Annotated in this window: 49 protein-coding genes, 2 tRNA genes and 2 pseudogenes (1 of these 53 cut by a window edge); 20 read left to right on the top strand and 33 right to left on the bottom strand. The window is 62.1% G+C overall.

Annotated elements, in window-relative coordinates:
• From ACFDR6_RS33240 to ACFDR6_RS33255, 4 genes and pseudogenes are all read left to right on the top strand, one after another.
• On the top strand, nt 1-297 hold the 3' portion of the coding sequence (locus ACFDR6_RS33240; protein ID WP_375860924.1) for a thioredoxin. It extends 75 nt beyond the left edge of the window; the window shows 297 of its 372 coding nt (coding positions 76-372); its start codon lies off the left edge, out of view; the stop codon is at nt 295-297.
• 36 nt (nt 298-333) lie between these two features.
• Nucleotides 334-684 carry an ArsR/SmtB family transcription factor gene (locus ACFDR6_RS33245; protein ID WP_092183595.1) on the top strand — a complete coding sequence of 117 codons (351 nt, stop codon included), beginning with the start codon at nt 334-336 and terminating at the stop codon, nt 682-684.
• Nucleotides 685-758: 74 nt separating this feature from the next.
• The gene (locus tag ACFDR6_RS33250) at nt 759-1,838 is read left to right on the top strand and encodes a YeeE/YedE family protein (protein ID WP_375860925.1); all 1,080 of its coding nucleotides are present in this window, start codon (nt 759-761) and stop codon (nt 1,836-1,838) included.
• 695 nt (nt 1,839-2,533) lie between these two features.
• Nucleotides 2,534-3,948 (top strand): annotated as a pseudogene (locus ACFDR6_RS33255) (tyrosine-type recombinase/integrase).
• Here the strand turns inward: ACFDR6_RS33255 and ACFDR6_RS33260 are convergent.
• Nucleotides 3,882-4,304: pseudogene (locus tag ACFDR6_RS33260) on the bottom strand (SDR family NAD(P)-dependent oxidoreductase); the annotation flags it as partial. The pseudogenes ACFDR6_RS33255 and ACFDR6_RS33260 sit on opposite strands and share 67 nt — an antisense overlap.
• A 127-nt stretch (nt 4,305-4,431) precedes the next feature.
• On the opposite strand from ACFDR6_RS33260, the gene ACFDR6_RS33265 reads away from it, so the two are divergent.
• Nucleotides 4,432-5,352 carry a LysR family transcriptional regulator gene (locus tag ACFDR6_RS33265; protein ID WP_375860926.1) on the top strand — a complete coding sequence of 307 codons (921 nt, stop codon included), beginning with the start codon at nt 4,432-4,434 and terminating at the stop codon, nt 5,350-5,352.
• Nucleotides 5,353-5,484: 132 nt separating this feature from the next.
• Here ACFDR6_RS33265 and ACFDR6_RS33270 read toward each other — a convergent pair whose 3' ends face one another.
• The gene (locus ACFDR6_RS33270) at nt 5,485-6,477 is read right to left on the bottom strand and encodes a GlxA family transcriptional regulator (RefSeq protein ID WP_375860927.1); all 993 of its coding nucleotides are present in this window, start codon (nt 6,475-6,477) and stop codon (nt 5,485-5,487) included.
• A 103-nt stretch (nt 6,478-6,580) separates the two neighbouring features.
• Here ACFDR6_RS33270 and ACFDR6_RS33275 point away from each other — a divergent pair, with 103 nt between their 5' ends.
• Together ACFDR6_RS33275 and ACFDR6_RS33280 are read left to right on the top strand one after the other, a co-directional pair.
• Entirely contained in the window at nt 6,581-7,222 is a 642-nt protein-coding gene (locus ACFDR6_RS33275; protein ID WP_375860928.1) for an HD domain-containing protein, read from the top strand.
• Between the two features lie 101 nt (nt 7,223-7,323).
• Nucleotides 7,324-8,781 (top strand): catalase, encoded by a 1,458-nt coding sequence (locus tag ACFDR6_RS33280; protein WP_375860929.1) that lies wholly within the window; start codon nt 7,324-7,326, stop codon nt 8,779-8,781.
• A gap of 134 nt (nt 8,782-8,915) precedes the next feature.
• Here the strand turns inward: ACFDR6_RS33280 and ACFDR6_RS33285 are convergent, their stop codons facing one another.
• The 6 genes from ACFDR6_RS33285 to ACFDR6_RS33310 are packed head-to-tail and all read right to left on the bottom strand — an operon-like array spanning nt 8,916 to nt 13,464.
• The gene (locus ACFDR6_RS33285; RefSeq protein ID WP_375860930.1) at nt 8,916-9,296 is read right to left on the bottom strand and encodes a RidA family protein; all 381 of its coding nucleotides are present in this window, start codon (nt 9,294-9,296) and stop codon (nt 8,916-8,918) included.
• A 27-nt stretch (nt 9,297-9,323) separates the two neighbouring features.
• Entirely contained in the window at nt 9,324-10,124 is an 801-nt protein-coding gene (locus ACFDR6_RS33290; RefSeq protein ID WP_375860931.1) for an enoyl-CoA hydratase/isomerase family protein, read from the bottom strand.
• 12 nt (nt 10,125-10,136) lie between these two features.
• A complete protein-coding gene (locus tag ACFDR6_RS33295) occupies nt 10,137-10,955 on the bottom strand; it encodes an ABC transporter permease (protein WP_375860932.1) in 819 nt (272 codons plus the stop codon).
• Nucleotides 10,952-11,728, bottom strand: a complete 777-nt coding sequence (locus tag ACFDR6_RS33300; protein WP_375860933.1) for an ABC transporter permease — start codon at nt 11,726-11,728, stop codon at nt 10,952-10,954. Before ACFDR6_RS33300 ends, ACFDR6_RS33295 begins: the two co-directional genes overlap by 4 nt.
• A complete protein-coding gene (locus ACFDR6_RS33305; RefSeq protein WP_375860934.1) occupies nt 11,721-12,500 on the bottom strand; it encodes an ABC transporter ATP-binding protein in 780 nt (259 codons plus the stop codon). The genes ACFDR6_RS33300 and ACFDR6_RS33305 overlap by 8 nt, the downstream gene beginning before the upstream one ends.
• Before the next feature lie 22 nt (nt 12,501-12,522).
• Nucleotides 12,523-13,464, bottom strand: a complete 942-nt coding sequence (locus tag ACFDR6_RS33310) for an ABC transporter substrate-binding protein (RefSeq protein WP_375860977.1) — start codon at nt 13,462-13,464, stop codon at nt 12,523-12,525.
• A 126-nt stretch (nt 13,465-13,590) separates the two neighbouring features.
• Between ACFDR6_RS33310 and ACFDR6_RS33315 the strand changes: the two genes are divergently transcribed.
• Nucleotides 13,591-14,199, top strand: coding sequence for a MarR family winged helix-turn-helix transcriptional regulator (locus ACFDR6_RS33315; RefSeq protein ID WP_375860935.1), 609 nt, complete (start codon nt 13,591-13,593; stop codon nt 14,197-14,199).
• Between the two features lie 47 nt (nt 14,200-14,246).
• Here ACFDR6_RS33315 and ACFDR6_RS33320 read toward each other — a convergent pair whose 3' ends face one another.
• From ACFDR6_RS33320 to ACFDR6_RS33360, 9 genes are all read right to left on the bottom strand, one after another.
• Entirely contained in the window at nt 14,247-16,436 is a 2,190-nt protein-coding gene (locus ACFDR6_RS33320; RefSeq protein WP_375860936.1) for a xanthine dehydrogenase family protein molybdopterin-binding subunit, read from the bottom strand.
• The gene (locus ACFDR6_RS33325; RefSeq protein ID WP_375860937.1) at nt 16,433-16,897 is read right to left on the bottom strand and encodes a (2Fe-2S)-binding protein; all 465 of its coding nucleotides are present in this window, start codon (nt 16,895-16,897) and stop codon (nt 16,433-16,435) included. Before ACFDR6_RS33325 ends, ACFDR6_RS33320 begins: the two co-directional genes overlap by 4 nt.
• 35 nt (nt 16,898-16,932) lie before the next feature.
• Nucleotides 16,933-17,325, bottom strand: coding sequence for a RidA family protein (locus ACFDR6_RS33330; protein WP_375860938.1), 393 nt, complete (start codon nt 17,323-17,325; stop codon nt 16,933-16,935).
• Nucleotides 17,326-17,353: 28 nt separating this feature from the next.
• Complete coding sequence (locus tag ACFDR6_RS33335; protein ID WP_375860939.1) at nt 17,354-18,067, bottom strand: ABC transporter ATP-binding protein; 714 nt, start codon at nt 18,065-18,067, stop codon at nt 17,354-17,356.
• Nucleotides 18,064-18,837 (bottom strand): ABC transporter ATP-binding protein, encoded by a 774-nt coding sequence (locus tag ACFDR6_RS33340; protein WP_375860940.1) that lies wholly within the window; start codon nt 18,835-18,837, stop codon nt 18,064-18,066. The genes ACFDR6_RS33335 and ACFDR6_RS33340 overlap by 4 nt, the downstream gene beginning before the upstream one ends.
• Before the next feature lies 1 nt (nt 18,838).
• Complete coding sequence (locus ACFDR6_RS33345) at nt 18,839-19,717, bottom strand: branched-chain amino acid ABC transporter permease (protein WP_375860941.1); 879 nt, start codon at nt 19,715-19,717, stop codon at nt 18,839-18,841.
• Nucleotides 19,718-19,728: 11 nt separating this feature from the next.
• On the bottom strand, nt 19,729-20,601 hold the full coding sequence (locus ACFDR6_RS33350) for a branched-chain amino acid ABC transporter permease (RefSeq protein ID WP_375860942.1): 873 nt from the start codon (nt 20,599-20,601) through the stop codon (nt 19,729-19,731).
• Between the two features lie 23 nt (nt 20,602-20,624).
• Entirely contained in the window at nt 20,625-21,746 is a 1,122-nt protein-coding gene (locus ACFDR6_RS33355) for an ABC transporter substrate-binding protein (protein WP_375860943.1), read from the bottom strand.
• A gap of 88 nt (nt 21,747-21,834) precedes the next feature.
• Nucleotides 21,835-22,875, bottom strand: a complete 1,041-nt coding sequence (locus ACFDR6_RS33360) for a LacI family DNA-binding transcriptional regulator (RefSeq protein WP_375860944.1) — start codon at nt 22,873-22,875, stop codon at nt 21,835-21,837.
• 80 nt (nt 22,876-22,955) lie between these two features.
• Here ACFDR6_RS33360 and ACFDR6_RS33365 point away from each other — a divergent pair, with 80 nt between their 5' ends.
• The 10 genes from ACFDR6_RS33365 to ACFDR6_RS33410 all read left to right on the top strand — a co-directional run bounded on the left by ACFDR6_RS33365 (nt 22,956) and on the right by ACFDR6_RS33410 (nt 30,752).
• Nucleotides 22,956-24,101, top strand: coding sequence for an acyl-CoA dehydrogenase family protein (locus ACFDR6_RS33365; RefSeq protein WP_375860945.1), 1,146 nt, complete (start codon nt 22,956-22,958; stop codon nt 24,099-24,101).
• Between the two features lie 14 nt (nt 24,102-24,115).
• A complete protein-coding gene (locus ACFDR6_RS33370) occupies nt 24,116-25,651 on the top strand; it encodes an AMP-binding protein (RefSeq protein WP_375860946.1) in 1,536 nt (511 codons plus the stop codon).
• Nucleotides 25,652-25,661: 10 nt separating this feature from the next.
• Nucleotides 25,662-26,441, top strand: a complete 780-nt coding sequence (locus tag ACFDR6_RS33375; protein ID WP_375860947.1) for a citryl-CoA lyase — start codon at nt 25,662-25,664, stop codon at nt 26,439-26,441.
• Between the two features lie 11 nt (nt 26,442-26,452).
• Nucleotides 26,453-26,911, top strand: coding sequence for an acyl-CoA thioesterase (locus ACFDR6_RS33380; protein ID WP_375860948.1), 459 nt, complete (start codon nt 26,453-26,455; stop codon nt 26,909-26,911).
• Nucleotides 26,912-26,913: 2 nt separating this feature from the next.
• Entirely contained in the window at nt 26,914-27,675 is a 762-nt protein-coding gene (locus ACFDR6_RS33385) for an enoyl-CoA hydratase/isomerase family protein (protein WP_375860949.1), read from the top strand.
• Between the two features lie 3 nt (nt 27,676-27,678).
• Complete coding sequence (locus ACFDR6_RS33390) at nt 27,679-28,323, top strand: flavin reductase family protein (RefSeq protein WP_375860950.1); 645 nt, start codon at nt 27,679-27,681, stop codon at nt 28,321-28,323.
• Between the two features lie 162 nt (nt 28,324-28,485).
• Entirely contained in the window at nt 28,486-28,869 is a 384-nt protein-coding gene (locus tag ACFDR6_RS33395; protein ID WP_375860951.1) for an autoinducer binding domain-containing protein, read from the top strand.
• Between the two features lie 18 nt (nt 28,870-28,887).
• Nucleotides 28,888-28,964 (top strand) — tRNA-Arg (locus ACFDR6_RS33400).
• Between the two features lie 117 nt (nt 28,965-29,081).
• Nucleotides 29,082-29,489: a DUF4238 domain-containing protein gene (locus ACFDR6_RS33405; protein ID WP_375860952.1), complete on the top strand. Its 408-nt coding sequence runs from the start codon at nt 29,082-29,084 to the stop codon at nt 29,487-29,489.
• A 720-nt stretch (nt 29,490-30,209) separates the two neighbouring features.
• Nucleotides 30,210-30,752 carry a hypothetical protein gene (locus ACFDR6_RS33410; protein ID WP_375860953.1) on the top strand — a complete coding sequence of 181 codons (543 nt, stop codon included), beginning with the start codon at nt 30,210-30,212 and terminating at the stop codon, nt 30,750-30,752.
• A 403-nt stretch (nt 30,753-31,155) separates the two neighbouring features.
• Here the strand turns inward: ACFDR6_RS33410 and ACFDR6_RS33415 are convergent, their stop codons facing one another.
• The 10 genes from ACFDR6_RS33415 to ACFDR6_RS33460 form a co-directional block, all read right to left on the bottom strand.
• Entirely contained in the window at nt 31,156-31,785 is a 630-nt protein-coding gene (locus ACFDR6_RS33415; protein ID WP_375860954.1) for a 2-hydroxychromene-2-carboxylate isomerase, read from the bottom strand.
• A gap of 85 nt (nt 31,786-31,870) precedes the next feature.
• On the bottom strand, nt 31,871-32,566 hold the full coding sequence (locus tag ACFDR6_RS33420) for a glutathione binding-like protein (RefSeq protein WP_375860955.1): 696 nt from the start codon (nt 32,564-32,566) through the stop codon (nt 31,871-31,873).
• A gap of 10 nt (nt 32,567-32,576) precedes the next feature.
• Nucleotides 32,577-34,913 (bottom strand): N,N-dimethylformamidase beta subunit family domain-containing protein, encoded by a 2,337-nt coding sequence (locus ACFDR6_RS33425; RefSeq protein WP_375860956.1) that lies wholly within the window; start codon nt 34,911-34,913, stop codon nt 32,577-32,579.
• 59 nt (nt 34,914-34,972) lie between these two features.
• Nucleotides 34,973-35,338 carry a N,N-dimethylformamidase alpha subunit family protein gene (locus ACFDR6_RS33430; RefSeq protein WP_375860957.1) on the bottom strand — a complete coding sequence of 122 codons (366 nt, stop codon included), beginning with the start codon at nt 35,336-35,338 and terminating at the stop codon, nt 34,973-34,975.
• A 79-nt stretch (nt 35,339-35,417) separates the two neighbouring features.
• Nucleotides 35,418-37,742, bottom strand: a complete 2,325-nt coding sequence (locus ACFDR6_RS33435) for a N,N-dimethylformamidase beta subunit family domain-containing protein (protein ID WP_375860958.1) — start codon at nt 37,740-37,742, stop codon at nt 35,418-35,420.
• A 60-nt stretch (nt 37,743-37,802) separates the two neighbouring features.
• The gene (locus tag ACFDR6_RS33440; protein WP_375860959.1) at nt 37,803-39,452 is read right to left on the bottom strand and encodes a branched-chain amino acid ABC transporter permease; all 1,650 of its coding nucleotides are present in this window, start codon (nt 39,450-39,452) and stop codon (nt 37,803-37,805) included.
• A 3-nt stretch (nt 39,453-39,455) separates the two neighbouring features.
• The gene (locus ACFDR6_RS33445; RefSeq protein WP_135161654.1) at nt 39,456-40,337 is read right to left on the bottom strand and encodes a branched-chain amino acid ABC transporter permease; all 882 of its coding nucleotides are present in this window, start codon (nt 40,335-40,337) and stop codon (nt 39,456-39,458) included.
• Nucleotides 40,338-40,339: 2 nt separating this feature from the next.
• Nucleotides 40,340-41,107, bottom strand: coding sequence for an ABC transporter ATP-binding protein (locus ACFDR6_RS33450; RefSeq protein WP_375860960.1), 768 nt, complete (start codon nt 41,105-41,107; stop codon nt 40,340-40,342).
• Nucleotides 41,104-41,880, bottom strand: a complete 777-nt coding sequence (locus ACFDR6_RS33455; RefSeq protein ID WP_375860961.1) for an ABC transporter ATP-binding protein — start codon at nt 41,878-41,880, stop codon at nt 41,104-41,106. The genes ACFDR6_RS33450 and ACFDR6_RS33455 overlap by 4 nt, the downstream gene beginning before the upstream one ends.
• The gene (locus ACFDR6_RS33460; protein WP_375860962.1) at nt 41,880-43,163 is read right to left on the bottom strand and encodes an ABC transporter substrate-binding protein; all 1,284 of its coding nucleotides are present in this window, start codon (nt 43,161-43,163) and stop codon (nt 41,880-41,882) included. Before ACFDR6_RS33460 ends, ACFDR6_RS33455 begins: the two co-directional genes overlap by 1 nt.
• 654 nt (nt 43,164-43,817) lie before the next feature.
• On the opposite strand from ACFDR6_RS33460, the gene ACFDR6_RS33465 reads away from it, so the two are divergent.
• Nucleotides 43,818-44,855, top strand: a complete 1,038-nt coding sequence (locus tag ACFDR6_RS33465) for a helix-turn-helix transcriptional regulator (protein ID WP_375860963.1) — start codon at nt 43,818-43,820, stop codon at nt 44,853-44,855.
• Between the two features lie 15 nt (nt 44,856-44,870).
• Here the strand turns inward: ACFDR6_RS33465 and ACFDR6_RS33470 are convergent, their stop codons facing one another.
• On the bottom strand, nt 44,871-46,040 hold the full coding sequence (locus tag ACFDR6_RS33470; RefSeq protein ID WP_375860964.1) for an MFS transporter: 1,170 nt from the start codon (nt 46,038-46,040) through the stop codon (nt 44,871-44,873).
• Nucleotides 46,041-46,140: 100 nt separating this feature from the next.
• The gene (locus ACFDR6_RS33475; RefSeq protein ID WP_375860965.1) at nt 46,141-48,090 is read right to left on the bottom strand and encodes a primary-amine oxidase; all 1,950 of its coding nucleotides are present in this window, start codon (nt 48,088-48,090) and stop codon (nt 46,141-46,143) included.
• Between the two features lie 287 nt (nt 48,091-48,377).
• Between ACFDR6_RS33475 and ACFDR6_RS33480 the strand changes: the two genes are divergently transcribed.
• The gene (locus tag ACFDR6_RS33480) at nt 48,378-50,027 is read left to right on the top strand and encodes an acyl-CoA synthetase (protein ID WP_375860966.1); all 1,650 of its coding nucleotides are present in this window, start codon (nt 48,378-48,380) and stop codon (nt 50,025-50,027) included.
• A gap of 403 nt (nt 50,028-50,430) precedes the next feature.
• On the opposite strand, the gene ACFDR6_RS33485 is transcribed toward ACFDR6_RS33480, so the two are convergent.
• From ACFDR6_RS33485 to ACFDR6_RS33500, 4 genes are all read right to left on the bottom strand, one after another.
• Nucleotides 50,431-50,506, bottom strand: a tRNA-Lys gene (locus tag ACFDR6_RS33485).
• A gap of 181 nt (nt 50,507-50,687) precedes the next feature.
• On the bottom strand, nt 50,688-51,284 hold the full coding sequence (locus ACFDR6_RS33490) for a Spy/CpxP family protein refolding chaperone (protein ID WP_212091685.1): 597 nt from the start codon (nt 51,282-51,284) through the stop codon (nt 50,688-50,690).
• Nucleotides 51,285-51,479: 195 nt separating this feature from the next.
• Nucleotides 51,480-52,484 carry a TRAP transporter substrate-binding protein gene (locus ACFDR6_RS33495; protein WP_317242616.1) on the bottom strand — a complete coding sequence of 335 codons (1,005 nt, stop codon included), beginning with the start codon at nt 52,482-52,484 and terminating at the stop codon, nt 51,480-51,482.
• A gap of 221 nt (nt 52,485-52,705) precedes the next feature.
• The gene (locus tag ACFDR6_RS33500; RefSeq protein ID WP_212091680.1) at nt 52,706-54,268 is read right to left on the bottom strand and encodes a 2-isopropylmalate synthase; all 1,563 of its coding nucleotides are present in this window, start codon (nt 54,266-54,268) and stop codon (nt 52,706-52,708) included.
• Nucleotides 54,269-55,046: the final 778 nt, after the last annotated feature.

The raw sequence follows: 55,046 nt of genomic DNA on the forward strand, positions 1-55,046 counted from the left end.
CTCATCATGTTCGAGCGTCCCGGCTGCGTGTGGTGCGCGCGCTTCAATGCCGAGATCGCGCCAATCTATGCCAAGACCGAGGAAAGCCAGTCCGCGCCGCTGCGCCGGGTCGACCTGAACAGCCCCCTGCCCGCCGATCTGGCCGGAATCGATCCTGGCGTCTTCACGCCGACCTTCGTCGTGGTAAAAGAAGGCCGTGAGATCGGGCGCATTCGCGGCTATCCGGGGGATGCCTTCTTCTTCGGCCTCCTGGACCGGATCCTGTCCAGTACAGTACCGGAGCCAGCCAAGTCGTGACCGCTCATTGGATTTTTCTCAGGGGACTTTGACGTAATGCCGTTGCCAAAGCTGAAGGAGATCGAGGGCTCCGCCGAGCTCGAGCAGATGATCGAGAAGGCGCGCGAGGCGAGCGACATGCTGAAGGCGCTGTCGCACGAGTCCCGTTTGCTGCTGCTTTGCATCCTCGCTGAGGGCGAGAAGTCCGTGACTGAGCTCGAACAGTTCCTCGGCGAGCGGCAGTCGACCGTTTCCCAGCAGCTCGCTCGGCTGAGACTCGATCGGCTGGTGACGACCCGCCGCGACGGCAAGGCGATCTATTACAGCCTCGCCAACGAGGACGTCCGCAAGATTCTCACCGCCGTCTATGACGTGTTCTGCGAGCCGGTACGCCGGCGCCGACGGTAATTTTCCGCGCTGGATTTTCGCAACCCTCCGGCGCAAACTACCCAAAGAGGCAGAACAAACATCTTGCGGGAGGAATGCTCAATCCCTCGACCATAGCATTCGCATGCGGGTTTGCCGCCGGCGCCGTCCTCGGTATTGCCGGCCGAGCGGGCCGTTTCTGCACGCTCGCGATGCTTGAGGACGCGTTCTTCGGATCGGATCATCGTCGCCTGAAATCCTTTGCGCTCGCTGCGGCCGTGGCGCTGCTGGTGACGCAGGCGCTCGCAGCTTTCGGCATCGTTGACCTGTCGCGATCGATCTATCTCACCGCATCGATCGGGCTTGGCGGTGTGATCATCGGCGGACTGATGTTCGGCGTCGGCATGGCGCTCGTCGGCACTTGCGGCTTCGGCACGCTGGTGCGCGTCGGCGGCGGCGATCTGCGCGCCATCGTGGTCTTTCTCGTGCTCGGCCTGTCCGCGCTCGCGACCATGCGCGGCATTACCGGCATACTGCGCGTGGCGTTGATCGAGCCACTGTCCCTGCAGCTTGCAGAGGGTAGCAACCAGACCCTGACATCGCTGCTCGGCGCAGGCAGCACGGCACGCGCGATTCTCGTCGTGACAATTGCCGCCGCACTCGCCTTTTGGGCGCTTGCGGACGGCAGGCTGATCCGGTCGCCGCGACTGCTGGCCTCCGGTCTTGCCGTCGGCGCCGCGATCGCGTTCGGCTGGTTCGCGACCGGATGGCTTGCAGACGACGAGTTCGATCCCGTGCGGGTCTCTTCCCTCACCTTTGTGGCCCCGCTCGGCGACACCATCCTCTACATCGCAACCTTCTCCGGCGCACGGCTGAACTTCGGCATCGGCTCTGTGGCGGGCGTGGTCACAGGCTCGTTTGCCGCCGCGATGCTCGCGCGCGGCTTCCGCTGGGAGGCCTGCGACGACGCCCGCGAATTGAAACGTCACATGATCGGCGCGCTCTTGATGGGCGTCGGCGGCATCATGTCGATGGGCTGCACCATCGGTCAGGGCCTGAGCGCATTCTCGACGCTTGCCGTATCGGCTCCGATAGCGATGCTTGCCATCGCCTGCGGCGCGCGCCTTGGGCTCGAGTTCACGATGACGGGCGAATGGCTGCCAGCCGTGCGAAGACTATTCGGGGCTTCGACCTAGTGTTTCAACCGAGCTACTCAGCCGTCATCCCCCGAGCGCTTCTGCTACTCGGGAATTCAAATTGCGAAAGCTAATTTCGAGAAGCTGATCGAGCGGGCTTGCATCGAGTGGCCGCTTGCGAGCCCGCCTCTCCAACAAGTCCAAACTTGCATGGGCATCACTTAAGAGAAATGATCCGCACTTGCTCTCGATAGACTTTTCTTGATCTCCCGGTGCACACGTCGTGCACACGCCGCCTTCTAACCGATTGAAAAACTTGAAGTCTCGTTCCAATCCATCATTGGGTAAATCGGAGCACCATTCTGGTCGGCGTCTGCTGAGCCAGTCTGCACCTCACCCGCACAACGAACTGCTGGGCTGTAGTGCGACGCCGGCCTTCGCATTATCAATGCAGTGGCGATTGCTGGGGCCAAAAACGACCGTTTGACAGATCAGATGCTCAGACGGTTTGGACGGCTAAGTCGTTGATTTGGTGGGCGCACCAGGGCTCGAACCTGGGACCCGCTGATTAAGAGTTCAAAACCGGCGCCTCTCTACGATTTCTGAATCTGCGCCACACTACGACAACATCCAAAAAGGTCTTTTATTTATAGGGACTTGTCGCATAGCTTCGTAGTCTAGAGAGCCCAGACCTTCAAACACCTCGGCTCGCCAAAACCGTTTGAAAACCGTTTTAGCAGTTCACGTCCGCCCTCATGACCGACATTCGCATTGCTCTCAGCGACAAAGCCATCGCTCAGCTACCGACTCCTGAAGATGGCTGGTATCTGGCTCGCGACACTGAGTTGAAGGCTTCTTCGTGGTCGTGGGGAAGCGAAAAAGGACCTTCACTGTTCAAGGTGATCTTAGACAGCGAGGAAAGCGTGCCTCATCCATCAGAGTGTCGATTGGAGATGCCAGCAAGTTGACTACACGAGCGGCCCGCGCGATTGCCAAGGAATATCTTGCCCAGATCAGCAAAGGGCACCACCCGAAAGCGAGGCAAGACGGAAAGGCCGAACAGGCCGAGACCGATGGGAATAGTGCTGTAGCCGCTACCCTGAAGCAGGCCTGGCAACGCTATCTGGAAGCCCACTTGATCCGAAAAGGTCGCAGCGACAAAACTATAAGCGGCTATCGCGATCACGTCGAACGTCTCTTTTCGGAATGGCTTGACACCCCTTTGCTCGATCTCGCGAATGATCCCGCTCGCGTCGCGGAAAAGCATGATCAACTTACCAAGGAGAACGGTTGCTACATGGCGAATGGCAGCATGCGGACGCTGCGGGCCATCTACAATCATGCTCGGAAGACCAATCGATCGCTGCCGCGTGACAATCCCGCAGATGCTGTCGATTGGAATCAGGAGAAGCGCAGGAATACTGGTATGGGCACCGGCGATTTGAAAGGATGGTTTCTTAAGCTGGCCAACGTAGATAATCCAATCCGGCGCGAATTCCATCTTTTCATATTGCTGTGTGGTTCTAGGCCCACCGCGCTGCAGCAGGCCAGACCTGAACACATCAATTTTCGACGGCGAACGCTCCACATCCCAAAGCCCAAGGGAGGCAGTAAGCGAGCGTTCGATATCCCGCTGTCTCGGGAAATGATCCGGAGCCTCATTCGGGTGCTTCGTTTCGGCAGGCAAATGCATCCGTCTCAGGCGCAAGAATGGTTATTCCCAGCTGAGAGCGCCTCAGGACACTTAGCGGAAACAAAGGAGGATCGAGATATCTTACCAAAATGGGGCAATGACCTTCGTCAAACATTTCGGACGATTGCCACCGCTGCGGGCGTTTCCGAATTCGATGCCAAGCTCCTAATGAACCATTCGATCCCTGGTGTGAACGCAGGCTATGTCACTCGACACAAGCTGGTTGAAGACCACCTGCGCAGCCAACAACAAGCTATCAGTACCGTCGTGTTTTCGGCACTCGGTAAGTCGCTTACGGAACAGGAAGCTCTGAGCAATTGGCTTGGTCACGGGGCTCGCCGAAGAGCTGTGACTCAACCGGGGCCAAACACGTTGGGTGAGGACCAAGAAAGAATTCGACAGGCGGCGTCGCTGGTCGAAAAGTTGATGATCCGACCGCCATCGCGAAGACGCTTCGCCGCCTCGCGCATCATGTAAAGGCTGCCCCTCAGGTTGATGGCGATCTGGCTGTCGATCAGCGCGTCGTCGCCATCGGCAATTTTCGCCAGCCTCATGATGCCGGCATTATTCACCAGCACGTCGACGCCTCCGAAAACAGCCTCAGCCGCGTCCCACATGCGGGCGACGGCCTTCGGATCGCTGACATCGGCCTGAGCCGCGAGCGCCTTGCCTCCGTCACCTTCGATAGCTGCGGCAAGCTTTTCGGCTTCGGCGACATTGCCGGCGTAGTTGATGACGACGGTGAAGCCATCCTTGGAAAGGCGCTGCGCGGTCGCCGCGCCGATGCCCCGGGAAGCGCCTGTTATGAGGGCAACTTTCTTGGTCTCGGTCATGAAGTGTCTCCTTGTGACTGCGTTTCATTACGCAGTCCGAAGATGGCCCTCCCTTAACGTCCGGATAATCATCCGCTATTCAACATCACTGTTCCATATAGACGAACAATAGCGTTAAAGGTCGGCTATGGACCGTTTTGAGGCGATGCGGCTGTTCACGCGGGTGGTAGAGCGCCGGAGTTTCACGCAAGCGGCCCAGGACCTCACCGTTCCCCGCTCGACTGCCACCCAGGTGATCCAACAACTTGAGGACCGCTTAGGAGCCCGGCTTCTCCAGCGAACCACCCGCACGGTCCGGCCGACCCTCGACGGGGAGGCCTACTATCAGCGGTGCAAAGCCATCCTCGACGATATCGAGAACGCTGACGGCGCATTCCGCGGCACAGATCCGCGCGGACTGATACGCGTCGAGGTGCAGGGCACGCTCGCGAGGCATTTCCTTCTGCCGGCGCTACCTGAGTTCTTCAAGCGCTATCCGGACATCGAAATCGCTATGAGCGAAAGCGACCGCTGGGTAGACGTGGTGCGCGAGGGCGTGGATTGCGTGCTGCGCTATGGCGCGCTTCCTGACAGCGATCTGGTCGCAAGGTCCGTAGCCACGCTCCGACGGGTCACCTGCGCCGCACCGTTGTACCTTGAGCGATACGGTGTCCCTAAGCATCCGGACGAGATAAAAAACCATCGCGCTGTCGGTATACGCTCGCTCACCACCGGAAGCCTGACGCCGTTCGAGTTCACCTTTGATGGCGAGATGCGGCGGATGGACATCGCATCCCCGTTCTCCGTGACCGGGACCGAGAGTTTTCGCGAAGGCGTGCTCCTGGGTCTTGGACTGGCCCAGATGCCGGTCTTCCACATCGAGCAGGATCTCGCGGCAGGGAGGCTCGTCCAGATACTCGCGGATTTCCCGCCGCTCGCCGTCCCGGTCTCGGTGCTTTATCCGACAAGCAGGCAGCTGTCGCCGCGCGTCCGCCTGTTCCTCGACTGGGCGATACGCCAGTTCAGTACGCGCGAGGCAATCTCAGATCCCTCATGGCAAGACGGCTGAACGCGTTCAAGGAGACCTACGTATTCAAGCAATTGTACGACCCGAGACCCACACGTACCTGTCGGTCGCGGTAAGGCCCTGCGAAACATACGAGGTTCTTTGCACTGACTTCCTGAACTCATCCGCAACCCTTTACAACGCATTGTTAGCGACTCTTGCAAATCGTTTACGGTACTCCGCCGGCGTCACTCCGACATGGCGAGCGAAAGCGCGGCGCAGCGTATCGGCGTCGGCAAAGCCGCAACGGAGCGCCACCTGCTTGGGGGCTTCGTTACCGAACTCGAGAAGCCCCCGCGCCGCATTGACGCGAGCTTCCTCGACCCAGGTCGCCGGCGTGACCCCGACCTCGGCGCGGAACAGCCGGGCAAAGTGCCTCGGGCTGAGCTCCATGCGCGCCGCCAGGCTGGCCACGCTGTGATCGAGCCCCGGATTGGCGGCGACCCAACGCTGCAGCTCCTGCAACGCGGCGCGGCCGGCGGGAACGGTCTCGCCCTTGCGGGTGAACTGCATCTGTCCGCCGGGACGCTTGAAGAACATCACGAGCTGGCTTGCGACCTTCATGGCGGTGTCGCGCCCGAGGTCCTCCTCAACCAGCGCCAGCGCGAGATCCAGCCCCGCGGTGACGCCCGCAGCGGTGCGGAGCTTGCCGTCGGTGACGTAAAGGGCGTCCTTGTCGACCGTGACCGACGGGAATTTCCGCGCCAGCGTGTCCGCGACCGCCCAATGCGTCGTCACTCGCTTGCCATCGAGAAGACCGGCGGCGGCAAGGAAGAACGCGCCGCTGCAGACCGAACCGAATCGGCGTGTCCGCGAAGCCCGCCGCCGCAGCCAGTCGACCACGCTGCCGGACGCCGGGACCTCGGCCGCGTTCGGGCATCCCGCCACCAGCAAGGTGTCGATCGGCTCCTGGAAATCACGGTCAACGATGCGATCAGGCATCAGCCGGACGCCCGAGGAACTGCGCACCGGCCCCGGCTCCGCGCCCGCCACGAACAGCGCATAGGCGGGATAGCCAGCCTGCACATTCGCCTCGGCAAACACGTCAAGGGGGCCGGCGACATCGAGCAGCTGCACCCCTGGCAGCGCCATGATCACAACAGTCTTCGATTTCGGCTTCGCGCCCATGTCCGTCCCGATCCGGATTTGTCCGTTTTAGACGTATTACGTTTATTTAAGACAACATAGCCCGGATCTACGATGTGCGCGACGGAAACTAAAGGAGCCGCACATGTCCGCCATCACCGAAGCCGCCGCCATTCCCGACAGCAAGCTGGCGCGCGCCATCACCGAGTACATCCGCGATACCGAGACGAACCTGCTCTTCAATCATTCCAGCCGCGTCTACCAGTTCGGCGCGATGGCCGGCGTCCGGCGCGGGCTGACATTCGATCGCGAACTGCTCTACGCCGGCGCGATGTTTCACGACATCGGCCTGATGCCGGGTCATGGCAGCCAGCACGAGCGGTTCGAAGTCGACGGCGCGCATGCCGCGCGCGACTTCCTGCGCAGCCACGGCATTTCCGAGGCCGACGCCTACACGGTCTGGACCGCGATCGCGCTGCACACCACGCCCGGCGTCCCCCAGCACATGCACCCTGTTGTGGCGCTGGTGACGGCCGGCGTCGAAATGGACGTGCTCGGGCTCACCTACGGCGAATATTCCGACGCGGAGCGCGAGGCGGTCGTGAAGGCGTTTCCGCGCACGCCGCAGTTCAAGGAAGACATCATCCAGGCCTTCTACGACGGCATCAAGCACCGGCCGCATACCACGTTCGGCAACGTCAAGGCCGATGTCATCGCCGACAAGGAGCCGCATTTCCATCGCGGCAATTTCTGCAGCGTCATCCGCGGCTCGCATTGGCACGGCTGACCGGCATTCGCAGAAACGTCGTGCGATCTAGAAATCGCGACGTGGACACGTGTGATCCACAGAGCCACAGCCGGCAACGACCCCAGATATGAGGACGACCCATGACCGAATCGAAACGTTTGACCCATGCGACGGGCGCACCCGTCAGCGACAATCTCAACATCATGACCGCCGGCCGCCGCGGCCCTGCGCTGTTGCAGGATGTCTGGCTGATCGAGAAGCTGGCTCATTTCGACCGCGAGGTGATTCCCGAACGACGCATGCACGCCAAGGGATCCGGCGCCTTCGGCACATTCACGGTGACCCACGACATCTCGGGCTATACCAAGGCGAAGATCTTCGCTGATATTGGCAAGCAGACGCCGATGTTCGCGCGCTTTTCGACCGTGGCCGGCGAGCGCGGAGCGGCCGATGCCGAGCGCGACATTCGCGGCTTTGCGCTGAAATTCTACACCGAGGAAGGCAATTGGGACATGGTGGGCAACAACACGCCCGTGTTCTTCTTCCGCGATCCCTTGCGCTTTCCCGACCTCAATCACGCGATCAAGCGCGACCCGCGCACGGGGATGCGCAGCGCCGACAACAATTGGGATTTCTGGACGCTGCTGCCGGAAGCGCTGCATCAGGTCACAATCGTGATGAGCGAGCGCGGCATCCCCAAAAGCTTCCGCCACATGCACGGCTTCAGCAGCCATACCTACAGCTTCATCAACGCTGCCAATGAACGGACCTGGGTGAAGTTTCATTTCCGCACCCAGCAAGGCATCGAAAATCTGAGCGATGCCGAGGCGGAAGCGCTGATCGGCAAGGATCGCGAGACGCACCAGCGCGATCTGTTCGAGAGCATCGAGCGCGGCGACTTCCCGCGCTGGACGCTGTTCGTGCAGGTGATGACCGACGATCAGGCCAAGGCATTTGCCTTCAACCCGTTCGACCTCACCAAGGTCTGGCCGAAGGCCGCCTTTCCGCTGATCGAGGTCGGATATTTCGAACTGAATCGCAATCCAGAGAACGTGTTTGCCGAGGTCGAGCAGGCGTCGTTCTCGCCGGCCCATGTCGTGCCCGGCATCAGCTTTTCGCCCGACAAGATGCTGCAGGCGCGGCTGTTCTCCTATGGCGACGCGGCGCGCTACCGCCTCGGCGTCAACCACCATCTGATTCCGGTCAACGCGCCGAAATGCCCGTATCACAGCTACCATCGCGACGGCGCGATGCGGACGGATGGCAATCTGGGGGGAACGCCGACCTATTTCCCGAACAGCCGCGGCGAGTGGGCCGACCAGCCCGATCTCAACGAACCGCCGCTGGAGATCGACGGCGCCGCAGCCCATTGGGATCATCGCGTCGACGACGACCATTATCAGCAACCGGGCGATCTATTCCGCAAGATGAGCCCAGCCCAGCGCCAGGTGCTGTTCGAGAACACGGCACGAGCTGTCGGCGGGGCGGCGGTCCATATCCAAGAGCGTCATATCGTCAATTGCGCCAAGGCGGATCCTGACTACGGGGCCGGCGTCGGTGAGGCGCTGGCAAGGCTCGCTACAGTTCGCTCCAAGTAGACCGTTCCGCCCGGGGGTCCGGAGTTGCACCGCAGACCATTCGATAGGAAGCGCTCAGCCGATGATCGACTGATTCGCTTCGACGCAAAACAAGAAAACGGCCTCAGTGGATACGCTGAGGCCGCATCGATACCTTAGCGCGAAGGCACCAAAGCCACGGCCTCGATCTCCACCCGCGTCCCGATGCCAAGGAGTGACCCTGCTCCAACGGCAGTGCTGGCCGGGGGCTCCTTGCAGTCCTCGAACATCTGGACGCGAACCCGGTTGAAACCGTCGTAATCGGCCAAATCCGCTAGAAATGCCGTGGTCTTCACGATATCCGACAGCGAGGCGCCGTGTTTGCCTAGCACACGCGCGATGCGCTCGAAGATGCGGCGGGTCTGGAGTTCGATGTTGTCGCGTGCGTCCTCGTCGACGCAAAGGCTTCCCGACAGGAACAGCAGTTCACCATTCGACCCGAGCGGGACGCGGCGGGCCGGCGATAACCGCGGTCTGTTTTCTTGTGACGTCGACATGAGACTGAACGTTTCCTCTGTGGTCGTTTACTTTTCGGCGGGTGTGGCAGCGGCGGTCGCAAAAGCCGGAGGCCGCCGTTCGGCGAAGGCGCGAAGCCCCTCCTCCGCATCGGCCGATTGAAGCAATTGCTTTTGCAACGCGCCTTCCAGAGCCAGCCCCTCTTTCAACGAGCCGTCCAATCCGTATTGGACGGCGCGTTTCGCGGCCTTGACTGCGAGCGGCCCGTTCGCCGCGATGCGCTTGGCTATCGCGAAGGCGGTATCGAGCAGCGCTTCGGCCGCGACCACGCGGTTCACGAGGCCGATCCGCTCGGCGCGCGGCGCATCGATCGGCTCGCCGGTCAGGATCATTTCCAGGGCGCAGCCCATCGGAACGAGCCGCGGAAGCCGCTGGGTGCCACCGCCGCCCGGCAGCACACCCCACCGCACCTCAGCCAAGCCAAACCGCGAGTCTGGCGTACAGATGCGAATGTCGCACGCCATCGCCAGTTCAAGGCCGCCGGCGATGCAATGGCCCTGGATCGCAGCGATGAGCGGCTTGGTGATCTCGCCGACCAGTGTCATGCCGCCGAAGCTGATGGCGCTTTCGGAGCCAGTCAGAGCGTGCTCGCGGCGCCAGGGCATATACGTCTTCAGATCGCCGCCGGAACAGAACGCACGACCGCCCGCACCGGTCAGGACAGCGACCAGCAAATCCGGGTCCGCCTCGTACTCTTTCCAGACCTCGGCAAGCGCGCGATCGTGCTCGACATCGAGCGCGTTCATGGCGTCGGGCCGGTTGATCGTGACGAGAGCGACCGCCCCCTTCCGTTCGAGGTCGATGGACATGATCTGTTCCCTTTAAGACCGGCCCTGAGGCATCAACGCCCAGGATTCGAAAGCGGCAAGCGCCGCGTTGATGACGAAGCCGAACGAGCCGACGACGGCCAGCAGGCCGAAGACCTCGGCCGCGTTGAAATTGCGCTGCGCCATCAGGAGCAGCGCGCCGAGCCCCGGCATCAGCGTCAGCATCTCCGTAAGCAGCGATACGATGATCGCCAGCGGCGCGGCGACGCGCACGCCCGTCAGGATCGACGGCAGCAGGGCGGGGAGGAAAATCTTGGTCACCCGCGCGATCGCGCCGAGCTGCAGGGATCGCGCTGCCTCGAGCAGCGTGGGATGCAGCGACCGCACGCCCGAGGTGGTGTTGAGCAAAACGGGCCAGATCGCCGCGAACACGATCACGAAAAGCTTCATCTTTTCATCGACGCCGATGATCAGGGCCGCCACCGGAACGATGGTTGGGGGCGGCAAGGTGCGCAAAAATTCCAGCGTCGGCCCGAGACAGCGCGCCAGCCCCGGAGAGGCGCCGATCAACCCGCCGATGCCGACGCCCAGTGCCGTGGCAAGCACAAGGGCCGCAGCGACCGACTGGAACGTCACCAGCACCGCGGGGAGAAGATCTCCCGCGCTCGTCCTGTCGATCAGGGCGGCCGCCCATGTCGACGGCGGCGGAAAATAAGGCGAGCGTGGATCGCCCAGCACCTGCCAGAGCAGCAGCAAGGCGATCAGCGGCAGCAGTCCTTGCAGCGCCGACCAGGCGTTGCCGGCCGTATGGAAGGCCCAGCGGCGTCCCCTGCCACCGCCGACGGTCTGTGTGGGCGCGTTCGTTGCGGTCATGATTGCTGAAGCTCCCGAATGCCGGGGAACAGCTGCGCGAATGTCACTCGCAGGCACGCGTTGAGGAGAACGCCGAGCGCACCGGTCGCGACGAGATAGCCGAACATCAGGCCGGGCTGGAGAGCTTCCTGCGCCGTCACCAGCCCCCAGCCCAGCCCGGCCGGATTGCCGACCATCTCCGCGATGACAGCGACGACGAGTGCGAGACCGAGAGCAACACGGGCGCCGACCATGGTCGATGGCAACACCGCGGGAACGATGAGCTTGCCGAGCCGCTCTGTTCGCGACAGATGCAGCGTCGCGGCCGTATCGAGCAGCCTCGGGTGGATGGCCTTCGCCGCTGCGACGGTGTTGACGATGACCGGCCACACGCTGGCGAAGACGATCACAGTGATTTCCGTGGTGACGGTGAAGCCGAACAGCAGCACCGCAACCGGAACAAACGCAACGGCGGGCAAGGGCCGGAGCAGCTCGAGCGACGCGCTGAAGAAGCGATGCATGATCGGCGAGAACGCGAGCGCGAGCCCGATAGCCGCACCAAGCACGCTCGCAATCGCCCATCCGGCCACGGCGCAGGCGACCGTGTGTGCGGAATCGGCGATGATCTGGCCGGACCGGATCGCGCCGTAGAGTGCCTGCCAGATCTCCGTCGGAGCCGGAAGGAATTCGAAGCGGGTCGCAGCCGTCCTGACGCCGACCTCCCACGCGAGGAGAAGGACCAGAGCGGTCGCGAGCGCCGGCGCGTTGAGCGCGCCGCCTAAGCGTCTAAGCATGGATCTCATGGCGAAACGCCTCGTAGAGCTGATGACGCAGTCGCAGATATTCGGGAAGCTCCTTGGTCGCGATCTGATCGCGCGGCCGCGGCAGGTCGACGCTGATGCGGCGCGCGATGTGGGCCGGACTGCCCTTCAGGAGAATGATCGTATCGCTGAGATAGATCGCCTCCTCGATGTCGTGGGTGACAAAGAGCACGGTCGCGCCGGTCTCGGCCTGGACCGCCAGAAGCTGGTCCTGGAGCGAGGCCTTCGTCATGGCGTCGAGCGCGCCGAACGGCTCGTCCATCAACAGAGCGCTCGGCTCCATGGCGAGCGCCCGGGCGATCTGCACCCGCTGCTGCATGCCGCCCGACAGTCGCCACGGATATTCATCCCTGAAGCGCTCGAGGCCGACCATGCGGATAGCGTTCTGAACCTTGTTGTCGAGCTCGGCGTTGCGCAGGCGACCTTCCACACCGAGCGCGACGTTCCTTCGCACGGTGCGCCACATCAGCAGAGCGTGCCCGTAGTCCTGGAACACCATGGCCATGCCGGGCGCCGGGGAATGAACCTCGCGTCCCTCGTAGACGGCGCGGCCAGAACTGTAGGGTGTCAGCCCGGCCAGCGTCCGCAGCAGGGTGGTCTTTCCGGTGCCGGAGCCGCCGAGGATCGAGACGAACTCGCCGCGCCTGACCTCGAGGTCGAGATCTTCGATGATGCGGCGAACGCCCGGCGCGCCCGGCAGATCGATGCAAAGGCGCTCGCACTGGAAACTGGATTGGGTTGTCATGATCGCTGCCAGTCGTCCCGGGTCACTTCAGCACGAGGTTGGATGGGTTCAGCTCGGCGGAGAGTTGCCCGGTCTCCCGCATCGCCTCGATCCACGCCGAGATGTGCCGTGCCGTCAAAGCCGTACTGTATGTCGGCAGCACGATGCTTTCGATCACCTCATTCGGCAGATGGGTCCATTTGGCGAGGATCTCGCGCGCTTCGACCTCATAGCCTGCGATATAGGCGCGCGCCTCCTCGAGCGCGGCGACGAAGCGCGTGATCGCCTCGGGATTGGCGCGCGCCCAGGTGCCGTTCGCCATCCAGCAGGTCAGCGTCACGGGATCGCCGACCTGGAGCATGGGATCGCCGAGGTCGATCTGGCCCGCCTTGTTGAGCGCGCTGACGAACGGCTCGACCTCCTCGACCGCGTCGACGCGCTGCGCCTTGAGCTGGTCCACCATGTTGGGGAACATCATCTCGACGAAGCGGACGCTTTTCGGATCCACCCCGCCCCGCTTGAGCGCAAGCAGGGTCGCGATATGGACGACACCGTTGATCGACGGCGTGCCGATCGTCTTTCCGGTCAGCTGGGCGATCGAGGTGATGCCTGATTGACTGCCGGCGATGAGGCGCATCTGCCGGTTGGCCGCCGTCTCCAGCGTGTTGCCGCACACGCCGGCGACATCGAGGCCGCCCGCTGCCGCCTTGATGATATCGATCGCGGTGGCTCCCGAAATGTCGAGCTGACGGCCGAGCGCGCCGATCGTCGTGGAGAGGTTCTGGACGGTCATGATCTCGACGTCGAGCCCCTTTTCCAGGAAGAGGCCCTTGTCCTTCGCGACCCAGAGCGGAAGCCAGGCCGACGAGATAACCGAAGCGACGCGGATCTTGATGGGTGCCGCGCTGCCTTGCGCGAAAGCGCGCGATGGGCGGATGGCGGCCGCGCCGAGCAGGCCGAGAATGGTGGAGCGCCTCGTGAGCATCACGTTTTCCTCCTTGTTGTGCAGCGCTCCTGTTGAGCGCATCGGCCAGTTGCTTTATGACTTGGATAAGAAGTATCACATAAAGATACTTTATATCAAGATACTTTATATGAAGGAATATCGGACGTGAAGCGGGACGCAATCGACAAATTCGCCGGCGAATGGGCGCGACAGTTGCCGAACCTCGACGTGTCGCATCTCGAGACCGTCGGCCGGATCTGGCGCATCAGCGAGCATCTGCGCCGCCAGTACGAGCTGTGGCTCCAGCCTCACGGATTGAATTGGGAGACGTTCGACGTGATCGTGTCGCTGCGCCGGCGCGGCGCGCCCTATCGCATGCGGCCGACGGAGCTCAGCGAGGCCTGTCTTTTGACCTCGGGCGCCATGACAAACCGGCTCGACCGCGTCGAGCGCGCCGGCCTGATCGTCCGGCGTCCCGCGCCGGACGATCGCCGTTCGGTTCTGGTCGAGCTCACGCCGAAAGGGATCGCCTTGGCCGACCAAGTGATCCAGCCGCACTTCGCGGCAGCCCGGCAGCTGCTTGAATGTCTCGACGACCGGCAGCGGCAGACTCTCGCACATCTCCTGCGCGATGTCCTGACGACGCTCGAGCCGATCGACGACGAAGCGGCCGGCGAGGATGGCACGGCCAAGGCATCCACCGCGGCGCCTGGCAAAGGCCGGGCGACCGCGAAGCCCGGTGCAAAGGAAAAGCGCGCGCGCCGCCCCACCTGACACGCACACAGCGCAGAAGGAGATAGCTGGCGCTGGTCGCCCTCGCCTCATGTGGTTTCGATCGGCAAACGTCTGACGCGCCGTCCGCTTGCCGCGAAGATCGCATTCGTCAGCGCCGGCGCTACAATAGCGGTCGCCGCCTCGCCGAGGCCGCCGGGTTCGGCGGTACTCGGCATGATGTAGGTCTCGATGCGCGGGGTTTCCTCGATGCGCATCGGCAAATAGTTGTCGAAGTTGGATTGCTCGACGCGCCCGCCCTTGAACGTGATGGCCCCGCGCAGCGCCGCGGTCAGGCCGAAGATCGTCCCGCTCTGCACCTGAGCGTCGATCATCAGCGGATTGACCGGTAAGCCGCAATCCACCGCGCAGACGACACGCTCCACCTTGACGGTGCCCTTGTCGCCGACGGCGACGTCGACCACGAGCGACATATAGCTCCCGAACGCGAACTGGACGGCGACGCCGCGGCCCTTTCCAGCGGGCATCGGCTTGCCCCAACCGGCCTTCTCCGCCGCGAGATTCAGGACGGCGAGCGCGCGAGGATTGTGCCCGAGAAGAGCCCTGCGGTAGTCGACGGAATCCTTGCCCGCCGCAGCCGCGAGTTCATCCACAAAACTCTCGACGACGAAGACATTGTGCGCCGGTCCCACGCCACGCCAGAACCCGGTTGTGACGCCGGGCGGTTCGGCGCGGACATAGTCGACCAGGATGTTGGGCAGGGCATAAGGCGGTTCGGCGGCACCCTCGACGGCGTCGAAATCGAGACCGTCCTTGAACAGCGCAGGCACGGCGCGCGCGATGATCGAAGAGCCGCACACCCGATGATGCCAGGCGACCGGCTGTCCCGCGGCATCGAGCCCGGCCGAGATCCGATCATAGTAATAGGGACGATAGATGTCGTGCTGGATATCCTCTTCGCGACTCCAGATCACTTTGACGGGACCGTCGACCTGCTTGCCGATCTCAACGGCGAGCAGCGTGCCATCCGGCTCGAGCCGGCGGCCAAAGCCGCCGCCGATATACTGGTTGTGAATGACCACGGCGTCCTTGGGAATGCCGAGCAGGGAGGCGACCACGGCTTGCGTGACGGTCGGGATTTGCGTGCCGACCCAGATCTCGCAGGAGTCCTTGCGGACATGCACGGTGCAGTTCATGGGCTCCATGGCCGCATGTGCCAGGAACGGAAGCTCGTAAGTCGCCTCGATGCGCTTCGCGGCAGCGGCGAACGCCGCGTCGAAATGCCCCTCGCTCCGCGCCACGGCGCCGGGACTCTCGGACACCCGTTTGAGCTGCTCGACAATCATCTTGCTGTCGACGGATGCATTGGGGCCATCGTCCCACGCGATCGCAGCAGCCGCCAAGCCTTTCTTCGCCGCACCCGTGTGGTCGGCAACGATGGCCACCGCCCGGTCGATCGTGACGACCTGGCGTACGCCCTTCGTCGCGAGCGCGGCCGCCTTGTTCATGTCCTTGGGCCGACCGCCCATCACGGGCGAAATCGCGAGCGCGGCAACTTTCAGGCCGGGCGGCATGACGTCGATGCCGAACTGGGTTCGACCGGAGACCTTGTCCGAAGCCTCGATCCGCTTTGGCGACTTTCCGATCAACTTGAACTGGTCGGGCGACTTGAGCTTGATCTGATCCGGCGCCGGCGGCTTCTCGGAGGCCGCAGACCGCAGCAGATCAGGATAGGGCAGCGACTTCGTTCCCGAGGGATCGAAGACGACGCCGTTCTTCACGGTGCAGGCGGACGCGGCCACGTTCCACTGTTTCGCCGCTGCTGCGACCAGCATCAGGCGCGCCGCAGCACCCGCCAGCCTCAGCGGCCGCCAGAAGCCGCGAATGGAGGCCGACGCACCGGTGGTTTGTTGGCGCAGGATCGGAATCGGATTGGCGTAGAGCGCATCGTTGGGCGGCGCATGTTCGACCGTGACCGCATCGAGGCCGACCTCGAGCTCCTCGGCCAGCAGCATCGACATCGCGGTGTAGATCCCCTGCCCCATCTCGACGCTGGGGATGGTGAGGTGTACGCGCCCATCTGGCTCGATGCGGACGAACGCGTTGAGAGCCGGCGCGCTCTCCTCGCCTGCGGCCTGCGACGGGGACGGCAGCGCGACCGTCAGGGCAAGACCACCCAGCGCGCTTGCTCCGACCTTGAGCAGGCTTCGGCGCGAGAGCTGCGCCAGATAGCGGCGCGCCACCGGCCGCGGCAATATCTCGGTATCCAATTCCATCATGGCTGCTTTCCTTCCGCCGCCTGCTTGATGGCATCACGAATACGATTGTAGGTGCCGCATCGGCAGACATTGCCGGACATTGCGTCGTTGATCTCCGCGTCGGTCGGATGCGGCGTGCTGGCCAGCAGCGCCGCGGCGGACATGATCTGCCCCGACTGGCAATAGCCGCACTGGACCACGTCGAGGTCGAGCCAGGCTTCCTGGACCTTGCGGCCGTCAGCGGTGAGGCCCACGGCTTCGATGGTCGTCACCGCGGAGTCGCCGATACTGTCGACGGTGGTGATGCAGGAGCGGGTCGCGACTCCATCGATGTGAACCGTGCACGCGCCGCACAGCGCCATCCCGCATCCGAATTTCGTCCCGGTCATCTTGAGGACATCGCGAAGCACCCACAGCAGGGGTGTATCGCCGTCGACATCCACGGTGTGCCGTGTGCCATTGATCTTGAGAGCGTATGTCATTCTTTCGCCGGTCAATTGTCGTGAAGGATTGCCGTTCAGGCCGGCGCGAGCGCGACGGCTTCGATTTCCAGCAGCAGTCCGAAATGCAGGGACGCCACGCCCGCAACCAGCCTCGCTGGCCGGACGTCGCCGATCCAGTCGGCATAGATCTGGTTGAAGGCCGGCCAGAAATTCATGTCGGTCACAAAGATGCGCACCTGAAGCAGCCGGCTGCGGTCGGTCCCGGCAGCTTCCAGGCAGGCATCGACATTGGCGAGCACCTGTTCGGCCTGCCGCTCGAACGGCTGGTCGCTCAAGGGCTTGCCTTTCGCGTCGACCGGAAGCTGCCCGGACACGAACACGAGGCCGGCGGCGGTACAGGTGTGGGAATAATGACCGGCGGGCGAACGCAACCGATCACTGTTTGCGAATACGATACTCTGCTGCATGGTGCTGCCTTCGATGTCTGCCTTCAGTTCAGTAGAACTGCATGAGGACCTTGTTATCCGCCAACGCGTCCGGACACGTCTCGTGGATGATCGCGCCCGAGCGCATCACCAGGACACGATCGGATATCTTGAACGCTTCCTTGACGTTCTGCTCGACCAGCAGGATCGACAGCCCGAGCTGCTGCTGAAGCTGCCGGATCGGCTGGAGCAGATCCTGGAACAGTTTTGGGGCCAGTCCGATCGACGGCTCATCCATCAGGAGGCAGCGGGGCCGGCTCAGCAAAGCGCGCGCGATGCTGACCATCTGCTGCTGTCCCCCCGACAGCGTGCCCGCGCGGCGCGCGTAAAACGTCTTGATCCGAGGCAGGATCGACATCACCCATTCGATGCGCTCGGGCTGCTCGCGCTGCGGAACGTCGGTCGCCCACATCGCGAGGCGGAAGATTTCGTCGACTGTCAGGCCTGGAAAAATTCCGCGGCCCTCGGGCACAAGTCCGATCCCCAGGGCCGCCATCTTCTTCGGCTCCGGCAGGTGCAGGCGCTGACCGTCCACCGATATCTCGCCCGCTTGGCGGGAAACCACGCCGAACAGCGCATTCAACAGGGTCGACTTGCCGGCGCCATTGTGACCAACGAGGCAAAGCACCTCGTTCCTGCGGATCTGGAGGCTGACGTTGTCGAGCACGACGCGGCCGCCGTAGCCGACGCGGAGATTCTCAACGCTGATGAGAGCATCGGTCATGAGTTGCGTTCGCCGAAATAGATGGAAGACAGCTCCGGATTTCCGAGGATCTCCTCGGGCTCGCCGTCGGCGAGAAGGCGACCCTGATCGAGAAAGCTGATCCGGTCGGAGATGCTCACGACGATCTCGAGATTGTGCTCGATGATGCAGATCGTGATGCCGCGACGGACCTCGTTGCGCAGCAGTGCGACGAAGCGCTCGTAAGATCTGGGATCGAGCCCTGACGCTGGCTCGTCGAGAAGCCAGATCTTGGCCTTGGTGGCCATGATCCGCGCCATGCTCAGGAATTTGCGCTCTGCGTAGGCCAAATCGTTCGCGCGCACGCTGGCCTTGTGCAGCAGCCCGGTGGCCTCGAGAATTTCGTGCACGCGCAGGTGACGCTCCGCGCCGCTTCCGGCCTCGGACTGCCAGAACCAGGCGCTCTTCTCCATCACAGTGAGCACGTTCTCGAAAACCGTCATGTGGGAGAAGAGACGAAGATCCTGGAAGGTCCGGGCGACGCCGAGGCGCGCGATCTTCCAGGGAGCGGTACCGAGGATCGATTGGCCCTGCCAGCGGATATCGCCCGAGGTTGGCCGCAGATGTCCGGTGATCAGGTTGAACAGCGTGGTCTTGCCCGCCCCGTTCGGGCCGACCAGCGTGGTGATAATCCCCTCACGAAGATTAAGTGAGACATCCTCGACCGCTTTCACGCCGTCAAAGCTCTTGGTGAGATTGGCGATCTCCAGAAGCGTCGTTGGCGGGGCTGGTGATTTCGACGCCTGCAGCACGTCAGGCCTCCCCTTGCTTTGCACCCATCAAGCCGTCCGGCTTGAAGATCATCAGGAGGACCATCGCGAGCCCATAGATCATCTGCTGCACGGATCCGATCTCGGTGCGCGGCAAGAATGGCAGATAAGTCAAAGCGGCCGGCAATAAGGTGAGGAGAACCGCGCCGACGATTGGCCCACACACCGTTCCGATGCCGCCAACGATGACCATGGCCATAAATAGCGTCGAGGCGTCGATGGTGAAGCTCTCGACGTTGATGAAGCTGAGATAGTCGGCATACAGGACGCCGGCCACGGCGCAAACCGCTGTCGCGTAGAACACCGAGAGCGTCTTGATCAGCGCGACGTTCTTGCCGAATGCCAGCGCGGCCGACTCGCTGTCCCTGATAGCCTTGAGGTTCCGGCCAAAGCTGGAGCGGACGATTGCCGTCGTCAGGACGACCACCAGCGCCAGCGTCACGATGGCTAGGCCGAGGAATTCGGCCGGCTCGGTGAACGCGTGGCCCGCGATGCTTGCCGGCGGAATGCCGACGAGGCCGCCCATACCGCCAGTGACCGACTTCCACTCGGTGAACACCGTTACAGCCAGGACCTGAAACCCGAGCGAGGCTGCCACGAAGTAGTCGCCTCGGACTCTCAAGGCGGGCAGCGCCAAGGCCGCCGAGATCAATCCGGCGATCAGCATCGCAGCCACGAGCTGAAGCAATAGCGAATCTGTCCATTGCAACGCAATGAAGGCCGCAACATAGGCGCCGACACCGAAGAACACGGCGTGGGCAAGCGAGAATATGCCGGCATATCCCATGATGAAATTCAGGGTGATAGCCAGGATGGCGTTGATACAAACCAGCGTTGCTAGGTTTACGAGATAAGCAATCACGATCGAGACCCTCAGCTAGTTACGGCGCGGCCGAAGAAGCCGGCCGGACGCAGCACGATGAACGCGAACAGAATGAGGAAAGTGACCGCCTCGCTCCACTGCGGATCGAACCGCCACAGAGCCAGATTTTCTGCAATACCCAGCAACAGCCCCGCGCAGGCAGCCCCGCGCAGGCTTCCGACGCCGCCGACGATGGTGGCGGCGACGCTGAGCAGCATGACGCGACCGCCGATCGCCGCATTCAATCCTGACGTCATGCTGGTGATGACCGCGGCCGGGACGACGAGCAATGATCCAAGCGCGAACGCACACGTCGAGACTGCTCTCGGGTTCAGACCAAAGGTCCGCACCAGCGCCGGGCTCTCCGAGAGCGCGCGAAGCGCAATACCGATGTTGGTCCTGCCGAGGAAAAACTGGAGCGCAACGAAGCACGCTAGCGCCGTGACGACGGCGATCCCCGCCGTCGGGGCCACATAGAGTCCTGGAACGAGCTCGATGCTCCTGCTCAATACCGACGGCACTGAAATGAAACCGCGCCCGAAAATGGTACCGAGCAGGTTCTGAATGACGACCGCGACGCCAAAGGAGCCGACGAATATCGTGAAGAACGAGCCGTCGGTGCTCTGGATCGGGCCATAGACATAGCGATCCAGCGCGACCCCGAACACCACAACCACGATGCAGGCAGCGAGGATCGCGATCGGCCACCAGACCAGGAGAACGACATACAGATAATAGAACACGTATGCGCTGATCGCGAAGCTCGCGCCGTGAGCGAAGTGGAAGATCTTCGTGGCTCCGAAGATCAGCGAGAAGCCGACGGCGGTCAGGCCGTAGAGGGCTCCGACCTGGATTCCGTTGATGATGAGCTGGAGAAGCAGCATTGGTCCTCGCACGGGCGTCAGAGTTAGTGGGCCGCAACGGTCTCGACGACGGCCGGTTCGCCATCCACTTCGTTGATCTGCATTGCCGACCGGATTGTGCCGTCCTTTTCGAAGGCGACGCGCCCGCCCACCAGATCGAACGCTCCGATCTCTCGACGTTTCGCCAGAAGGTTCTCGCCCGTGATCTGCAAGCCGGCCTTCTGTAAGGCAGACGCCAGGACCCCGTACAGCATCACGGCGTTGTAGTAGTTGGCGGCGTAAGCGGTCGGCGCCCTGTTGGTCTTGGTCTGATATTCCCGCGTGAACCGCTTGGTCACCGGATCGTCCGAATTCCAGTCGATCCGCTGCGTCGTGAACAGAGCACCCTTGGCCTCTGGAAGGTTGGCGATGGCGGGAATCGCGAACCCCGAATAGCTGGCGAGTTGCTGCGTAACGCCATTGTCGCGCAGTTGCTTGATGATCTGCGACTGCTGCGCACCGAACGAAGCGATGTAAACGACGTCTGGCTTGGCATCGCGCACCCGCGCCGCGACTCCACTGAACTGCTGGGCGTTCGACGGCACGGACAGCGCCTCGGCAAGCGTCCCTCCGAGCGCAGGCAGGCTGGATTCAAGCTCACGCTTGATCGATTGGCCGAGCGGATCGTCGATATAGACGAGGACAAACCGCTTTAGTCCCCGCTTCTGAATGAGGTAGGGGGCCATTGCCCGCACCTCGAAATTGGCGAGCGGAATAACGTTCCAGAAATACTCGCCAAGCTCGGCAAGGTCGGGCCCGACCCCGCCACCATTGACGGCGACGGTGTGGCTTCGCGCGGCCGTCGTGGAGATGGCCTTGGACACCCCGGTGAACGCGGAAAGCACGTAGCTCACCTTCTCGACGTTCACGAGCTTGTTCATGGCGATCACGCCTTGCTGCGGGAGCGCCTGACTGTCCTCATAGGCAATCGACAACTTTCCGCCGAGGGTCTTGGCCTCGTTGAGGTGGGAGACCGCAAGCTCGGTCGCCCCCATGTAGAGATCGCCGTAATCAGCATTCGCGCCGCTCAGAGGGAAGATTGCCCCGATGCGAAGATCCTCCGCCGACGCCTGCCCGGCGGGGGCGAGAAGAAGCATCGAAAATGCAAGAACCGCGACTTTTCGCAAAGGCCACATCGCAAACTCCCAATTTACGAAAACGATTTCGCAACCTAGGGCGCGCCAGCCCGGCTTGTCAAGCGAGAGATGCCGACTTTCAGATTTCGCCCGCTGCGACCAATTGGCTGCCGTGCGACGACCGCAGAATCAGCTCAGGAGACCAGATCTCCTGCAATTCCTTCGGCGAACGGCCGTCCATGAGGGCAAGAAGCAGGTCAACCATGCGACGCCCCGCCTCGAACGTCGGCGCGGAGAACGTGGTCAGGGGCGGATTCAGATAGGGCCCAAGCGGATGATTGTCGCACCCGATCACCGGAACATCGACGCCCGGGCGCCTGCCGGTCTCCGCGATCGCCTGCATCGCGCCGGTCGCGATCAGGTCATGGCCGCACATGATCGCCGTCGGCGGATCGCTCATGGCCAGCAGCTGGCGGGCGCCGCTCAGCCCACCCTCTTCGCTGTTGCTGGTCTCGATCACGAGATCAGGATCGAAGGGCAGCTTCGCCGCCTTCAGGGCCGCGCGATAGCCTTCCTGCAACAGATGGCTGATCATGAGGTAGCCCGGCGTGCTCAGGAGCCCGATCCGGCGATGCCCAAGCCCTATGAAACGCGCGGTACCATTGCGGCCGGCGACCGTGCGGTCGATATCCACGAAGGGAAACGGCTTCCCGGTCTCGCTGCGACCCAGCGCCACAAACGGAACGTTGCGCTCCTGAAGATAGCGAATCCGGGGATCGTCGCGGCGCGTGCGGCCGAACAGCACGGCATCGACCCGCTGCCTCTCGACCAGGCGGCGGAAGCTGTCGAGCTCCGTCTCCAGCGTTCGTCCCGCGACGATGATGAGCTGAAACGGGGTTTGGCTGAGATTCTGGTCGATCCCCATGAGCAGATCGAGGAAGAACGGATGCGCGAAATGGGTCTGCGGCGGCGACAGCACGAAGCCGATGGTCTCCGACGTCTGCGTGCGCAGCCGCCGGCCCGCCGGATCCGGTGAAAAGCCAAACTTTTCCGCCGCTTCCAGCACGCGCCGCTTGGTCTCGTCGCTCACATCACCGCGGTCATTGATGGCCTTCGAGACCGTCGACACGGCAAGCCCCAAATGCCGGGCGAGCTCTACGATACTGATCCGCTGTTTCATTCAAGCCTCTTGCCGCCAACACTTGACACAGGAGTTCGCCGGCGTCTAGGTTATTTACGAAATCGTTTTCGGATATTTCCATGATCGACCTTGCTTCACATGAGATGACGATGCTTCGCCAGACGGTGCGGGGATTTGTCCGCAATCGGCTGGAGCCACTCGAACAGCAGATCGAGGCCGACGATAACGTGTCCCCCGACCTGATGGCCAAGCTGCGCAGCGAGGCGTCGGAGCTCGGGATCTATGGCTTCAATCTTCCGCCCGAGCTCGGCGGTTACGGCCTTCCTGTCTCGGCGCAGGTCGGAATTCTCGAGGAGGTCACCCACACCTCCGTTCCGCTGTCAGAGGTTGTTGGCTTCCTGCCGCTCTCGCTGGTTCATCTCAACGAAGAGCAGCGCGGCCGCATCCTTCCCGACCTCGTGTCCGGCCGCGTGACGATGACCTACGCGCTCACCGAACCGGATGCTGGCTCGGATCTGGGTGCGATCCGCACCAAGGCGGTGAAGGTCGAAGGCGGCTGGCGCCTCGAGGGCGCAAAGCAGTTCATCTCGAATGTCGAGACCTGCGACTACGTCATCGTGCTGGCTGTGACCGATGCTTCCGCCGCTCTCAAGGGGCGACTGACCACGTTCATCGTCAAGCGCAGCAATCCGGGACTGGTCGGCATGACGCGCTACAAAAAGATGGGCTGGCACGGCTATCATCTGAACGGCTTCTCGCTCGAGGACTGCTTCGTTCCGGATGCCGACGTTCTCGGCCGTCCCGGCGACGGCTTCCTGGTCATGATGGCCTCGATCAACCACGACCGAATCCTCTCGGCCTGCCGGTCGCTGGGATTGGCGCAGCGTGCGCACGACATGTCCGTCGCCTACGCGAAGGAGCGCCGCGCCTTCGGCTCGCCGCTCGCGGGCCATCAGGCCATCCAGTTTATGATCGCGGACAACGACGTCGAGATCGAAGCGACGCGAGCGCTGATCTATCGCGCCGCCGCGCTGTGCGACCAGGAAGATCCGGCCGCACGGATCGCGGTATCCAGGGCCAAGCTGTATGCCAGCGAGATGGGATGCCGCGTCGTCGATCGCTGCCTCCAGATCTTCGGCGGGATGGGCTACATGTGCGAGCTCCCCATCGAGCGCTTCTATCGGGACGCCCGCGCGTTCCGGCTGGGCGAAGGCACATCCGAGATGCAGCGAATTCAAATCGCTCGCCAGGCTCTTTCCAACTGACGCAGGGGATCACAATGAGTGGAGCGCAAAGCCCGTTCTTCGGGCTGCTCGATGACTATGCCGACGCGCCGGCGATCTATCTGGGCGACTATGTCGCTACGCGCAGGGATCTGGCCGAAGCGTCGAATCGTGCGGCGGCCTTTCTGAGCAGCCTCGGCCTGACGCGCGGCGACGTGATCGCGCTCTGGATCCCCGATGGCCCGACCTGGCTGCAATTCCTGTTTGCGGCCGCGCATCAGGGGATTTTGGTCGTTCCGATCAGCACGCGATACCGGCGCGCCGAAGCACTCCATGTCATCTCGCTGTCCCGCGCGAAAGCCGTCGTGGCAGCGAGCAACTTCCTCGATGTGTCCTTCGCGCAGATCGTGCGCGACATCCAGATCGAGGTGCCCACGCTCGCACACGTCATCGAGATTGCCGACCCGAGCCGTTTCCATGCCGGCGCCGACGGTCATGTCGAAGCTGTTGGCCGGCCGCGGGATCTGCTGTGCACGTTCAGCACGTCCGGAACGACTGGCGCGCCGAAGCTCGCTGTTCACGACCAGCATGGCTGCCGCACCCACGGCCACACCGTCGCTTCAGCGTTCGACATCCATCCCGGCGACAAGACGCTGTGTGCATTGCCCCTCTACGGCGTCCTCGGATTTGTCCAGGCCATCGCGACGCTGGCGGGCGGCGGGGCCTGCATTCTCCTGCCGGTCTTCAAGGCCGGCGAAGCCGCAGCGGCGATCGAGCGGCACGGGGCGACCCATGTGTTCGGCTCCGACGGGCTGCTCGATGCCGTCTTCAACGTGCCTGAGGCGAAACTCTCGACGCTGCGCGCCGGAGGTTTTGCCGATTTTGCGGGCCTGACCGATCGGGTGATGAGGAGGGCCGAAGATCGATGGGGATTGCGTCTCGTGAGCGTGTACGGCTCGTCCGAAGGCTTTGCCCTGATGGCCGCCCGCTCGCCCTCCGAATCGATCGAAGCCAGGTCGCTGCCTGGCGGTCGTTTGCTCTCTGACGAGATGGCGTTTCGCATCGTCGAGCTCGACAGCACAACGCCGGTGGCGCCCGGTGCGACCGGTGAGTTGCAGATCCGAGGCTACAATCTGATGCCCGGATATCTGAACAACGAAGCCGCGACCGCGCGGTCTTTCACCTCCGACGGCTGGTATCGAACCGGCGATCTTGCATATGCAGACCAGGACGCCTTCGTTTACTTGTCGCGCATCGGTGATGGCCTGCGCCTGCGCGGCTATCTGGTCGATCCCAGCGAGATCGAGACGTTCCTCTGCCGACATCCTGACATCTCCGCCGCGCAGGTCGTTGGCGTGCGCGTCGAGGGCGAAGGCGACGTTGCGGTGGCCTTTGTTCGCGCCGACCGCCAGCTCGGCGAGACCGAGCTGCTCGCCTACTGCCGCGAAGGCATCGCCAACTACAAGGTCCCTCGTCGCATCGTCCAGCTCGACACGTTTCCGGTCATCGACGGCCCGAACGGCATCAAGATTCGCAAGGCAGCCCTGAGGGAGCACGCCACCCAGCTCCTCAGCTCCGCTCCCATCACCTGAGGAGGTTGACATGAAACGTCACGAGATCAAATCCGACATCGCCTGGGCAACTCCCACGCAAATCAAGGTCCACGGGCTCGACCTCTGTACCGAAATCGTCGGTACCGTCGATTTCGGACAGATGGCGTTCCTCGAGATTTTCGCACGCCTTCCGAACGCCAACGAAGCGCGCATGTTCAACGCCATGATGGTGATCCTGGTGGAGCATGGCATTACGCCCTCCTCGCTCGCCACGCGCATGACCTATTGCGGCGCGCCGGAAGCCGTGCAGGCTTCGGTCGCCGCAGGATTGCTGGGGCTCGGCTCGGTGTTCGTCGGCTCCCTGGACAACGCAGCGAAGATGCTGCAGGAGTCCTTGCCCGACCCGCAGGCTTCGGTCGATCTGAAGCAGCTCGCGACCGACACCGTCAGCGCTCACCGGAACCGGCGTGAGATCATTCCGGGCGTCGGTCATCCCTTCCACAAGCCGATCGATCCGCGCACGCCGGCCCTGTTCAAGGTCGCGCACGAAACCGGTTTTGCCGGCCCCTACGTGGAGCTGATGGAGAACATCGGCGCGGAGGCAAGCCAGCAATACGGCCGGCCGCTCCCCCTCAACGTCACCGGCGCGATGGCCGCGATCGCCTCGGAGTTCAAGCTGTCCTGGAAGATGTGTCGCGGTCTGGCCGTGGCGGCGCGCGCGGTCGGGCTCGTCGGGCACATCATCGAGGAAATGCGTCAGCCGATGGCCGAGGAGATCTATTACCGGATCGAGCACGAGGCCACCGAGCACTCCCGCCCGCGCGAGTGAGGAAGCGTAGGATGAACGAGGATCCGGTTTCGCGCACGCCTTCAACGCCACGGCTGACGCCGGAGCATTTCCGGTTCTGGAGTCTGGAGAAGCTGCGCAACGCAGATACGGATCAGTTCCGACACGTCAACAATGCTGCGATCGCCAGCTTCCTGGAAGGCGGTCGCATGGACCTGTTCGTGGATCCCGCAGTCAGCCGCCTGATGGATGGGCTCAACGTCGTGGTCGGGCGGTTGACCATCGAATTCCATGCCGAGCTCTTCTACCCGGGCGAGGTCAATATCGGCTCGACGGTCACCTATATCGGCCGCTCCTCTTTCGAGGTCCTGCAAGGCGTCTTCCGCGCCGGGACGTGCGTCGCTTCCGCCACCGCGTCCTGCGTGATGCTCCGGGCGGGTAAGCCATACGCCGTTCCGGACGACATCCGGCGGCACCTCCTCGGCGATTCGTCAAAATCCGCGGGAGTCTGACCATGCCGGTGCTTTACAGCCGTCACGGCGATATCGCCGTTCTCACCTTGAACGACGTGCAGCGACGCAATGCCCTGTCCAGGGCCTCGGTCGCGATACTGCTCGAGCTGATTCAGCGATCTCGCGCCGAGCAGGCGCGAGCCATCGTGATCGCAGCGAATGGTCCGGTGTTCTGCGCGGGCGCTAATATCGACGATCTGAAGGCCGGATGGATGAGTGGCGCTCACGATCCGACCGATCCCGCCCTGCTGTTTCGTACCGTGGCCGAGGAGACGCGTCCCACCATCGCGGCTGTCCAGGGCGGGGCCCTCGGCGGCGGATTTGAGCTGACGCTCTCCTGCGATCTCGTCGTGATGGGAACGGAGAGCTATGTCGCTCTCCCGGAATTGGGGCATGGCGTCATTCCCAACACCGCGCTGGCGCGCCTCCACCGTGTGGTGGGCACGAGGCGTGCGGCCGAGTTGATCTTGACCCGCCGCCGGCTGAGCGCAGCCCATGCCGTCGACTGGGGATTAGCCAATCGCGTGGTCCCGACGGCTGAGGTCCTGTCCAGCGCGATCGATCTCGCGCTCGGCATCGTGCAGTCGGCGCCACCGGGAGCCATCGCGGTCGCGAAGCGCAACCTCGCCCATCACGGCGAGACGGATTGGACGCGCGTGCTGTCCTCGCCTGAGGATGTTCCGCCGGCCGAATGGCGCGAGGGACTGCGATCCTTCGATGAGCGGCGCAAGCCCAATTACGATCAATTCTGGCAGGACATGTGAGCCATGGAGCCGAAGGCAAGGCGCGCTGCGGCGCAGGATATCCACTTCTACGAGCCGGCGAAGGGACACGGGCTGAAGCACGATCCCTTCAACGCCATCGTGGCGCCGCGGCCGATCGGCTGGATTTCCTCGCGCGACACGAACGGCAACGTCAACCTCGCGCCGTACAGCTTCTTCAACGCCTTTTGCTACACGCCGGCGCTGGTCGGCTTCTCCTCGACCGGCTGGAAGGACACCGTCGCGAACGTCCAGGACACTGGCGAATTCTGCTGGAATCTCGCGACCATGGATCTGGCGCGGCAGATGAACACGACCGCCCTCCATGTCGGCCGTGAGGTCGACGAGTTCGTGATCGCCGGATTGACGCGGGTGCCGAGCCGGTTCGTCAGCGTGCCGCGCGTGGCGGAAAGCCCGGTGTCGTTCGAGTGCAAGGTCACGGACATCATCCAGCTCAAGGGGATGACGGGTGAACTGGCGGCGGCTTGGCTGACGCTCGGCGAAGTCGTCGCCGTCCATATTGACAAGGCTTTCATCAGGGACGGTGTCTATCTCACCGAGCTTGCGCGCCCGATCGCGCGCGCCGGCCGGCGCGGCGACTATTTCGAGATGACCGTCGACACCATGTTCGAGATGGTCCGGCCCGACTAGCGGACGCCACAGAATTTCTATCGCGATCGGCATGTCAGATACCAAACCTGGCGGGGACCATCCAGAGTTCAACATGCCTGCCTCGGCTTTCTTGTCCGACGCTCGGTCGCTTGTCTCCGACGGTGCCGCGCGCAACCTTGACCCTGGATACTCAGCGCAACGATGCATCGCATCTTTCAACACTTCATCGACCTGCTGGCGACAGCAAACGACGCTGCCGATTTTTCTGAAGCCCTGTCCAAGACAGCGACAGCTCTTGAACTAACCTGCTTTGCCTATCTGTCGCTTCCGAGCCGGATCGAAGGCGCCCCACGTCTGATCTCATCCTATCCAGAGAGATGGGCCTCTCACTACCTGCAGAGCCGATATGAGCGCATTGATCCTGTCATCGCACAAGCGCTTCGTACCGGCCTGACCCGATCAGCTTGCCCTCCGAAGGCACGTGTCAAGCCAGTTCTTGTGGAAGCGGGAGCGGAAAGAGGATTGGAATACAAGGACTTGCGAAACGGACTTTCGTCGCTTCACTCTCGCAAGAATTTCGCGTAAGCACTGCGTAAGCAGTAGGCACCCGTAGCTCAGCTGGATAGAGCGTCGCCCTCCGAAGGCGAAGGCCACACGTTCGAATCGTGTCGGTTGCGCCATGCTGCGAAATTTACAACAAACATTGGCGGTCGCTTCCTTGGTTCGGGAGCGCAATGTCGCGCAATATTTGACGTTGCCGCAGAGTGGGTCTGCGAGCATTCCTCGGTAAAGGCCAAATGAGCTCAGGTCCGGCGCCCAAGTTTTCCAAGGACAATCAGCATTTCGTTCCGCGGTTCTGGATAAAGCGATTTGCCGGATCCAACGGACGCATTTTAGGTCGAAAGCGCGGCGAGGCCCGAGCATTCCAGGTCGCAGCCGGCGATGTCATGACTGGCGACTGGACGTATACCCTGTTCGACGGTTGGTGGCGTCCGGCCGACAAGTTGGAGGATGCTCTGTCAGTGTTCGAGGGCGAAGCAGCGACCGTGATGGTTGCGGTTGACGACCTCTCGTCAACGTTGTCGCCTCTGCTGAATTTATTCAGGACATCAGAAATCGGTTCGGGGTTGATCTTTCAGAAGCAGATTGCTCGAGTCTCCGATCTCGCCCCGACGGAGATCTCGAGGCCACCGCGCGCGCTTTGAACGAAATTAGCCCTCAAAATCCGGTCTTCGCCGAGCAGCAAGTGCTGCAAGGCGCCCGACCCATCGCTGCGATATTGCGGACGATGGATTTCACATTGCTCGACGCGCCGGCAGAGAGCCTCGTTCTGAGTGACACACCGATGCCAGACTCTGAAGTTGCCTCGGGCTTTCTCCTGCCACTCTCGCATCGGTTAATGTTGAGCGCTCAGCCGGCCGCAGGACCATCAGCGATTTTTGGTCGGCGTGCTGCGACCCCCGCTGAAGTAGAGGCGAGTAATCGATTCCAGTTTGATAGTCTTCTCGATATCGTAGTTGGACCTGACAAGGACGTCCTGGAACGCCTTTAAACGGACCGGGGCATGGTGGCTGAGCCGCCGCGCCAGCGTTGTGTGGTGCCAATAACCTTCGCAGAGAGTTCGGGCAATCATGACAGATATTACGTCGTTGATACCGGCTGTCGCACTACAAGTCGCCGATTTTTCGATCGGTTTTGCAAAGCTGAGTACCGTTGCGGGCCGAGAGCATGTGCATCCAGCAGGCTCAGGCGCATTGGTATCTGTAGGATCGGTTCACGGGATACTAACGGCCGCACACGTATTGGAGGAGCTCCCTGACAGCGGGGAAGTTGGCCTAATTCGATTCATGAGGGAACCGAAGATCCAGACATAGACAATCGAAATGTCCCTGACGGAGAGGCTAACCATACGTGGGTTGGGCAAAATGGCTGAGGGGCCCGATATTGGGTTTTTGCGACTGGCCTCAACTCAAGTGGCAACACTCAATGCGACGACAAACATATTTTTTAACCTAAGCAGGCGGCAGGACTCTGTGTTGGAGAACAAGCATCCATCGACAGAATATTTCGAAGGGATTTCTGGAATTATAGCTGAATGGACAATCAATCGCAGTGAGGCGGAAGCTCGAGTTCAGCACCTCACAGGATTTCGAGGCTTGTTTGGTGTCGGCTGTGTATCTGGACTTCATGATCATGACGGATACGACTTCGTTAGTTTTGAAACGGATCGTAACGAGAACACGAATGCGCCGATCGACTACCGAGGCTGGAGCGGGGCCGCGCTATGGCGAGTTTACATCGCCCAAGGCAGGGATGGTCAGCCGACCGCAATAGAGAAAAGAATATTTGGGGTAGCCTTTCATCAATCCGAACTAGTTGGAGGCAAACGCACCGTCACGTGTCATGGCCCGAAGAGCGTCTATCAAAATCTATTAGGCGAGATAGCGCGCAAGTGGCCATCCACCTAAATTGGGTCGGCTCACACGCGTTGGTGGTTTGATACTGAGAATGCCAACCAATATTGAGGTCGGGTTGCGATCAAACTGGCGGTTGCTCACGCCAGACCTCGAGCGGCTTTAGCTTTGTGCGCTATGCTCTTCAAAGCAAAATCCGTCCTCCGACCCCACGTTCCGAAGCTACGGTTTGCGCGGTGACTACGGGTGACATCTCGCAACTAATCGTAACAGGCATTGTCGCGCGACATCAAATGCTTTGCTGCCACCTCGAGCGAGCGGATATGATGGCGAAGTCAGTGCGGCGGAGAGAGTGTCAGTCAACTCCTATTGAAAGATAAAGCATTTTTTGGCCTTCTTGGACCGAAACCCACCACTCGAGCTACAGCCGAAAACTGGCGGTTCGCCCCTAGCTAGCTTAGGGGGCAATATTGCCGACCGACCGGTACCGGTTCCGGCGCTCCAACACCTCGCGGATCACGGGCAGGCGATCGTTGCCAAAATACATATCGGTTCTGTCAATGAAGATTGTCGGCGATCCGAATCCCCCGCGCGCGATTACCTCGTCAGTGTTTGATCTAAGCTGGTTCTTGACCGCCGCTTCGTTGATGCCTCGGAAAAACTCTCCAGGATCGACACCCACCTTCTTGCAGATGTCCGTCAGCACAGAATCCTGGGAGATGTCTTTGTCCTCACCCCAATAGGCTTCGAACACGGCAGTTGCGAACGGGACCATCCCGTCGCTACCGAGCCAGACGCAGCCCCGCATCGCCCTTACGCTGTTCACCGGAAAGACCGTCGGTGGCATCTTGATCACAAGATCGGCCGAACGAGCCCAATCGGCGAGATCTTTCAGCATGTACTGCGCTTTCGGCGCGATCGGATTTTCGCGCGAGGCATAAATGCTCGGATTGACCGCATTGAAGATGCCGCCAGCCAGCACGGGCCGCCACGAAAGCGGCTCGTCAAACTCCTTTGCCAGTTTTTGAATGTTGTGGAAGGCGAGGTAGGTCCACGGACTTGAGCAGTCGAAGAAAAACTCGATCATCGATCGTTACACTCTCCATCTCTCCGGTACGCGATGCTGCGAGCCAGCATCTCGATTTTCAATCGCCAGGGGCCTCCATCACCGTTCATTCAGCGACGACCCTGGATGCGCCGAACATGATTCGCTCTGCTTCGTCGGAAAACGGCTCCTTCACGAATTTGCCGACCGCAAGGCCGGCTTGCACTTGCGGTCGTTCGCGAACTTCCGCATACCAGCGCTTGACGTTCGGATAGTCGTCGAGCGTGAAACCCTGCGCCTTATGGGTCATCGTCCACGGGAAGCAGGCCATGTCGGCTATCGTGTATTCGTCGCCAGCAACAAAGCGCCTGGTCTTGCCCAATTGAGCGTCAAGCACACCATACAATCGCGTCGCCTCACGCTGGTAACGGTCAATCGCATAGGGGATCTTCTCCGGCGCATAGAGACGGAAATGACCGTGCTGACCAAGCATCGGTCCAAGACCGCCCATCTGCCACATCACCCATTGTAAAACCCGGCTACGACCACGCACATCCACTGGCAGAAAGCGTCCCGTCTTCTCGGCCAGGTAGATCAGGATGGCACCCGTCTCGAATACAGAGATAGGCTCGCCGTGGTCGGCCGGCGCGCGATCAACGATCGCTGGAATACGATTGTTCGGGCTGATAGCGAGAAACTCTGGCCTGAACTGTTCACCGGCGCGAATATCGATTGGGACGACGGTATACGGCAGCCCGAGTTCCTCCAGCAGGATCGAGATTTTCCAACCATTGGGGGTTGGCGCGTAGTGCAAGTCAATCATTGGGACCTTCCTAGGGAGTGACTCGTTCGAGCCCTGCTGTAGCTCCCCTAGTTCTGTTCGAGCCGGGCAACGGACCCGGCTTGACGAACGCGTTCACCACGTTGCTCAGGAGCTGCGAGACGTTGTTCTCGAAGCCGTTGATAGGAAGGGCACTTCCGAATGCGATGGATCCGGTTGCAAACACCGCACCGTTATTCGGCGCCTCGAAGTACACCATATCGGCCCTCAGGATGTAGTTGTGCGTCCCGCTGAAACCCTGATGCGCGTGCGCCCCCTCCTCGTCATGGGCGATGTAATTGTCGGGGTGACCACCCGAGGATGCGATGATCTTGGTGTTGGGCGGCGTGCCGAACCCCAGCTTGTAGCAGTCGATCTCAATGCCCGCCGCTCCACCGTTGCCTAGGCCGAAATCACCGATGATTTCGCCTTCGATCCCTTCCGTGATCCAGGCAAGCGCTGGATCGTAGCTGTCGGGCATCCGCCGATAGGGCTGGCTATGGGCGAAGCCCTCCCCCGCGAACGTATTGCCCACCAGCTTCTGCCCCCAGCGCTGGAAGCCGGTCCAGATTCCGCCCATCTGCCCCGTCGTGGCCAGGTAGTATTCGCCCGGCCGTGCCGCCCAGGCGATCCAGTGTCCACCGGTCTTGCGGCACTCCATAATCCACGGCTCGTCATTGCGAAACGCCACATTGCAGCAGAAGCTGTTCGCGCCCATGCAGATGAAGCGCCCGCCCCCGGCGATGTAATCCTCGTGCGCGTCGAGCATGCGCTCGGAATGATATTCCGGATGCGTCGAATTCAGAATGCACGCATAGGGCGCCATCGCCGCGGCACCCTCGATATGCACATCTTCGTCGGTTAGGATATCGTAGTCGTACCCCTTGTGCTCGAGCCATGCCAGGATCGAGAGGTCTGCCGGAAAATTCCACGGCAGGTCGAATGCGGCAATCCGGTATTTCGGCCGCATGTTTACCATCGGGCGACGGTAGCTCGTGTAACAGACGCCGGCACCATCCGCATGCGTGTCATAGCAGCCCGCACCGAACACCGGATTTTCGTAGATTTCGATATCGACCTCGGAGATCGTCGGCGGCTGGCCCGCCATTGGCTGCACGATCTGGCCGTCGGTCGCGAAGCGCTCATTGGCATAGGCCAGATAGGTTGCGGTGGAAAACAACAGAGCAATTTGCGCCTTGGGCACGCGGGGCCGGACGAAGAAAACGATGTACTCTTCGGCCAAGCCCTTGCCGTCGCCGCCGCGGACCCTCATCGCGTAGGCGCCGCTGCGCAGCGTCTCGGGCAGCTCGAGCGTCTTGGTGACTTTCCAATTGCTGTCGATCATCGCGTCGGCATGGAACTCGATGCCGCCATATTGGTGCGGGGCGAGCCGGAAACAGTCGTTGCGGCCGTTCCAGTTGTAGCCGGTCTGCGCACGTACCGGCCTGTTGTAGCCCTTCGCATCGAGCCGGTTTGGTCCGATGTCGACGACGACATCGCCGATCCCGCGATCGGTATACCCCTTCGTGGTGTCCCAATATGCGATCATGCCGTCCAATGGGGGCTGCCCGCCCGAGCGTATCGTGTCGAGCTCCTCGCGATCCAACGGGCGATCGAACACACCGCAACGATCGATCTTGCCGCAGTAAAGCTGCGACACGAAATGACCGCGCAGTGCGTGCCAGTCGCGCGAGCCCGCCACGAGGAACGGGGTATCGGGCAGGTTGTTCTGCCTGAACCGAAACGTCTCCGACACATGCGAGCGGTATTCGACGGGCGCGACTATGCTGAGCAGGCTGTTGTAGCGGTTCACGACGCCTTCCTGGTACAGCGTGGCGCGACCGCTTCGCGCATCGAAAGTGGCCGCAACGAAGTACCAGGCCTGCTTCTGCAGGGGCAGCTCAGCCTGGAGATAGTCGATCTCGTTGCCGCAGCCGACCCAGAACTCCAGCCTTCCGCTTGGATTGATGCCAAGGCCATAGCCGTGATTCCTGTCGTTGTCCCAGCGGCCGAGCAAACATTGCCGATGCCCGACATCGGGCCATGTCGGCCAGATGAATGCGCAGAGCGTGATGCTGCCGTCGAGCGCGAGCTTGCGATCGGGGTCGGTTACATCGAGGAAGGCACCGACCTGCGTGAACTGCTTCTCCACCTGCCAGGTGCCGTTGGCGGCGCAGTCGATCTCTTCCTCGATGAATCCCGGACCATGGGGATGCTCGTCGCCATGGATCAGGCGCACGAGATGGGCTTCAGCGGTCGACGTGCCGTCCGCACTGACATGAAATTGGATGGTGTCGCCCGGCTTCACCGAGATCTTGTCTGCGTAGCCGAATATCTTGATCTGCGCCATGGTGCGGAGTTTCCCATCGAGAAGCCGGACAAGGTGCCCTGCCCGGTCGGCGTGTTGCTCTAGGTTTCGAGAAGGTCGCGGATGCAGCGCAGGAACAGGCCGTGACAGGCATCGTTCGCCGATGTGTAGATGGCATCATCGACCACGCGCGGGGGAACTCCCCGGCGTCCTGACAGCCTGACGACCTGATACCGCCGGAACGGGTCGACGGCCCTGACCGCATATCTTTGCTCGAGCGGGCGTTGACGGAAATAGATCAACAGTCGCTCGAGCCCTTCGCTGTGCTGTCCCAAAGGCGCCCGCCGGTGCTCTTCGATGACCTCGGGGGTGACCAGCGTTCGCAGAAACTCACGGCGGAAGCCGTCGAAACGATCCCGGACGATGATGTCGCGGTCCTCGGACCTGTCGTATTCAAGAGGCAGCATCCTCAGCTCTCCATCTGCAAATGTTCGACGTGACCATGGCCCCCGGCACGTACCGAAGCGAGCTTCCCTGACCGATCCATCAGGCCCACTGCTTTTCCTCATTGACCCAGGCGAACCCGGGCAACCTGGCAGCGCCGGCGAATGCCTCCACGACATTCGCCAGCACACGGGCTGCGCTGTTCCTGAAATTGTTCACCGGCAGCGACTGCGCGAACGCGACCGAGCCGCACGCGAACACGGCGCCGCCATGGGGGGCGGTGAAGTAGGTCATGTCGGCATGAACACGCCAGTCATATGACCCATAGAGACCAAGGTAGGAATAGAGGACGAGCTGCTGGTTCACGACGTAGCTGTCCGTGTGGCCGCCCGACGACGCGATGACCCTGGTGTGCGGCGGAGTGCCCAGAGCGCGATCGTAATAGTCGAGTGCCAGCCCCGCGGCGCCGTCATTGGCAAGACCGGCGTCACCGATGATCTCGCCATCGACGCCTTTGGTGATCCAGGACACGGTGCGGTGATAGCTGTCCGGCATCCTCCGGTATGGTTCGCTTCGTCCACCGCCCGAGCTGCTCAGGCCTACGCCAACCAGCTTCTGGGTCGCCCGTCCGAGCACCTTCCAGGGACCACCACGCATCCCGTCGGTTGCCATGTAGTGCTCGCCGTAGCGGGACACCCATGGCTTGTACCCATCGTCGCGACGCCGACACTCCATGATCCATGGCTCGCCGTCACAGATTCCGGCCGTGGCGTTGAATCCGTTGCCGCCCGCATAGATGTAGCGGCCGCCGGCCGCGATGTAATCCTCGGTCGCATCCAGCATTCGCTCGGTGTAGTACTCCGGGCGCGAGCCGCTGATAACGCAGGCGTACGGCGACAACGCCTCCGACCCGTCGCGATGCAGGTCCTCGTCGGTCAGGACCTCGTACTCGAAGTCGCTCTGGTCCAGCCATGCGATGATGGATAGATCCGCAGCCAATCCCGAAGCCACATCGAGGCTCGGCATCCTGTATCTCGGCCGCATGTTCATGATCGGACGGTGATAGGAGCTGTAGCACACGCCGCTGCCGTCGGCGTGCATGTCGTAAGTCGACAGTCCGCAATCGGCTCGCATATACATCTCGATGTCGATGTCGGACAGCACGGCCGGCTGACCCGTCAAGGCCTCACGCTCCGGGTGATCGAAGCTCAAGCGCTCGTTCGCAAAGGCAAGATAGGTGAGCGTCGGAAACAGAAATGCAATACGCGCCCGCGGCCTTTCCGGCCGCACGAAGAAGACGACATGCTCCTCGCTCACGCTCTTTCCCCAGCCAGATCGCAGCCTCATGGCATAACAGCCACTCTTGAGACCGCGCGGCAGGGCAACGATCTTTGTCGCCTTCCAGTTGCAGTCCGTCAGCGCATCGGCATGAAACTCGATCCCGCCGAATTCGTGCGGTGCCAGGCGGAAGCAGTCGGTGAAGCCGTCCCAGTTCCAGCCGGTCTGGCCGCGAACGGGCCGGTTGTGTCCTCGGGCATTCAGCTTGTGCCGACCAACGTCGACCACGAGATCACCGATGCCGCGGTCGGTATATCCAGCACTCGTATCCCAGTACGCGACCAGGCTGTCCATCGCGGGCACGAGCCCGCTCCTGATCGTGTCGAGCTCGGCCGGCTGTAGAGCCTGGTCAAATGCGCCGCACCGATCGATCTTGCCCCAATACAGCTCCGACACGTACGCCCGCTGTTGCGCATCACGGCTACGCGACCCTGCCATCAAGAACGGAGTTGAGGCCAGGTTGCCGGGCTTGCTCCGAAAGATCGCAGATTTGCGGGATTCGTAATCCACCAGCGCGACCTTGCCCAACAGGCCGTTGTACCTGTTGCCGACCCCGACCTGCTGCAACGTCGCACGCCGGGTCTCGGCATCAAAGGTCGCGGCCACGAAATACCACATCTGCACCTGCAGCGGCACGTTGGCGGTCACGCGCTCGATCTCGTCGCCGCGTCCGATCCAAAACTGCAGATAGCCCTTCTCGTCGATGCCGATCCCGTAGCCCTGTTTTCGATCGCCATCCCATCGGCCGATAATCGTTTGCCGTTTTTCGGACGCGGGCCAAGTCGGGTGGATGAAAGCGAACAGGGTGAAGCTGTTTGCGAACCCCAGCCGGCCATCGGGATCATCGACCTCGAGGAACGACCCTACCTGGGTGAATTGCGGCTCGACCCGCCACCTGCCATTTGCGGTGCACGCCACCTCTTCTTCGACGAAGCCTGGCCCTGCCGGATTCTGATCGCCGTGGATCAGGCGCACCAATTGCGCCTCAGCCGTATCCGCCCCCTCGGCGCTGACATGAAACTGAATGGTCTCTCCCGGCTTGACCGAGATCCTGTCCGTATATCCAAAAAGTCTGACCGGTGTCACCACCAACTCCCTCGTTTACGAGCACGATGTCCGTCGCGCAGATCGGACACGCTCCATCCGTAGTCAGGACTCCAGCAGATCCTGAACGCGCCGCATGAAGACGCCGTGGCAGGCCTCATCCGGCGTTGCGTAGATCCTGTCCTCGACCACACGCGGCGCCACGCCGCGATGTCCGGATAGAGCGACGATGCGATAGCCTTCGAAGCGTTCCACGGCCATGATGGCGTACTTCTCCACCTGAGGACGGGTGCGGAAGTAGATCAGCAGCCGTTCGAGCGCCTCGCTGTGCTGCCCGTTGAGAGACTGGCGATGTTCCTCGATGATCTCCGGCGACACCAGCGTCTTGAGATGGTTGCGGGTCATCTTGTCGTGGCGCCGCTGGTAGATGACGCTCTTGTCGTCGGTCTCGGTCGCCTCCTCGGGCAGCATCTCGCCGCCCTTCTCCGCCCGCGTCGATCGCCGCTCGCTCTTCTTCTTGTCGCGCCAGGCACGGAACTGCGCCTTGATCCCGAACAGCCCGTTGCGTAGGTAGAGCACGACCAGGAGCATGATGAGCCCGATGATCATGAAGCGAGCCGGTCCCCACGTATTCAGCACCTGGTCGAAGAACACGACGATGAGGGTGCCGACCACCGCGCCTTCAGCACGTCCAACGCCGCCGATCACCAGCATGGCGAGCCCGAGCAGCACGGTATCGAAGTTGAAGATTGAGAACGCCACGCCGCCGAAATTCGAGGTGTAGAATCCGCCGATGAAGCCCAGCGCCGCCGATGAAATGAGAAACACCCAGATGCGCGCCTGGCGAAAGTTGACCCCCGTCGCCTCGGCGAAGGCCTCGCGCTTTTCGGGCGCCATGCGAAGGATTCGTCCGAGACGGCGGCCGTTGACGAACCGGTAGAGCAGCAAAGCCAGCAGCATCAGGCCGAAACAGGCGTAATACGCCAGGAGCAGCTGGCCCAATTGCGACCAGTCTTCCGGGATATAGGTCCTGGCGCCGTACAGGCCGCCATTCGCCGACCCGAACTCCTTCGACGTCACGAAGTAGACCCGGCAGAGCTCGTTGAGCCCGAGGGTGAGAAGCGCATAGTAGAATCCGTCGAGCCGCGTGGCCGGTAGCGCAATGATCCCGCCGAAGACGAGCCCCACCAACGCGCCGATCGGCGGCAACAACCACCAGGGCAATGCGAACTTGACCGCCAGCAATGCCGTGACGAACGCAGCCGTCCCGACGACGGCATAGGTCGCGAGCGAGAAGACGCCCGCAGTGCCCATGATCAGCATCCAGCACAGACTGATGGCGGAATAGATGCCGAAGGTGGCTCCCGCCGTCAGTAGCGTGTTCTGCAGATCGCCGGGCGTGAACAGAGGAGCGATCGCCAGCGCAAGAAGCCCCAACATCCACCAGATCGGCCGCTTGTCGACGATCGTCTTCTCCGCCCGCAAGGTCTTGGGGTTGTATTCCCCGCGGAGGCGGAGCACGCGGCGGCGCGTCGGCCAGTAGCGAAGACGATTCCACATCGTTCCACCGTGACCCGGCCATTTGTAGTAGTAGCGCAGACGGCCGACGGGATTCAGCTTTGTCGCCGATTGACGAGTTCTTTCCCAGACCTCCTGATGGCTGTGGAACGGAATCGTCGGGAGCTCTTCGACATCGCTCTTCCCGCCCCAGACGAAGAGCGGATTGCGCCATTTGTGATCGCCAGCAATGGACATGAATCAGGCCTCCCTCGCCTTGTCGAGCAGCCCGGCGATGCCGCGCGGGCGGACCAAGAGGATGACGATGATCACGACGAACTGGGTGATGAGAACGTAGCGTCCGCCGATCGATATGCCCGTCAGCGCCTCGTTGAGGCCGAGCACGATCGCAGCGATGACGGCGCCGCGCACACTGCCGAGCCCGCCGCAAAGCGCAATGCTGACACCCTTGATCATCGGCATCAATCCGCCGAACGGCGAGATATAGTAGGTCTGGGAGAGGAGAACGGCCGCGAGGCCCGCCAACCCGCCGGTGATGCCCATGACGTAGAACGAGGTTCGCCGAACGCCGATACCGACGATCGATGCCGCATGCGGATTCATCATCATGGCACGGATTTCGAGGCCACGGCGGCTCGACTGCATCCACCTCAGAACGACCGTCAATATCAGAACGGATGTCACCACGTTCCCGACCTTGTCCGCCGTGAAGACAACCCCCGGCAAGGACACCGACCAGTTGCCGAAGATATCCGGCAGGCTCTTCGAGCGCGGGCCGAACCACCAGAGCAGGAATTGCGTGCCGATCAGATTGATCGCGAGTGTCGCAATCAAACCCCGAATGGTGAAGTTGGGCTTGTCGTGGATCGGTATGAACCCGATCGCACAGATGATCACTCCCCCGAGCGCGCCTGCGAGGATACCCGCGGCCAGCACTGCAGGCCCCGATGTGGAGACATGCTGGGCAAACAGCCAGGCGCCATAGCCCGCGAGTGCGAATATGAAGCCGTAAGCGAGGTTGAGCAGACCGAGGCTCGACCACGTAATCGAAATTCCGATCGCAAGCGTGCCGTATATGCACGCAAGGACGATGGTGTTGCTGACGATGAACCAGATATCCACGTTTACGCCTTTCGAAAAACGTTCAACGCGAGGGCCGCGGAGGCCTCTCCCTTGAGCTTGCCGACATGCATGCCGATGACGCGATCGACCCGTCCCTCGAGCAGCGCAACGTTCTGCTCCGCAATGATCATCGCGGCATTCCCGAGCTCGACGGCCATCAGTGCATTGATCACGCTCTTGCCGATCTTTGGCGCCAGCCCGAGCGATGGCTCGTCGACGAGGAAGAGCGACGCATCCGTCATCAGGCCGCGGCCGATCGACACCATGCGTCGTTCGCCGCCCGACAGGCGCCCCACGGGTACGCCCATGAGCTTCCGCAACGGTGGAAATATCTCCAAGATGCGGAGCTTGCGTGCGGCGCGATCGCGCCAGGCCACCGCGGTGTAGGCCCCGGAATCGAGATGCTCCTCGACCGTTAGGCCGTGGAAGATCTCGTCGCCTTGCGGAATAAACGCCAATCCCGCGCGCACGATCTCGTGGGTGTAGCGCCCCGGCCCCTGGCTTCGCGTGCGACCAACTTCCCTTCCGTTCAGCTTGATCGAGCCGCGCTGCCAGCCGGTAAGCCCGGCGATTGCATAGAACAGGGTCGACTTGCCGTGGCCATTCAGGCCGACGATGCCGATCCGCTCGCCACACTGGACCACGAGGTCGAGATCGTGAATGACGCGAACCGGCCCATAGCCCGCGGACAGTCCCTTGACGTTCAGGACCTCGCGCTGCGGCTGACGCGCCGGAGCGCCCGGCAAATGGTTGCTCACGGAGATATTCATGCATCGGCCTCTTCGCTGAAATCCTCGAAGTAGGCCGCGTGGACCTTCGGATCCGCCATGACGTCCTCCATCAGCCCTTCGGAAATGACCTCCCCGGCATCCATCACCAGAATGCGGTCGGCGATCGTCCCGAGGAGCTCGATGCGGTGCTCGACGATGAGGATCGCAATGTTCATTTCCTTGGCCAGGATCCGCAGGAGTGTATCGATCTCGTCGACCTCCGAATTGATCAGGCCGGCCGCCGGCTCATCCAGCAGCAGCAACGAGGGCCGGCGCATCAGCAGGCAGGCCAGCAGCAATTTGCGCCGGTTGAAGGTCTCGAGCTGCGTCGCCGGCGTGTCGTCACTGATCTTCAGGCCGACGAGGTCGGCGCCGTATTCGGCATCGAACCTGGTGAGAAACGGACGATGAGCCTGACGTGCCGCCTTGAACGTCTCGCCGACGGTCAGCTCGTCAGGGACCACCGGCGTCTGGAACGTGCGTCCGATCCCGAGGCGCGAGCGGGAATACAACGGCAAGCCCGTAACATTCTCGCCCTTGAACCACACTGAGCCGCTCTTTGGCGGCATCCGGCCGGAGAGGATTTCAAACAGGCTGGTCTTGCCCGCACCGTTCGGCCCGATGATGCCCAGCACTTCCCCCGCCTCGACCTGCAAGTTGATGTTGCGCAGGATCTCGCGACCGCCCAGATCGAGCGAGATGCCGTTGCAGGCGAACAGGACGGGCTTTCCGCCCCGTTCAGCCGCACCGTTTCGGGAGATTTGTCTGAGCATCAGCTCCACCACGGCGCAGAGATCAGCTTCGTTTCCGAGACCGGGCCGGGATAGACGATCTTGTGCTCGCCACCTTGGATCTGGACATAGAGCTGCGCGACGCCGGCCTCGAGCTTGCCCGCCTGCAATTCGTCGCCGCCATTGTCCGGGAAATGGCGCGCTTCCTGATATGGGTTGCCCATGTCGACATAGCCGCAGACGCCGCGCTGCGGGTTGGCCCGGATCCAGTCGCAGACCTCCTTGAACTTCCGGGGATCACCGACCGCTTCCCAGGCCTTCTTGAGGTAGTAGGTCTGATCGTAGGCAATGCCGGTATAGGCGAGCCCGGCAATGCCGGGGAAACGCTTCTTGTACTTCTGCCTGTAGGCGAGGCCCCTTTCGTCACCATAGATGCCCATGGTCGTGCCCCAGACGAAGCCGTTCGCCGCCGAACCGGCTAGCTCGAGGAATTCCGGCTGCGAGGGGCCGTACTGGAGATACACGAGTGAATTTCGCACCGGACTTGCCACGAACTGCTTGCAGAACGCGGCGTATTCAGCGGCCACCCAATGGTCCACCATGATTGCGGCGGCATCGACCTCCTTCATCTCGCGAATGACCGGTGCCCAGTCCTGCACGGGATACTGGATATCCGTGATGCGGGCGACTTCGAACTTGCCGCGCCGCTTGATCGCCTCCTGGGCCGCACGCGATATCGTTTGGCAGTAACCGATCTGCTCCTGAATGATATGAACCTTGCGGTTCTTCGGCTTCCAGACGCCCCCTTGCTCCTGGTCTTCAAGCCAAAGAGCATAGCTCCATCCGTAGTTCACCTCGGACGGACAAAACTGGAAGATGTGGCCGTACTTGTCCGGCTGCTCCTTGACGGCAGAGGTGCCGGCGCGTTGCGCGTTGCCGTTGATGTAGGGACATTTGTACTTGACCGTCGCGTCCATCGCAGGCAGCGGGACGAGCGTGAAGGCAAAGGAGATCGCATCGACCTTGGCATCCACGCAGGCGGCCAGTGCCTGCTTGGAGGATTCCGGGGAGAGAACGTTCATATCCGTTGTGAACAACTTCAACGGCCTGCCGAGGATGCCGCCTGCGGCATTAATCTCCTCCATCGCGAGCGTCGTCCCGTTCAGAAAGTCCTGATGATCTGCGACACCCGCTGCTGCCGTCTGGCAGTAGGGAACGCCGAGAACGATCGGCTGGCCGGCAAGCGCCGTCCGTCCAACGAACGGTGCGGCCACGATGGCGCCGATGCCCGCGGTCACTGAACGCCTGGTGAGTTTGGAAACCATCCGAGCAACCTCTCCTGCAATCGCGCGCAGGTCTTCGGCATCGCGACCGAGACCAGGCCGGATTTCTGTTAACACTAAGACGATGCGATCACGCGTCGTCGGGTGATTAGCGGCCTCGATCCGTGTCCCCACGGACTGACATGGTGGTTTCGGCCGAACCGCATGGATCAGAGCCTCGGTTTTCTGCCGATTTTCAGCAATACGTCAGCTGACCGATTTTGAAGGCTGATCCGGAAGGGCCCCGGTGTGATGCAGACCGACGTTGCGCGTGCGAACAGGGTTCAGGGGTGACGACTTGGGCAGCAAGCCACGCCCAGATTTTCATCAGTCGGCGGCAATGAAAGTCCTCTTGCGTCAGAATTGCTGGCCCTGATCGTGGTGGAGTGTGACACTGTTTTGACTAAAGGAGTGACCGCCTGTAACATGCAGTTGCAGCTTTCAGCTCGGCGTCTCGACTCGATCCGGGCCGGTCGAGATCAGCAGAGCGAATGGCCACATCGTCATGTGGCAGCTCGCATTGGTTGGCGCGGTCCTTGCTCTGCTCTGAGGACTTGAAGCACTACGCAGTGCCGCCGGTCCAACGGATCATTAGCGGCCAAGAAGAAGATTCGATCACGAACCGTGGCAAGATCTTTCACGAGCTGGAGGCTCACAGTGAAATCGGCAGCGATCGACCATGCGATGTCGGCTACGGTGCGGCTCGATGCACCGGCGGCAGCCCTGAATGATCAGATCATTGATCAAGCGACGCAGGTGACGCGCTTGTTGCGCGAGTTCGTGAGGAGCGAGGCGATCGCCCTGGTTGCGATGGATCCGATCTCCCGAATCCATCGCCCTCTTGCCGCCGATGGGTACACCGACAGAACGATGTCCTACGTGCTCGACGGATTCCCCAACTCCTGCCCCGCCTACGCCATCGCGCGCGAGAAGGACACGCACTCAATGCGCTGGCGAGACTACAAGCGCAACTGGAATCTCTATTTGCCGGACACATTCACCGCTCAGGAATACCTGATCCCGGATGGGTTCAGAGAAGGCTCGACGATGTGCCTGCGCGTTGCCGATGGCCGCTACATCGGGGCCATCCACATGAGCTGGTCCAAGGAGGCGCACGCCAAGGACGAGCACCGCGAGATGACCGAGCGCTTCCGCCCGATTCTACTGAATATCTGCGATCGGCTCAGGACACCACAGTTGCTGGCCGATGAGCTGGCGCCAGGCGCCTATGCCATCGCGGTCTCCCCGAACGGGTTTGCATTTCACCTCCCCAACCGTAGTCCGGGACCCTATCTCGGCGAGGGCGGAGAGCTTCGCCGGCTCGTGCTGGAGAAGGCGAAGTCCCCCAACGCTCAACGCTTCGTCTGGCCGGACGAGGCCGGCCGCTGTCACCAGGTCACGATCACGCCGTGCCGCGGAAATATCCTTCTGATCACGGAACAAGGCATTCGCTGGCCGTACAATCTCTCGCTCCGGGAGATTCAGATCCTGCATCTCGTGACCAGTGGCGCGTCAAATCCCAACATCGCCGAGCAACTCTTCGTGTCGCCGCGCACGGTGTCCACGCATATCGAGCATATCCTCGCAAAGATGAGCTGCGACTCGCGCACGCGACTGGCGGCGCTTGCGGTGTCCGAAGGACTGCTGCTGGCGGAGTCCCCTTCCCGACGGTCGCGGAACTTCGCTGGTCATTGATCGGCCAAGATTATTTCAGCCGGATGGCGCGGCTTGCCCGGGCACATCTTTCAGAAGCACCACGAGACCCGCAGCCACGAGGCAGGCAAGGCCAACGCCGGCGAATCCGACCGCATAGGCAGCGAGGCCGAGGGCGCCGATCCCGGCAGACGCGATAGCGCCTCCTGCCAGGTGCATCACCGTCATCCAGCCCATTGCTCTGCCGACGCGTCTCGTGCTCAGATTGCCGGACATCAGCCTGACCAGCGCAGGGAACGTCAGTGCCGCATCAAGGCCATAGAGCGCGCCGAACTGGGCCAATTCGACGACGCTGAAGCCGGTGAAGGGAAGCCAGAGCAAGAGGAGCGCGCGGACGACGAAGTAGAACGCCACAAGGGCTCGCGCGGGACAACGGTCCGCGAGATACCCGCTCACCACACTCCCTATCGCGCCGCCGAGCACGACCATCGCCATGACGTCGGCGCTCGATGCGAGGCCGAGACCCGCGCCCATGCAGAGCATACCGAGCTGGCCGTCGATCAGGCCGGAAGTCGACGCGCCACAGATGCAGAAGATCGTGGCAAGGACCCAGAACTGCCAGGTCTTGTCCTTTGGACACGATGATCCGTGCCGGTTGGACTTGGGCTCTCGCGGAGAGGCTCCTCGCCGGGATTTAGGGACAAGGGCAACGGCGAATGCCGTTGCAAGCACGCCGACGGCCGCGGCCTGAAATACGAAGCACCAGTCGAGCGCATTGGCCGCGCGCGATGCCAGCAGCAGTCCCGCCGCCGATCCCAACGGCTGCATCGACGCCAGGAGTCCGAAGCGTGTCCCGCAATGCGTCGCGCCGCCGCGGCTGCCGACCACCGCTCCCAGAAGGGATGCGCTCAAAGAGCCACTGAAGCCAACACCCAGCCCCCAGGCCATAGTGAGATGCCATGGCGACGCCGCGCGCGTCGTCGATGCAAGCGACAGCGCAAGGAGAGCCAGACTGACGACCAACGGCGCTCGAATGCCCCAGCGTTCGAGGCTGTACGCCGCGAACGGCGCTGCGCAGGCAGAGATTGCAATGCCGAGCGTGATCGGCCAGCCGACGTCGGAGGGCTGCCAGCCCAGATCCTGCTGGATGGTGACGGCCAGCAATGCGGGGAGGACGCGCGCCGCCGCGCCGACAAAGATTGCCAAAGCGATGATCGCTAAGGCCATCGATCTGGAGCACGCTCCGTTTCCAACGAAGGATGCACGACCGGCCCACGATGGCAATCGGACTAGCTGGACTGCGACCGGTCCGGTGGCGAGCCGTGCCCTACTCGGCGGCCTGCGCATGACAACTCGCGGCGTTCCTGTCGGGCGCGAGATCGATGCCAGGATTGCGATCGAAGAAACCGCTGGGCATCAGCTTGAAGCCGGTGAAGATGCAGGGTTGAACGGGAAAGTCCTCAGGGCGGACCTGATGATGAAGACCGAAGACGTGCCAGAGCACGATATCGGTGTTCTCGATATTGCGGTTCTTCCTGACGTAATCAGAGACACCTCCCGTCCCATCCGAGTGGTTCATGTGTTCGCCGGCCGGATATCGCTCTTCGGGATCGAAGGCCGTCACCCAGAGCTGGTTCTTGATGAAGGTCGATCGCCTGCCCGACGGCGATTCCGGGTGAATGAATGGGGTCACGGGATGACTGGCTTCGAGCTTGTACCCCGTTGGAGTGCCAACCCAGTTCTTGCGATTGGGGTTGATAATCTTCCAGGCCCGATGCGTCGCGGGGTTCACCTGGCGGCACCCGCCAAGCTCGGTCTTGAGAACCGTTTCCTCCTCGTGGAAACCGTTGCCATAGGCATTGTCCGGTCCCCAAGGATCGGCCTTCGTGTTGAGCTCGACAACACTGTTGTCGTCACCGTCAATACTCATGTCGAGGCGCGCGCAGAAAATATGCTGGTGAATGTGACCGACGACGCCGGGGGCTACCTCCCTGCCGTACTTGCCGGGGTAGCCCGGGTGGCACGCGGCCGTATTGATGATGCCAGTCGCCTTGAGCTCGAACTGGATCGAGCCGTCCGTATGGAAGTACCAGAACAGCCCATATTCGTAGTTCGCGACCGTCGCAATACAGGAGATCACCAACCTCCGGGCACGCCGCGACTCAACATTGTTAGAGCGGAAGTCCCAATGCTTCCACAGAAGGCCGGCATCCTCCTCATGGATGCAGATCGCGTTTTCGATGGTGACCACTTTGCCGTCCATCGTTGCGAGATGTGCATCGAGATAGGCTATGGCACCAAGGCAATCACAGCCGAGCTTCAGCGAATTGGCGAGCTTTCCTATGCCGTACTCGCCGATGTCGAAGACGTTCTTCCGAAAATGCCCCTTCTCTGTAGTGCCGTATGGGACGACCATTTCCACCAGCGATGCGCGGTGCGCGATCGGCCGCCCGCCGTAGCTGATATCATGCAGAGTTAGGCCCTCGCGTGAATTGAAGCCGACAAGCACGGACCACCGGTCCCATTCCAGGCGATGCCCATCGAGTTTGAACGAAACGCCCTCGGGCTGGACGATATTGAGCGGCTTGTAGGGCGTACGCGGCTTTTTGATGAATTCCGCCTCGTAATTCACCTCCGCCTTCGGAATTGGAATGATTTCGTGGTCGTCGACGCGGATAATCTCATAGGTCTTGATGTCAACGACGGCGTTCAGGCCACCGATGGGGTGCGCGTAGAGATTGTCGTTCTCTCGGAGACGCAGCCACGCGAAGACGTGGGCGAGGTAGCGCCCGTCCTCGCCCGGAATGTCAAAATTGCCGGCCGACCAGGGATCGACGCAAACGAGCGACATGTCCTCGATGCCGCGCTTCTTGCAGGCGGCAATGAACTCGGGAGCCGCGCGGACGGCGTCTTCGATGGCCGTGAACTGCTCGAGCTGGATCATCGGCTTGGCTGACGGGAGATAGCTGGAGGTGAGAATCTTCTGCTCGTTCAGCGAGACAGCTAGCCGCCAGATACCGTCCTGCCTGCTTTGAAACAGATTAACGCGTGCAGCTCTGTCGATCTGCTCTCCCGACCTGTACCGACGAACGATCGCCTTCGTCGGTTCGAGAAGCTCGATCGTCTCAAAGAGAAAGTCGGCACCGTATTGTGGATCTTTGCGAACGATCTCAATGACGGCTCGAATTTCGGCAGCGGTCAGGGAATCAAGAGGATGCTTCACTTCATCCGCACGTTGGTCACAGCTGCAGGACGATGGAGCAACGACCTTATCCATTATCTACCTCCCTCTTGGCGCGACTAACGCAAGAACAATCCGAGAATTGCAGCCCGCCTTCGTCTGCAACATCCAACCACCTCAGCAACACCTTTGCTGGATCCCAACCATGCTCGCTCCTATCCAAGCGACGGTTCGCAACCAGCTAGTCCCGGAGCTTCCGCTGCGCGTCATTCTCCGACAATACGTCAGTCGACCGATTCTGCAGGTTCGGGCGTGCTGCTATCAGATGGACTACTAACTTGCGATCAGGCGGCGCCGCCTGATGCCCAGGGAGGGAGCGATTGGTGAGTGAAAAGCACAATCCCTATGACGTAGGTTTGGATAAGTGTTCGGCTAATTTCGTGCCTTTGACGCCGCTGAGCTTTCTATCGCGCACGGCAGCCGTCTATCCAGATCTCACCAGCATCATTTACGGGGACCGCAGCTTCACATGGGCGCAGACTCATGAACGGTGTAAACGGTTTGCATCGTACCTCCGGCGGCGTGGCGTCGGTGTCGGTGATACGACAGCAGCCATGCTCCCGAACGTTCCGGCCATGAACGAGCTACACTTTTCGGTGTCGATGGCCGGCGCGGTGCTCAACGCGCTCAACGTCCGCCTCGATGCGCCCTCGATCGCGTTCCAGCTCGACCATGGCGGCGCGAACACCATCCTGGTCGACCCGGAGTTCTCAAGCGTCATCACTGATGCGCTGGCCCTGATGAAGGGCCCCAAACCGTTTGTGGTCGACGTCGACGACCCATCATTCAGGGGCGGCAGCCGCATCGGCGAGATTGAATACGAGGCAGCCGTCGCCGAAGGCGATCCAGGCTTCGCGCCGATCACGCCGGGCGACGAATGGGACGCGATTGCGCTGAGCTACACCTCGGGCACGACGGGCAATCCCAAGGGCGTCGTCACCCATCATCGCGGCGCCTATCTGAACGCCGTCAGCAACATCCTCGCCGGCAATCTCGGCCAGCATCCGGTCTATCTCTGGACGCTGCCGATGTTCCACTGCAACGGCTGGTGCTTTCCCTGGACCATTGCGGCGGCCGCCGGCATCAATGTCTGCCTGCGCAAGGTCGAGCCGACCAGGATCTTCGAGCTGATCAAGCACCACGGCGTCACCCACATGTGCGGCGCGCCGATCGTCTACAACACGCTGATCAATGCGCACGATGCGCCCAGGGGCAGCGCTGCGCGCCGTGTCGTCGGCCTGATCGCGGGTGCAGCGCCCCCGGTCGCGGTGCTCGAAGGCGCCGAAAGCATCGGCATCAAGCTCACGCATGTCTATGGACTGACCGAAGTCTACGGCCCCGCCTCTGTCTGCGCCGAGCAGCCAGGCTGGGACGATCTTCCCGCAGCCGACCGCGCGCGCATGAAGCGACGCCAGGGCGTGCCCTACCCGCTCCAAGAAGCCGTCACCGTCATCAATCCGAAGACCATGCAAGAAGTGCCACGCGACGGCGAGACTATCGGCGAGGTCATGTTCCGCGGCAATATCGTGATGAAGGGCTACCTCAAGAACGAGAAGGCAACGAAGGAAGCCTTCGAGGGCGGCTGGTTTCACACCGGCGACCTCGGAGTGCTCGATGAATACGGCTATGTCATCATCAAGGACCGCTCCAAGGACATCATCATCTCCGGCGGCGAGAACATTTCCTCGGTCGAGGTCGAGGACATCCTCTACAAGCACCCGGCCGTGCTGTTCGCGGCCGTGGTCGCAAAACCCGATCCGAAATGGGGTGAAGTGCCCTGTGCCTTCGTCGAACTCAAGGACGGAGCCAGCGCGACCGAGGCCGACATCATTGCATTCTGCCGCACGCATATGAGCGGCTTCAAGGCGCCCAAGGTCGTCGTGTTCGGGCCAGTCCCGAAGACTTCCACAGGCAAGATCCAGAAGTTCCTGCTGCGCAATCAGGTCGACTCGGCGAAGGCGATCTCTGCTTGAGCCACCGGCTCCGAACGCCGCCAGCCGGCCGATACGTGACAAATCGCGGGCAGGCACTCCGCGTCGCGCTCCTTCCCTCAACTGCCCGGATCTCTCACGAGCTCCGGGCACTTTTTTGACACGCAGCGATCCACTCGGCGCGATGACAGCTTTCGCTGCCGAGGCTCACATTAGAGGCTCGGTGCGAACCATGGGTCGTTCGCAATATACGCATCCAGCGCGTCGCTTTCGAACTCGCAGAGCTGACGTTGGTCATCGGCAGCCTATTGTCACCGCTCCACGAAGCGTCCAACTGATCGCAACAAATCGTAGACTAGCCCGCGAAATCGCAAACGATCGTAGCGAGATTTCCAACTAAAAAGGTCCGTTCCGATGTGCAATCGGTTTAAGCAATTGATTTGCTTGGTGGGCGCACCAGGGCTCGAACCTGGGACCCGCTGATTAAGAGTCAGCTGCTCTACCAACTGAGCTATGCGCCCGAAAGGCGGTCAATTGCCTTGCGAGGCCGGTCGTTTAGCAAAGCGATCCGGGTCTGGCAAGCGACCGGACGCAAGTTTTCCAAGGGGTTCAACGAGGGTTCGCCAACATCCCCACAAAAGCGAAAAGCCGCTGGATTCCAGCGGCTTCGCCAAGGTTAATCGTCGCAGAATCCCCGATGGCTCAGAGCCGGCCCTCGCGGTCCCGGTCCGAACCCCCGTCACGGTCGAAACGGTCATGGTGGCCCATGCCCCGCTCCATCATGCGGTCCATGCCGCGTTCCATGAAGTGGTGGCGGTGCCGGGGGCCGTCCTCGCCGCCGCCGAACGGGCCGCGGTGGCGGGTCAGCACGGCGAGGCGCCGCTTCTGGCCCTCGTCCAGGGTCTTGTACAGCGGGTCGGCGGCATCGGCGATCTTCTTCAGGGCCGCGGAGCTGGCGCCCATGTCCTCGGCGCGCTGGCGCAGGCGGGCGATCGGATCCTCGGGCTTGTCGGCGTCGCCCGGCCCGGCATTCATCCGCGCATTGGCGCGGTCGATGCGCAGCTTGGCGAACTCCCGCACAGCGGCCTCGACCGGCGGCCACAGCTTCTCCTGATCGGCGGTGAGCTTCAGCCCGGCATGGACCGCGGCGATCCGCGCGTCGACGAAGGCGGCCCGGTCTTCCGGGTTCATGCGGATGTGGCGCACGTGCTCCATCCACGGGCGATGATATTGGGCATAGACCGCGCCCGAGCCGGCAATGCTGAGCACGGCGATGGCGGCGATGGTGAACTTCCTCATCCGAACCTCCTCTGGAAGGATGTCCATCAAGATGGGCTCGGTGCGGCTGACACGCAAATTACAACTTGGACAGGGAGCGCTTCTTTACCGGGATGTAACGGCCGATTTTACCTCCAACCGCGATCGGAAATCATTCGCAACAGAAAGGCTTCCGTGCAGACCGCACGGAAGCCTTTCGTTGATCGTTCGGATGGATCAGTTCGTCGTGGTCTTGGCCTCTTTGAGGAATTCGTCGATCAGCGGCTGGCCGATACGGCCCGCGGCGTCCTTGTAGACCGGCTCCATCGCCTTGCGCAGCGCCTCGTCCTGCTCCGGCGTGAGCTTGACGATCTCGCTCTTGCCGCTCTTCTTGATCTCGGCCAGCGCGTCGTCGTTTTCCTTCTGCGACTGCGTGTTGCTGAAGTCGGTCGCTTCCTTCATCGCCTTGGTGAGCGGGTCGCGGATGTCGGCCGGCAGATCGTCCCAGAACTTCTTGTTCACGATCACGACGTAGCCGATATAGCCGTGATTGGTCTCGGTGATGTACTTCTGCACCTCGTGCATCTTCTGGGTATAGATGTTCGACCAGGTGTTCTCCTGGCCGTCGACCACGCCCGTCTGGAGCGCCTGGTAGACTTCCGAGAACGCCATGACCTGCGGCAGCGAGCTCAGCGCCTTGAACTGGGCCTGGATCACCCGCGAGGACTGGATGCGGAATTTCAGGCCCTGATAGTCGGCAGGCGTCACCAGCTTCTTGTTGGCGCTCATCTGCTTGAAGCCGTTGTCCCAATAGGCAAGGCCCGTGATGCCCTTGGCATCAAGCAGCTTGAGAAGCTTCGTGCCGAGCGGGCCTTCCGTCACCTTCCGCAGCGTCTTCAGATCGGGAAGGATGTAGGGCAGATCGAACACCTCGAACTCGCGGATGCCGAGCGGCCCGAACTTCGAGTTGGACGGCGCCAGCATCTGCACGCTGCCGAGCTGGAGCGCCTCGAGCTCTTCCTTGTCCTTGTAGAGCGTCGAGTTCGGATAGACCTCGACCTTGACCTTGCCGCCGGTGTACTTCTCGGCGAGCTCCTTGAACTTCTCCGCGCCCTTGCCCTTCGGCGTGTCGGTGGCGACGACGTGGCTGAACTTGATGATGATCGGCGATTGGGCCAGTGCGGGGCCGGTCAGGCCAAATGCCAATGCCGCGACGGACGCAGCGATCGCGAAGGTGCGCATAATCTCTCCCTGTTGTTTTATTTGAGCCGCCGGCGTGCCGAGCGGCCTATCCTCATGCCGACAGTATCAATACAGCCCGGCGGCTTCCGCTGCTATTGGCCGTTAGCAGGGCAGGCATCACCTTGGCCGTCATTCCGGGGGCGGTCCGCAGGACCGAGCCCGGAATCTCGTCATTCCGGGCTCGATGCTTCGCATCGCCCCGGAATGGCGAACTTCGCTCGTCAGCTCGCCGCCGCGGTGCTCACCGTGTCGCGCTGGCGCTTCATGACGATCTTGTTGAGCGCACCGAGATAGGCCTTGGCCGAGGCCACCAGCGTATCCGGATCCGCCGCGCGGGCCGTCATCGAACGCCCCTCCTGCGAGAGGCGAACCGATACCTCCGCCTGCGCGTCGGTGCCTTCGGTGACCGCGTGGACCTGGTACAGCTCGAGCTTGGCCTCGTGCGGGACCAGGCGCTTGATGCAGTTGAACACCGCGTCCACCGGACCGTTGCCCTCGGCCTCCTCGATCTTGATCTGGCCGTCGACGTCGAGCTTCATGGTCGCGCGCTGCGGGCCATGGGTGCCGGCGATCACGGTCAGCGAGGTCAGCTTGATGCGGTCGTGGGAGGCCGCCATCTTCTCGTCGACCAGCGCCTCGATGTCCTCGTCGTAGATGTCCTTCTTGCGATCGGCCAGAGCCTTCATCCGCGTGAACGCATCTTCCAGCTGGTTCGGGCCGAGCTTGTAGCCCATCTCCTCCAGCTTGTGCACGAAGGCATGGCGACCGGAATGCTTGCCCAGCACCAGCGAGGATTGCTTCAGGCCGACCATCTCGGGACGCATGATCTCGTAGGTCGAAGCGTCCTTCAGCACGCCGTCCTGGTGGATGCCGCTCTCATGGGCGAACGCGTTCCGGCCGACGATGGCCTTGTTGTACTGGACGGGAAACGAGGTTGCCGCCGAGACCACCTTCGAGGCGCGAGTGAGCTGGGTGGTGTCGATCTTGTTCCAATAGGGGAATTTGTCGTTGCGCACGTTGATCGCCATCACGATCTCTTCGAGCGCGGCGTTGCCGGCGCGTTCGCCGATGCCGTTGATGGTGCACTCGACCTGACGCGCGCCGCCGGTGATGCCGGCCAGCGAGTTGGCGACCGCCATGCCGAGATCGTTATGGCAGTGCACGGAGAAGATCGCCTTGTCCGAATTCGGCACGCGCTCGATCAGCGTCTTCATGAAGTGGGTGTATTCCTCCGGCACCGTGTAGCCAACGGTGTCGGGGATGTTCACCGTGGTCGCGCCGGCCTTGATCACGGCCTCGACGATGCGGCACAGGAAATCCATCTCGCTGCGGGTGCCGTCCTCGGCCGACCATTCGACGTCGTCGATCTGGTTGCGCGCGCGCGCGACCATGGCGACCGAGGTCTCGATCACCTGCTCCGGGGTCTTGTTCAGCTTCACCCGCATGTGTAGTGGCGAGGTCGCGATCACGGTGTGGACGCGGCCGCGTTTTGCAAACTTCACCGCCTCGGCGCAGCGGTCGATATCGGCCGGGTGCGCACGGGACAGGCCCGCAATAACCGCGTTCTTGGAGCGGCGGGCGATCTCGCTGACGGCCTGGAAGTCACCTTCCGAGGTGATGGGGAAGCCGGCTTCGATGACGTCCACGCCCATATCGTCCAGCAACTCGGCGACCTCGAGCTTTTCCTCGAAGGTCATGGTGGCGCCGGGGCACTGCTCGCCGTCGCGCAGCGTGGTGTCGAAAATGATGACGCGGTCCTTGTCGGACTTGTTCGCGGTGGCCATTTCAAATTCCTTTTGAGCTTTTGCGCCGTTCAATGGTCTGGGCGCCTGAGGTGTCCGGTGATCTCGACCAACCCCTGAGTGCCCAGGCGCGTAGCGCCCAGCCGGCCCTCAGGGGCAAGTAAGAAGAAGGCCGCCAATAAGGAGGGTGGGCAGCAGCGCGGCCGGGATCGTGGCGGCGGCCAGAGCCACCTCCCCCGAAATCCCCTCGATGTGGCCGCGAATCAGCATTGCCAGACCCTTTTGAGCCCACAAATCCTCGGTCAAAACCGTTGACGGTTGGTTGCCGGGAGGCTCAGTGGCCTGTTTCTAGACGAGAAATGGCAGCAACTGCAACGCCAAAAGATGGTCAAGGAGGCTGACCTGGTTGGGGGCTTGGTCTCCGTGTCCCGGACACGCTGCGCCGTTCTTACGCTGCGGCGCAGAGCCGGGACCCAGGGCCACACCCACAATACGGCGAGATGGGCCCCGGCTCTGCAGCGCACCACCCCGGACGATGTTTCGCATCGCCGGGGGCGCTGCGCTGCGTCCGGGGCACGAGAACGGAGAGGGACGCGCGCCCTGCACGTCATTGCGAGGAGCCCTTGCGACGAAGCAATCCAGACTGCCTCCGCGGATGGATTTCTGGATTGCTTCCGCCTTCGCCAAGGCTTCGGCGGACAGGTCGCTGCGCTCGCAATGACGGAGTGTGACGCAACCGCATCGCGCTTCCCGCACCATCTCGCTTGCAGACACGCCTTATCGCTCTCGCGGCTGAACTCGCCCGAGCTTTGCTTGATCA

The organism is Bradyrhizobium tunisiense, assembly GCF_042263385.1.
Taxonomy (GTDB): domain Bacteria; phylum Pseudomonadota; class Alphaproteobacteria; order Rhizobiales; family Xanthobacteraceae; genus Bradyrhizobium; species Bradyrhizobium tunisiense.

Coding starts and splice junctions, on each gene's coding strand:
- ACFDR6_RS33305 (WP_375860934.1), bottom strand. CDS start 12,500: ATGACAACCCAATCCAGTTTCCAGTGCGAGCGCCTTTGCATCGATCTG.
- ACFDR6_RS33430 (WP_375860957.1), bottom strand. CDS start 35,338: ATGCTGCCTCTTGAATACGACAGGTCCGAGGACCGCGACATCATCGTC.
- ACFDR6_RS33415 (WP_375860954.1), bottom strand. CDS start 31,785: ATGATCGAGTTTTTCTTCGACTGCTCAAGTCCGTGGACCTACCTCGCC.
- ACFDR6_RS33325 (WP_375860937.1), bottom strand. CDS start 16,897: ATGACATACGCTCTCAAGATCAATGGCACACGGCACACCGTGGATGTC.
- ACFDR6_RS33300 (WP_375860933.1), bottom strand. CDS start 11,728: ATGCTTAGACGCTTAGGCGGCGCGCTCAACGCGCCGGCGCTCGCGACC.
- ACFDR6_RS33385 (WP_375860949.1), top strand. CDS start 26,914: ATGCCGGTGCTTTACAGCCGTCACGGCGATATCGCCGTTCTCACCTTG.
- ACFDR6_RS33460 (WP_375860962.1), bottom strand. CDS start 43,163: ATGGTTTCCAAACTCACCAGGCGTTCAGTGACCGCGGGCATCGGCGCC.
- ACFDR6_RS33250 (WP_375860925.1), top strand. CDS start 759: ATGCTCAATCCCTCGACCATAGCATTCGCATGCGGGTTTGCCGCCGGC.
- ACFDR6_RS33495 (WP_317242616.1), bottom strand. CDS start 52,484: ATGCGCACCTTCGCGATCGCTGCGTCCGTCGCGGCATTGGCATTTGGC.
- ACFDR6_RS33470 (WP_375860964.1), bottom strand. CDS start 46,040: ATGGCCTTAGCGATCATCGCTTTGGCAATCTTTGTCGGCGCGGCGGCG.
- ACFDR6_RS33335 (WP_375860939.1), bottom strand. CDS start 18,067: ATGACCGATGCTCTCATCAGCGTTGAGAATCTCCGCGTCGGCTACGGC.
- ACFDR6_RS33455 (WP_375860961.1), bottom strand. CDS start 41,880: ATGCTCAGACAAATCTCCCGAAACGGTGCGGCTGAACGGGGCGGAAAG.
- ACFDR6_RS33440 (WP_375860959.1), bottom strand. CDS start 39,452: ATGTCCATTGCTGGCGATCACAAATGGCGCAATCCGCTCTTCGTCTGG.
- ACFDR6_RS33390 (WP_375860950.1), top strand. CDS start 27,679: ATGGAGCCGAAGGCAAGGCGCGCTGCGGCGCAGGATATCCACTTCTAC.
- ACFDR6_RS33365 (WP_375860945.1), top strand. CDS start 22,956: ATGATCGACCTTGCTTCACATGAGATGACGATGCTTCGCCAGACGGTG.
- ACFDR6_RS33285 (WP_375860930.1), bottom strand. CDS start 9,296: ATGTCGACGTCACAAGAAAACAGACCGCGGTTATCGCCGGCCCGCCGC.
- ACFDR6_RS33380 (WP_375860948.1), top strand. CDS start 26,453: ATGAACGAGGATCCGGTTTCGCGCACGCCTTCAACGCCACGGCTGACG.
- ACFDR6_RS33245 (WP_092183595.1), top strand. CDS start 334: ATGCCGTTGCCAAAGCTGAAGGAGATCGAGGGCTCCGCCGAGCTCGAG.
- ACFDR6_RS33275 (WP_375860928.1), top strand. CDS start 6,581: ATGTCCGCCATCACCGAAGCCGCCGCCATTCCCGACAGCAAGCTGGCG.
- ACFDR6_RS33330 (WP_375860938.1), bottom strand. CDS start 17,325: ATGCAGCAGAGTATCGTATTCGCAAACAGTGATCGGTTGCGTTCGCCC.
- ACFDR6_RS33410 (WP_375860953.1), top strand. CDS start 30,210: ATGGCTGAGGGGCCCGATATTGGGTTTTTGCGACTGGCCTCAACTCAA.
- ACFDR6_RS33370 (WP_375860946.1), top strand. CDS start 24,116: ATGAGTGGAGCGCAAAGCCCGTTCTTCGGGCTGCTCGATGACTATGCC.
- ACFDR6_RS33295 (WP_375860932.1), bottom strand. CDS start 10,955: ATGACCGCAACGAACGCGCCCACACAGACCGTCGGCGGTGGCAGGGGA.
- ACFDR6_RS33360 (WP_375860944.1), bottom strand. CDS start 22,875: ATGAAACAGCGGATCAGTATCGTAGAGCTCGCCCGGCATTTGGGGCTT.
- ACFDR6_RS33290 (WP_375860931.1), bottom strand. CDS start 10,124: ATGTCCATCGACCTCGAACGGAAGGGGGCGGTCGCTCTCGTCACGATC.
- ACFDR6_RS33450 (WP_375860960.1), bottom strand. CDS start 41,107: ATGAATATCTCCGTGAGCAACCATTTGCCGGGCGCTCCGGCGCGTCAG.
- ACFDR6_RS33280 (WP_375860929.1), top strand. CDS start 7,324: ATGACCGAATCGAAACGTTTGACCCATGCGACGGGCGCACCCGTCAGC.
- ACFDR6_RS33350 (WP_375860942.1), bottom strand. CDS start 20,601: ATGCTGCTTCTCCAGCTCATCATCAACGGAATCCAGGTCGGAGCCCTC.
- ACFDR6_RS33475 (WP_375860965.1), bottom strand. CDS start 48,090: ATGGATAAGGTCGTTGCTCCATCGTCCTGCAGCTGTGACCAACGTGCG.
- ACFDR6_RS33395 (WP_375860951.1), top strand. CDS start 28,486: ATGCATCGCATCTTTCAACACTTCATCGACCTGCTGGCGACAGCAAAC.
- ACFDR6_RS33375 (WP_375860947.1), top strand. CDS start 25,662: ATGAAACGTCACGAGATCAAATCCGACATCGCCTGGGCAACTCCCACG.
- ACFDR6_RS33320 (WP_375860936.1), bottom strand. CDS start 16,436: ATGATGGAATTGGATACCGAGATATTGCCGCGGCCGGTGGCGCGCCGC.
- ACFDR6_RS33500 (WP_212091680.1), bottom strand. CDS start 54,268: ATGGCCACCGCGAACAAGTCCGACAAGGACCGCGTCATCATTTTCGAC.
- ACFDR6_RS33405 (WP_375860952.1), top strand. CDS start 29,082: ATGAGCTCAGGTCCGGCGCCCAAGTTTTCCAAGGACAATCAGCATTTC.
- ACFDR6_RS33490 (WP_212091685.1), bottom strand. CDS start 51,284: ATGAGGAAGTTCACCATCGCCGCCATCGCCGTGCTCAGCATTGCCGGC.
- ACFDR6_RS33270 (WP_375860927.1), bottom strand. CDS start 6,477: ATGGGCGCGAAGCCGAAATCGAAGACTGTTGTGATCATGGCGCTGCCA.
- ACFDR6_RS33425 (WP_375860956.1), bottom strand. CDS start 34,913: ATGGCGCAGATCAAGATATTCGGCTACGCAGACAAGATCTCGGTGAAG.
- ACFDR6_RS33420 (WP_375860955.1), bottom strand. CDS start 32,566: ATGATTGACTTGCACTACGCGCCAACCCCCAATGGTTGGAAAATCTCG.
- ACFDR6_RS33265 (WP_375860926.1), top strand. CDS start 4,432: ATGGACCGTTTTGAGGCGATGCGGCTGTTCACGCGGGTGGTAGAGCGC.
- ACFDR6_RS33310 (WP_375860977.1), bottom strand. CDS start 13,464: ATGCTCACGAGGCGCTCCACCATTCTCGGCCTGCTCGGCGCGGCCGCC.